Below are 57,397 nucleotides of genomic sequence, written 5' to 3' on the forward strand. Positions count from 1 at the left end.
AGTGTGTATAAGAGACAGTTAGCGGACAGTCCCCACCCAGAGCCCATCCCGCCTTTTTTCAACGGGATGAGAAGCGGTGCGTAACCGTCTTATAAATGAAACACCGCCCTCGGCTATACTCCCCGCATTTCGAATCGGCCCCGAGGAATGACTGTGAAGAACTGGACGTTACGCCAACGCATTTTGGCGAGCTTTGCGGTAATTATCGCCATCATGTTGCTGATGGTGGTCGTCTCGTATTCCCGTTTACTGTCGATTGAGTCCAGTGAGAACGTTGTGCGCTCGGACAGTGTTCCCGGGATTCACTACAGCTCCCTGATTCGCGGTGCCTGGGTCGATGATTACGTGCTGACCCAGCAACTGATCGGGCTGGGGGGCGGTCGAGGCATGACCCAGGCTGACAAGGATATGTACCAGGGTATTGAGGAAAGGCTGCAACGCGCGATGGCCAGCTACCGCGGTACCATCTTCGAGAAAGATGATCTGGCAAGGTTCGAGGAGTTTGAAAAGCTGCACGATCAATATGACAAGCTGCTCGAAGAGGTACTCGATGCCTACCAGCAAAAGGACTTCGAACAGGCCCGTCGCATCCTCGCCGAACAGATGACCCCGGCATGGGCTGCCGGCCGCAAACAGCTGGATGAACTCATTGAGTTCAACAGGGTGGCGGCTGAGGCGGCCACTGACTCGATCATTTCATCGGTATCGGTGGCGAAGCTGATCATGGGCATTTCGTTGCTGGTCGCAGTCATTAGTGCCGGGTTGTGTGGTCTTTTGTTGATGCGCGCGATCATGGCGCCGATGAACCGCATCGTGAAAATCCTCGAAATCATGCGCACTGGCGACCTCAGCAGCCGCCTGAATCTGGAGCGCAAGGACGAATTCGGCGCGGTAGAGACCGGTTTCAACGACATGATGACCGAGCTCACTTCGCTGGTGTCCCAGGCCCAGCGTTCGTCGGTGCAGGTGACCACGTCGGTGACCGAGATCGCCGCGACATCCAAGCAGCAACAAGCCACCGCCACCGAAACTGCCGCCACCACCACGGAAATCGGCGCGACCTCCCGTGAGATCGCCGCCACTTCCCGGGATCTGGTGCGCACCATGACCGAGGTCTCCACCGCCGCCGATCAGGCTTCAGTGGCCGCCGGCTCCGGACAACAGGGCCTGGCGCGCATGGAGGAAACCATGCACTCGGTGATGGGCGCGGCCGATCTGGTCAACGCCAAGCTGGCGATCCTCAACGAGAAGGCCGGCAACATCAATCAGGTGGTGGTGACTATCGTCAAGGTTGCCGACCAGACCAACCTGTTGTCGCTCAACGCCGCCATCGAGGCCGAGAAGGCCGGGGAATACGGACGCGGTTTTGCCGTAGTCGCCACCGAAGTGCGGCGTCTGGCGGACCAGACCGCCGTCGCCACGTATGACATCGAGCAAATGGTGCGCGAGATCCAGTCGGCGGTATCGGCCGGGGTCATGGGCATGGACAAGTTCTCTGAAGAAGTGCGCCGTGGCATGTCCGAGGTGCAGCAAATCGGCGAACAGTTGTCGCAGATCATCCATCAGGTTCAGGCGCTGGCGCCGCGGGTGCTGATGGTCAACGAAGGTATGCAGGCCCAGGCCACCGGTGCCGAGCAGATCAACCATGCGCTGGTGCAGTTGGGTGATGCCAGCAGCCAGACGGTCGAGTCTCTGCGCCAGGCCAGTTTCGCCATCGATGAGCTGAGCCAGGTGGCCGTCGGGCTGCGCAGCGGCGTTTCGCGATTCAAAGTCTGATGAGCGAAATCACGGCCAAACGCTCTGTCGTGACGCAGGCGCTGCATGCATTGTTTCTGGTGTTTCGCATCGGCAACGAGCGCTATGCCTTGAAGGCTATCGAAGTGGCTGAAGTGCTGCCGCGCCTGCCCTTGAAGCCCATTCCCCATGCCCCCGCCTGGGTCGCCGGGGTGTTCGCCTATCGGGGCGCCGTGGTGCCGGTGATCGACTTGAGCGCACTGACCTTTGGCATGCCTGCACAAGCCCGTACCAGCACGCGACTGGTGCTGGTCAACTATCGCCCGGATGAAACCGCCGAGTCGCAGCTGCTCGGGCTGATTCTGGAACAGGCGACTGACACCTTGCGTTGCGATCCGGCGGATTTTCAGCCCTACGGCCTGGACAATCGCCAGACGCCTTACCTCGGGCCGGTGCGCAAGGATGAGCAGGGCTTGCTGCAATGGGTACGGGTCGGCGATCTGCTGGACGATCAGGTGCGTGCATTGTTGTTTCCCTCGCCGCCAGTGGATCCGGCGCTGCTGCAGGAGCGGCCATGAACAGCGACCAGCGTTTTTTCGATTTCCTCAAGGAACGTATCGGGCTCGACGTGACCTCGGTAGGACCTGCGATCATCGAGCGAGCGGTGCGCCAGCGCAGCATCGCTGCGCAAGCACCTTCGGCCGATGAATATTGGCGCACCCTGCAGGGCTCGCGGGACGAACAGCAGGCTTTGATCGAAGCGGTGATCGTTCCGGAAACCTGGTTCTTCCGCTACCCGGAGTCCTTCGTCACCCTGGCGAAACTGGCGAGCAAGCGTCTGTCGGAGATCAACAACCTGCGCGCACTGCGGATTCTCAGCCTGCCATGCTCCACTGGCGAAGAACCGTACTCGATCGCCATGGCGTTGCTCGATGCCGGGCTCAAACCGCACCAGTTCAAGGTCGACGGCCTGGACGTCAGCCCGTTGTCAGTGGAAAAAGCCCGGCGGGCGTTGTACGGCAAGAATTCCTTTCGGGGTGACGACATTACGTTTCGCGACCGTCATTTCATTGCCGAAGGCGAGAGCTATCGCCTCGATCAGTGCGTGCTTGAGCAAGTGCGCCTGCAGGTCGGCAACTTGCTGGATCCGGCCTTGCTGGCCGGTGAACCGCCCTTCGATTTCGTGTTTTGTCGCAACCTGCTGATCTATTTCGACCAGCCGACCCAGAAGCAAGTCTTCGAAGTGCTCAAGTGCCTGACCCACCTTGACGGCGTGCTGTTTATCGGTCCGGCCGAGGGCGGTCTGCTGGGGCGTTTGGGGATGCGCTCGATCGGTATCGCACAGTCCTTCGCGTTCAGTCGGCAAGGGATGCCGGACCCTGAACCCTTGCCGGCATTCGTTCCAGCGCCATTGCCAGTGCCGCAACCGCTGCGCAATCCACCGCCTGCGCCAGTGCGCAGTCGTCCGTTTGCACGAGTTGCGCCGCTGCAGGCTGCGCCTGCAATCTCAGGTGCCGATACTGCCGCGCTGCTGGCCAATATCGCCGTGCTGGCCGATGAAGGCAAAAGCGCCGATGCGCGAGCGGCGTGTGAAAGCTACTTGCGCAGCCATGAGCCGGTGGCTCAAGTCTTTTATTGGTTGGGACTGCTCAGCGATGTGGCCGGCAATACCCTTGAAGCCCAGGGTTTTTACCGCAAGGCGTTGTACCTCGAACCGCAACATCCTGAGGCGTTGATGCACCTGGCCGGGTTGCTGCAGGCCCAGGGCGATGCGATGGGAGCCAGACGATTGCAGGAACGTGCCGCCCGCAGTGCACGCGCCGCCGACAGTGAGCGTAAACGATGATCGCCGCCGACACCTTTAGCGTCACCCGGGATGCCCAGGCCATCGACGATTGCTGGAACCGCATCGGTATCCACGGCGACAAGTCCTGCCCGCTGCTCGGCGAGCATATTCATTGCCGCAATTGTGCGGTGTATTCCGCGGCCGCCACACGCTTGCTCGATCGCTATGCGTTGCAGCAGGAAGATCGCGGGCCCGTGTCCGCCTCGGTCGAGAGCGAGGTGAAAACCCGCTCACTGTTGATGTTCCGTCTGGGTGAAGAGTGGCTGGGGCTCGCGACTCGTAGTCTGGTAGAGGTGGCGCCGCTGCAAGCGATTCACTCTTTGCCGCATCAACGTTCCCGGGCCTTGCTCGGTGTGGCGAATGTGCGCGGTGCGCTGGTCGCCTGCCTGTCGCTGGTGGAGCTGCTCGACCTCGACGGCACCAGCAACGTGGCACCCGGCGCGCGGGTCATGCCACGCATGTTGATCATCGCCGCCGATGGCGGGCCGGTGGTGGTGCCGGTGGACGAGGTCGACGGGATTCACGCCATCGATGAGCACATCCTCGATGCCGCGTCGCGCTCGGGTGCTCAGGCCAGCGCCAAATACACCCGCGGCGTGTTGCAATTCAAAGGTCGCAGCCTGCGTTGGCTGGATGAAGAACAGCTGCTGTCCGCCGTGACCCGGAGCCTCTCATGACCCCCGAGCAAATGCGCGACGCCTCTCTGCTGGAGCTGTTCAGCCTGGAGGCCGAAGCCCAGACCCAGGTCTTGAGCGCCGGCCTGCTGGCGCTTGAGCGCGATCCGACCCAGGCCGATCAACTTGAATCGTGCATGCGTGCGGCGCACTCGCTCAAGGGGGCGGCGCGGATCGTTGGCGTCGATGCCGGGGTCAGCGTTGCCCATGTGATGGAAGATTGCCTGGTCAGTGCCCAGGAAGGCCGCCTGTTGCTGCGCCCCGAGCACATCGATGCGTTGCTGCAAGGCACCGATTTGCTGATGCGCATCGCCACACCGAACAACAACCCGGAGGCCGCGGATATCGAGGCCTACGTGGCGTTGATGGCGCGGTTGCCGGACCTGACGGCCTCGTTGGTTGCACCTGCCATATCGGTGATGGCCGAACTTCAGCTCGAAGCACCCGCGCCCAAGGTCGAGCCGCCGGCGCCTGCCGTCGAACCGCCATCGGCGCCAACCCCGAGCAAGTCCAAACGCACCACCGAAAACGGCGAACGTGTACTGCGTGTCACCGCCGAGCGCCTGAACAGCCTGCTCGATCTGTCGAGCAAATCCCTGGTGGAAACCCTGCGGCTCAAACCGCACCTTGCGACCATGCAGCGACTCAAGCGCATGCAGAGCAACAGCCTGCGCGCACTGGAGAATCTCAATGTGCATCTCAAGGATCACGCCTTGAGTCTGGACGCTCAGGAGACCCTTGAGGATGCGCGGCGATTGCTTGCGCAATCCCAGCAACTGCTCATGGAAAAGAACGCCGAACTCGATGAGTTCGCCTGGCATGCCAGCCAGCGGGCACAGGTGTTGTACGACACGGCGCTGGCCTGTCGCATGCGGCCCTTTGCCGATGTGTTGACCGGGCAGGTGCGGATGGTCCGGGATCTGGGGCGCGATCTGGGCAAACAGGTGCGGCTGGAAATTGAAGGCGAAAAAACCCAGGTCGATCGCGACGTACTGGAAAAGCTCGAAGCACCGCTGACTCACCTGTTGCGCAATGCAGTCGACCACGGCATCGAAACCCCGGAGCAGCGCCTGCTGGCGGGCAAGCCGGCTGAAGGTTTGATTCGCCTGCGCGCTTCTCATCAGGCCGGTTTGCTGGTGCTTGAATTGAGCGATGACGGCAACGGCGTGGACCTGGAAAAGCTCCGCCGAAGCATCGTTGAACGAAGTTTGTCGCCCGCGCAAACCGCAGCTCAGTTGAGCGAAGAGGAGTTGCTGACATTCCTGTTCCTGCCCGGTTTCAGTCTGCGTGACACGGTCACCGAGGTGTCCGGTCGCGGCGTCGGCCTGGATGCAGTGCAGCACATGGTCCGGCAGTTGCGCGGCGCGGTGGTGCTGGAGCAGGTGGCGGGCGAGGGCAGTCGTTTCCACCTTGAGGTACCGCTGACCCTGTCGGTGGTGCGCAGCCTCGTGGTGGACGTCGGCGACGAAGCCTATGCCTTCCCGCTGGCCCATATCGAGCGCATGTGCGACCTGGAGCCGGCGGATATCGTGCAGGTCGAAGGCCGCCAGCATTTCTGGCACGAAGGCCGGCATGTCGGCCTGGTGGCAGCCAGTCAGTTGCTGCAACGTCCGGCCAGCCAGAACAGCGGGCAAACCCTGAAAGTCGTGGTGATTCGCGAGCGCGATGCGATCTACGGGGTGGCGGTGGAACGGTTTATCGGTGAGCGGACGTTGGTGGTGCTGCCGCTGGATGAGCGTCTGGGCAAGGTGCAGGACATTTCCGCTGGGGCTCTGCTCGACGACGGTTCGGTAGTGCTGATCGTTGATGTCGAAGACATGCTGCGTTCGGTGGAGAAGCTGCTCAACACGGGGCGTCTGGAGCGCATTGCCCGTCACAGCAATCAGGTGGTCGAGGCGGCCCGCAAACGCATTCTGGTGGTGGATGATTCTCTGACCGTGCGAGAGTTGCAGCGCAAGCTGTTGCTCAATCGCGGCTACGACGTGGCGGTTGCGGTGGACGGCATGGACGGCTGGAACGCGTTGCGTTCGGAGGATTTCGACCTGCTGATCACCGACATTGATATGCCGCGCATGGACGGCATCGAACTGGTCACGCTGCTGCGTCGGGACAATCGCCTGCAATCGCTGCCGGTGATGGTGGTGTCCTACAAGGATCGTGAGGAGGATCGGCGCCGTGGACTGGATGCCGGGGCCGACTATTATCTAGCCAAGGCCAGTTTTCATGACGATGCCTTGCTCGATGCGGTGGTCGAGCTCATTGGGGGAGCGCGGGCATGAGGATTGCAATCGTCAACGATATGCCCATGGCGGTGGAGGCCCTGCGCCGCGCCGTGGCATTCGAGCCGACACACGAGGTGGTCTGGGTCGCCGGCAATGGCGCCGAGGCGGTGCGCCAGTGCGCGCTGGACACGCCGGACCTGATTCTGATGGACCTGATCATGCCGGTGATGGACGGTGTCGAGGCCACGCGGCGGATCATGGCCGAGACGCCGTGTGCCATCGTCATCGTCACCGTGGATCGCCAGCAGAATGTGCACCGGGTGTTCGAGGCCATGGGCCACGGTGCGCTGGACGTGGTCGACACCCCGGCCCTTGGCGCCGGCAATGCCCAGGAAGCGGCCGCGCCGTTGTTGCGCAAGATCCTGAACATCGTCTGGCTGATCGGCGACAAGGGCAACCGCCCGCGCCCGACGCTGGCACCGTTGCGCAGTTCGGGTTCACGCCAGAGCCTGATCGCCATTGGCTCATCTGCGGGCGGGCCGGCAGCGCTGGAAGTCTTGCTCAAGGCACTGCCGAGTGATTTCTCTCCGGCCATCGTGCTGGTGCAGCATGTTGACCAGGTGTTTGCCGCCGGCATGGCTGAATGGCTCGGCAGCGCCAGCGGACTCAACGTGCGGTTGGCCGAGGAAGGCGAGCCGCCGCAAAGCGGCACAGTATTGCTGGCCGGCACCAATCACCATATTCGCTTGCTGAAAAACGGCACGCTGGCCTACACCGCCGAACCGGTCAACGAGATCTACCGGCCCTCCATCGATGTGTTCTTCGAGAGCGTGGCCAGTTACTGGAACGGTGACGCCGTGGGGGTTTTGCTCACCGGCATGGGGCGTGATGGCGCCCAGGGGCTTAAACTCATGCGCGAACAGGGCTACCTGACCATCGCACAAGACCAAAGCAGCAGTGCGGTGTACGGCATGCCGAAGGCGGCCGCGGCCATCGATGCTGCCGTGGAGATTCGCCCGCTGGACAAGATAGCACCACGATTGCTGGAGATTTTCGCCAAATGAGCACCTTTTCCCTCATTCCTGGCTCAGGTAGTACTCAGGTGACCGCACATGACTGAATTACAACTCGACGACTTCAAGACCGACGAAAACGCCGCCATGGTGTTGCTGGTGGACGATCAGGCGATGATCGGCGAAGCCGTGCGCCGCGGCCTGTCGAACGAAGAGAATATCGATTTCCACTTCTGCGCCGACCCGCACCAGGCCATCGCCCACGCGGTGCGCATCAAGCCGACAGTGATCCTGCAGGATCTGGTGATGCCCGGCCTTGACGGCCTGAGCCTGGTGCGTGAATACCGCAATCACCCGGCGACCAAGGACATTCCGATCATCGTCTTGTCGACCAAGGAAGACCCGTTGATCAAGAGCGCGGCCTTTGCCGCCGGGGCCAACGATTATCTGGTCAAGCTGCCGGACAACATCGAACTGGTCGCACGCATCCGCTATCACTCGCGCTCCTACATGACCCTGCTGCAACGGGACGCGGCGTACCGCGCGTTGCGGGTCAGCCAGCAGCAACTGCTCGACACCAACCTGGTGCTGCAACGCCTGATGAACTCCGATGGCCTGACGGGATTGTCGAACCGTCGGCACTTCGATGAATACATGGAACTGGAGTGGCGCCGCTCGCTGCGTGAGCAGAGCCAGTTGTCGTTGTTGATGATCGACGTGGACTACTTCAAGGCCTACAACGACAGCTTCGGCCACCTGGAGGGTGATGAAGCCCTGCGCAAGGTCGCCGCGGCGATCAAGGATGCCAGTGCCCGGCCTTCGGACCTGCCGGCCCGCTACGGCGGCGAAGAGTTTGCCCTGGTACTGCCCAACACCTCCCAGGGCGGCGCACGACTGGTGGCCGAGAAGCTGCGCCAGACCGTGGCAGCCCTGAAGATCCCGCATAATTCGCCGACCGAAGGTTCGAGCCTGACCATCAGCATTGGCCTGTCGACCATCACGCCGAAAGCCGGCAGCAACTGCCGCGACCTGATCCTGGCGGCGGACAAGGGGCTGTATTCGGCGAAGAACAATGGGCGCAATCAGGTGGGCGTGGAGTGATCCACCCTATTTCCTGAGCGACGCAAAGCCCTGTGGGAGCGAGCTTGCTCGCGATGGCGTTGTATCAGTCGATAGTTCCATGGACTGACACGCCGTCATCGTCGGAACGCCGCCCGGAGCAAGCTCGCTCCCACAATGGCCTCAATCGCTGTAAAGAACGTCTGCAACCCCGTCTTTTCGGCCAGGCGGGCTGCCGTTTTCGGCTGTTTCCCGGTATACTCGCCGGCTTTCAAAAGTTCGCCAACGAGTGCTGCCCGTCATGGAAATCAACCCGATCCTGAACACCATCAAGGACCTGTCCGAGCGCTCCGAAACTATTCGGGGGTATCTTTGACTACGATCAAAAGCATGAGCGTCTGACCGAAGTCAATCGCGAGCTTGAAGATCCGAGTGTCTGGAACAAACCTGAATACGCCCAGGAACTGGGCCGCGAGCGCGCTGCGCTGGCGCAGATCGTCGATACCCTCGACGAATTGAACACCGGTCTGGCCGATTGCCGTGACCTGCTGGACATGGCCGTTGAAGAGAACGACGAAGGCGCAGTGGGCGATGTCGTCGCCGAGTTGGCCCGTCTCGAGGAAAACCTCGCCAAGCTTGAATTCCGGCGCATGTTCAGCCACGAAATGGACCCGAACAACGCCTATCTGGACATCCAGGCCGGCTCCGGCGGCACCGAAGCCCAGGACTGGGCCAACATTCTGCTGCGCATGTACCTGCGCTGGGCCGACAAACGCGGTTTCGACGCGACCATCATGGAACTGTCCGCCGGTGAAGTCGCCGGGATCAAGGGCGCGACCGTGCACATCAAGGGCGAATACGCCTTTGGCTGGCTGCGTACCGAGATCGGCGTGCACCGTCTGGTGCGCAAGAGCCCGTTCGACTCCGGCAACCGTCGCCACACCTCGTTCTCCGCGGTGTTCGTCTCGCCAGAGATCGATGACAAGGTGGAAATCGAAATCAACCCGGCAGACTTGCGGATCGACACCTATCGCTCCTCCGGTGCCGGTGGTCAGCACGTAAACACCACCGACTCGGCCGTACGTATCACCCACGTACCGACCAACACCGTGGTCAGCTGCCAGAACGAACGTTCCCAGCACGCCAACAAAGACACCGCCATGAAAATGCTGCGGGCCAGGTTGTACGAGCAGGAAATACAGAAGCGCAACGCGGCATCCCAGGCGCTGGAAGACACCAAGTCCGATATCGGCTGGGGTCATCAGATCCGTTCGTACGTGCTCGATGCCTCGCGGATCAAGGATCTGCGCACCAACATCGAACGCAGCGACTGTGACAAGGTGCTCGATGGCGACATCGACGAATACCTGGAAGCGAGCCTGAAGTCCGGGCTGTAAGCAATGCAATACAGGATCGGCTGACTCAGCGCGATCCTTGTAGGAGCGGGCTTGCCCGCGATCCTCAGCCGCAGGCTGGGGACAACGAACCTGATGGAATTTTTAAAGACATGAGCGACCTAGAACTCGACCCGCAAGCCCTGCAACAGGAAGAAAACTCCCTGATCGCCCTGCGCAAGGAAAAGCTTGCTGCCGAGCGCGCCAAGGGCAATGCCTTCCCGAACGACTTCCGCCGCGAAAACTACTGCGAACAACTGCAGAAACAGTACGCGGACAAGACCAAGGAAGAGCTGGCAGAGGCTGCGATCCCGGTCAAGGTTGCCGGTCGTATCATGCTCAACCGTGGCTCGTTCATGGTGATCCAGGACATGACCGGTCGCATCCAGGTCTACGTCAACCGCAAGACCCTGTCCGAAGAAACCCTGGCCGCGGTGAAAACCTGGGACATGGGCGACATCATTGCAGCCGTTGGCACCCTGGCCCGTTCCGGCAAGGGCGACCTGTACGTTGAAATGACCAACGTGCGCCTGCTGACCAAATCCCTGCGCCCGCTGCCGGACAAGCACCACGGCCTGACCGACACCGAACAGCGCTACCGCCAGCGCTACGTTGACCTGATCGTCAACGAAGACGTGCGCCAGACGTTCCGCGTGCGTTCGCAAGTCATCGCCCACATCCGCAGCTTCCTGATGCAGCGTGACTTCCTGGAAGTGGAAACGCCGATGCTGCAGACCATTCCGGGCGGCGCGGCAGCCAAGCCGTTCGAAACCCACCACAATGCGCTGGACATGGGCATGTTCCTGCGTATTGCGCCGGAGCTGTACCTCAAGCGCCTGGTTGTTGGCGGGTTCGAGAAAGTGTTCGAGATCAACCGCAACTTCCGTAACGAAGGCGTTTCGACTCGTCACAACCCTGAATTCACCATGTTGGAGTTCTACCAGGCCTACGCCGACTACGAAGACAACATGGACCTGACCGAAGAGCTGTTCCGCGAACTGGCGCAGCTGGTTCTGGGCAGCACCGACGTGCCATACGGCGACAAGGTGTTCCACTTCGGCGAACCGTTCGTGCGTCTGTCGGTGTTCGACTCGATCCTCAAGTACAACCCTGAACTGACCGCCGATGATCTGAACGACATCGACAAGGCACGCGCCATCGCCAAGAAGGCCGGCGCCAAGGTGCTGGGCTTCGAAGGTCTGGGCAAGCTGCAGGTGATGATTTTCGAAGAGCTGGTCGAGCACAAGCTGGAACAGCCGCACTTCATTACCCAGTACCCGTTCGAAGTGTCGCCGCTGGCCCGTCGTAACGACGACAACCCGAACGTCACCGACCGTTTCGAGCTGTTCATCGGTGGTCGTGAAATCGCCAACGCCTACTCCGAGTTGAACGATGCGGAAGACCAGGCCGAGCGCTTCATGGCCCAGGTGGCCGACAAGGACGCCGGCGACGACGAAGCCATGCACTACGACGCCGACTTCGTTCGTGCGCTGGAGTACGGCATGCCGCCAACGGCGGGTGAAGGCATCGGTATCGACCGTCTGGTGATGCTGCTGACCAACTCTCCGTCGATCCGCGACGTGATCCTGTTCCCGCACATGCGGCCGCAAGCGTAAGTGTTTCAAATAAAAAGCCGCCTTTGAGGCGGCTTTTTATTGCCTGTCTGGTACAAACGTATCAACTTGTTACTTTCATCTGAGAGGAAATACCTGTCGTGATTCGTGCAATAGCTCAAGAAGGTGCAGCGGGTGTCGCCACTGCGGTCGCTGAAAGTGTTCAGTACCAGGGCCGCAAGGCCAGCCGACAGGGCAGCGAACAGCGACGACAGGATATCCTGGACGCCGCCATGCGCATTGTCGTGCGTGACGGTGTACGGGCCGTACGGCACCGTGCGGTGGCCGCCGAGGCGCAAGTGCCGTTGTCGGCGACTACTTACTATTTCAAGGATATCGATGACCTGCTCACCGATACCTTCGCCCAATACGTGGAACGCAGTGCAGCGTACATGGGCAAGCTTTGGGTGAACAACGAGGGCTTGCTGCGCGACATGATCGACAGTGGCGATGGCAGCCCGCGGGCACGCTCGAAACTGGCGGACGACATTGCACGGCTGATGACCGATTACGTTCACCGGCAACTGGTCAATCGCCGTGAACATTTGATGGCCGAGCAGGCGTTCCGTCAGGAGGCATTGCTCAACCCGCGCCTGGCCGAACTGGTGCGCTCGCATCAGCAAATCCTGTTGCAGGGCTCTTGCCAGCTGTTCCAGGTGTTGGGCTCGCGCGAGCCGCATCAGGATGCCAAGGTGTTGACGGCGATTATCGGCCGGATGGAATATCAGGGCCTGCTCAACGTAGACGAGCCTGCCGCCGAAGAGGAAATGCTCGGCATCCTGACGCGCTACATGCACCTGGTGCTGGCGTCGGTATAGGCCCGGCTGGTGCATTACCTGTGGGAGCGGGCTTGCTCGCGAAAGCGGTGAATCAGTCGACTTAAATGCTGAATGTTGAACCGCCTTCGTCGGAACGCCGCCCGGAGCAAGCCCGCTCCCACAAGGTGAGGCCGTGTGATCTTCAAGGGAGTTTTGAATGAAAGCCTGGCGTGTCGTTGTGATCGCCTTGTCGTTCCTGCTGCTCAGTGGCTGTCTGGTGACCTTCAAGGAACCGCTGCCTGCAAGCGAACCCGCGCCCAAGGGTTTGCTCGGCAAATGGACCAGCACCAATGCCTGGGGCGAGCCGCTCAACCTCGAACTGACCCGCATCGGCGACAACCGCTACCAGGCTGTCGGCTATTACCGGGCCAGGCCCAAGGAGCGGGAAGCCTATCCTTTCACGGTGTCACGCCATGGCAACCGCTGGTATCTGTCGGCGAAGGTACCGGCGCAGTTCGGCGGGCATTTCACCCTGGCCGGTTTTGAGCTGACCGACAAACATGAGTTGGTGGTTTACAACCTCGATCTCGAACAGATCAATCAAGCCATCAAGCAGGAAGCCCTGAGCGGTGAAAGCTTCCAGACCAACGACGGCGAAGGCGTATTGATCGACAGCCACATGGATCAGGTCGCTGCCTATCTCGACGACCCGGCCAATTCCGATGTGTTCGTCGAAGCCGTACGCTACCAGCGTCAGGCCAAAGCCAAATAAGCAGCACAAACAGGTTTCTACAGGAGTTTCGGGTGGACGATTACCAACAGTCGATACGCATTTTGTCCGACCGCATCGTGCTGGCGCAGACGCCGATCCGCGTCCTCGATGCGGTCAAGTGGGACGACAACATTCGTAAGGGTTTCCTCAAGGCCAAGGGCAAGGAAATGCCGGCGGTGGACCGCGACTACTACCTCAACCGGCCGCTGGCGTTCGACTCCAGCAAAGTGAAGTTGGAGTTCCAGAACATCGAGCGCGACATCACCCGCCAGCTCGGCCAGTTCAACCCGGTCGGCCAGATCATGCGCCGCATGTGCAAGGAATACCGCATGGTGGTGCGCATGCTCGAAGCGCGCGGCACCGAGGATTTCGGCCTGATCTCCCAGGAGTTGTACGGCGCCGCGTCCGACGCGTTTCACGCAGGTGACCCGACCTTGTCCGACCTGGGCATGATGTTGTCCGAATACCTGAACAATATCGATGGCCGTGGCGACCTCAAGGATGAGCCGAAGACTTTGACTGCCAAGGATGCGGTCGACATGCTCCAGCATCGCTTGAACAAGGTTTTTGGCGAAGCCGAGGAAACCATCCGGGTGTTCGAGTCCGACGGCATCGTCGCCGATGCGGCGGCGGGCGCCGACTACATCAAGATCCGCTCCGACGCGATGTTCAACGACCGCGACGTGCGGGCGCTGGAAGTTCATGAAGGGCTGGTGCATGTCGGCACCACCCTCAACGGCCTGAACCAGCCGATCTGCACCTTCCTCTCCAAGGGGCCGCCCTCGTCGACGGTAACCCAGGAAGGCCTGGCGATCCTGATGGAAATCATCACCTTCGCCTCTTACCCGAGCCGCCTGCGCAAACTGACCAACCGCACCCGCGCCATTCACATGGTGGAGGAGGGGGCCGACTTCCTGCAGGTGTTCGAGTTCTTCCGCGAGCAAGGCTTCGAAATGCCCGAGAGCTACAGCAACGCCAGTCGCGTTTTCCGCGGCTCGGTGCCGACAGGTCTGCCATTTACCAAAGACTTGTCCTACCTCAAGGGCTTCATCATGATTTACAACTACATTCAGCTGGCCGTGCGTAAAGGCAAGCTGGAGCAGATACCGCTGTTGTTCTGCGGCAAGACCACCCTGGAAGACATGCGCACCTTGCGCCAGTTAGTGGACGAAGGCCTGGTGGTACCGCCCAAGTACCTGCCCGAACAGTTCCGCGACATGAACGCACTGTCGGCGTGGATGTGCTTCTCCAACTTCCTCAACCACCTGAGCCTGGACCGGATCGAGGCGGATTACTCCAACATCCTTTAGGCCTGGTGGGATCCCCCTGTGGGAGCGGGCTTGCTCCGGGCGGCGTTCCGACGAAAGCGGTTTAACATTCAACATTTCTGTTGTCTGACACAACGCCTTCGCGAGCAAGCCCGCTCCCACAGGGGTATGTATTCCAATCTTCACTGCGAGGTTTCAACGGATGAGAATCCTCGGCATCCTCTGCCTTCTCCTGGCCTTGAGCGGTTGCAGTTCGCTGTTGTTCTACCCCGAACCCGGCCAGTTGTTCACCCCCGAAAAAGCCGGGCTCGAATACCGCACCGTCACCTTGAACACCGCCGATGGCCTCAAGCTGAATGCCTGGTGGCTGCCAGCGAAGAAGGGTGTCGAGGTCAAAGGCACGGTGCTGCACCTGCACGGCAACGGCGGAAACCTGCCCATGCACTTCGGCGGGAGCTTTTGGTTGCCGAAAAATGGTTACCAGGTGTTGCTTGTGGACTATCGCGGTTATGGCCTTTCCGAAGGCGAACCCAGCCTGCCGGCGATCTATCAGGACATCGATGCGGCGTTCAAATGGCTCGACCAGGCGCCGGAGGTCAAAGGCAAGCCGCTGATCCTGCTCGGCCAGAGCCTCGGTGGCTCGATGGCCGTGCATTACCTGGTGCAGCACCCGGAACGGCAGAAACAACTGAAGGCTATTGTCCTCGACGGTGTGCCCGCCAGTTACCGAAACATCGGTCAATTTGCCTTGAGTACTTCATGGATGACCTGGCCGTTCCAGGTGCCGTTGTCGTGGCTGGTACCGGACGGCGACAGCGCGATCAACTCCATGGCGCAACTCAAGGACGTGCCGAAACTGATCTACCACAGCATCGACGATCCGATCGTGCCTCTTTCCAACGGCATCCGACTGTATCAAGCTGCGCCGCCGCCACGGGTGCTGCAGCTGACCCGTGGTGGTCATGTGCAGACGTTCGCCGACCCGGTCTGGCGCAAAGTCATGCTGCGTTATCTCGATGACCCGCAGCATTTCAACGGCCTGCGCCGGTTGGGTGAGATTCCCAATTACCCGGCGCCCCCGAATTCAGAAGATGAACCACCAGAGAGTCCGCAATGAGTGAAGAACGTAACGCCATCCCGCTGATCATCACCGGTATCTGCAGCATCCTCGGCACCGTCGGAGCCCTGTGGTGGTACGGCTACCTGCACTTCGCCAAGCCTGAGGATGCGTTGCTGCTCAACGAATTCACCATGCTCAAGACCGTGCCGGGTGAAGACTACAAAGTTTCCCTGGAACCGGCCGCCCAAGTGGCGCAGTGCATTGATGGCGTGCTGGTGCTGTTCGACATGGAGCAGAAAGGCCTGACTGGCGTGCTGATCGACAGCAAGAAAAAAGCCGTGCGCTGCATGGGGCAGGAGACACCGCAGAAGCTGGAGTAATTATTGCGGCTTATAGAGGCTTCCCCCTTCCACATACAAAAGGGGGAAACATCAGTGATGTCGTAGCCCGCAGAGCCAGCAAGCGAACTAACCGCTCACTGAGCTACTTCAAAAAAACGACCGGTCAGCAGCGATGCACTGTCACCAACTATCTGATAGGCAAACGAGTGATATTTTCCTGAGGTTAGCGGCGTTAATGTTATTCGCCAATTCCCAGTGGAGTCCGCAATAGCTACTTCAGTGCCGTTGTTTTCAGAATCTTGCGCGTAGTTAAGGGTGATCTTGGCCCCGGGGATACTCGTTCCTGTAAAAGTAACGGGATTTTGAGTAGCTGGAGCTCCCGGAGTGGGAGTTAGAACCTCGGGAGCAACTAATGGCTTCCCTGCGACTGGGCAAGCTGGAGTATCTTCACCATTTATTGCAATGGCGACTGTCGCCCCATCAGCGGATGCTGTGCAGGCGTGGAGGATAATACCTGCTGTGTCATCTTTCAGAGTTCTACCTGGTTGCAATGTCGGGTCATGTGTAGTGATCGTTTCCGGTGTGCCATCGAGCTGGACGTTATTTACAATACTTCCCATGGTTGTGTACCTCACCCACACGCCATTCGCTCGATTATCGGTCGGTGGGAAATTATCGTAATGGGTGGGTTTGCGGTACTCCAGAGCGATTTGACTGGGAGTCAAGCCAGTGCGATTGATGAGATAAAGTTGCGGTCCGGTTTGTCCCAGTACGCCCAGGCGATACAGGCCCGAGCGCTCGATTACCGCTACTTGTGAGTTATCCAGCCAACCGGCATACCAGCGATAATTGGCAGGGTAAAGGCCTCTGCCCTGCGATACCGGGTCCCCGGTGTCGGTTGCGGGGCGAGCTGGGGTGATTTCGCATTGATCGGGAGCAAAGACCGTATCGTTGTCTTTTGGACATTTCGTGTAGGTTTCACCGTGGTTGAATCCGAGGTTATGTCCGAACTCATGTGCAAAAATGTAGTACCCCTGAAACGACCCACGTACGAAAAGCTTATTCCCGGGCATGCGCGCCTGGCCACCACCAGGGCCATTTTCAACGACAAACAAATAATCGTACTCCTCTGGATCATAGCCCTGCACACGGGCGGCTTCTTCAGCGTCCAGATAAACTTGAGAATATCCTGGATACGGCTTAGCAAACCGGGCCGTAATTGTCGTCCATTTAAGAGTCAATTTTCCCATTGAGGATTGTCGTATGTAATCACTGTAAGAGCCGGGTTGTTCCGATGCGGTGTCGGCATAAAGCTTTTGCATGTCTATTTCATTACTGTCTTGCCAGTGAGCAGCTACCAACAACACTTTCTTCTCCCCAACAACAGGCCGCTGATTAACACCAACTTGTGGTAAGGGGATATTCGTTGGAATGGCATCATCGTCCATTGGGTCCTTTGTTTGCGTGCAAGCCATTTGCATTGCGATCAGGCATGACAGTAAGACAGCGCTGGGAAATTTCATGCATCCTTCCTCCTGGAAAGTTCTGGTGCTATTTCAAACTTTCTCGAAGGAATCTATCTACTGTCAGAAGTACCAGTGCCGATCAGTGGTATGAAATAAAAAAAGCCGTCACGCGCAGCCATATTCCCGGACCTTGACGGCTCGGGAACAGGCATTTTTTGCGGTGTGAAAAAGTGCTGTCGATCAGTGCTTCTGTTTGTCGTCAGGCACCGACAAATCATGCAAATGCCGACGGGACAGCGCCAGAAAGCGCGGGGTCGGCCCGATGTCTTCGTACAGCGGATCGCCTTCTTCATCGGTGGCGACCACGGTCGTGCCTTTGACGTACGGGAAGCTTCTTTCCAGCTCCTCCAGTGCGGCGCTGAGCAGATCGCCGAGCAGTTCTTCGGGATGCCGCTTGGGGTACATCTCGACGAGCGCGGCCAAACGTGCGGCAGACTCCACGTCCAGATGAATCGAGTAGCCGGTGTCGGTCAGGCGACCCTTGGCGTTTTCTTCCCAGTGGTGGGCAAGCTCGCGGATTTTCATATTGACCTCATTGCGCGCCCGCTCGTGGCAGGCAGAGTGAGTGTCCGGCACTGGCCGGCGACAACCGTTGTACGGCTTACCGTTCAGACTAGCCTCAACAGGCAAGGTTTACAGTCCCTTCGTCGTCTTGCTTGTAAGAACCTGTCTGGGGCGGCACTCTCTAGGTTCTTAGCCGCCCGGATTCTTTGCTGGAGACCTGCTGATGACCGATATTGATGCACGCTTGCGCGAGGACGTTCACCTGTTGGGTGAGCTGTTGGGCAACACCATTCGTGAGCAATATGGCGACGGTTTTCTCGACAAGATCGAGCAGATCCGCAAGGGCGCCAAGGCTGACCGGCGCGGCTCCATGGACGCCGAACTCAGCGCCAGCCTCAATCAGCTGAGCGAAGACGAATTGCTGCCGGTAGCGCGGGCGTTCAACCAGTTTCTCAACCTGGCCAACATCGCCGAGCAGTACCAGTTGATTCACCGCCGCGAGGAGTCCCAGGAGGCGCCGTTCGAAGCCCTGGTGTTGCCGGAGTTGCTCGCGCGCCTGCGCGCCGAAGGGCATGGCGCCGACGCGCTGGCCCGGCAACTGGGGCGACTGGAGATCGAGCTGGTATTGACCGCGCACCCGACCGAAGTTGCACGCCGCACACTGATCCAGAAGTACGACGCCATCGCCGCGCAACTGGCGGCTCAGGATCACCGTGACCTGACCCGTGCCGAGCGCGAGCAGATCAAGACCACCTTGCAACGCCTGATCGCCGAAGCCTGGCACACCGAGGAAATCCGCCGCACGCGTCCGACACCGGTGGACGAAGCCAAGTGGGGTTTCGCGGTGATCGAGCATTCACTGTGGCAGGCCATTCCCAATTATCTGCGCAAGGCCGATCAGGCCCTGCACACCGCCACCGGCCTGCGCCTGCCACTGGAGGCGGCACCGATCCGCTTTGCCTCGTGGATGGGCGGCGACCGCGACGGCAACCCGAACGTGACGGCGGCGGTGACCCGAGAGGTTTTACTGTTGGCGCGCTGGATGGCGGCCGATTTGTACCTGCGCGATGTCGATCGCCTGGCCGCTGAACTGTCGATGCAGCAGGCCAGCGATGAATTGAAGGCCAAGGCGGGAGACAGCGCCGAACCTTACCGGGCAGTGCTCAAACAGCTGCGCGAACGCCTGCGGGCAACGCGTAACTGGGCACACGCCGCGTTGTCGACGCCAGCGCCGGCACCGACCGATGTGCTGCAAGACAACCGCGAACTGCTCGATCCACTGGAGCTTTGCTACCGCTCCTTGCACGAGTGCGGCATGGGCGTGATCGCCGACGGGCCGTTGCTCGATTGCCTGCGTCGGGCAGTGACATTCGGTCTGTTCCTGGTTCGTCTGGATGTACGCCAGGACTCGTCGCGGCACACCGCAGCGATGACCGAAATCACCGACTACCTCGGCCTGGGGCGCTACGAGGACTGGAGCGAGGAAGAGCGCATCGCCTTCCTGATGCGCGAATTGAGCAATCGTCGTCCCTTGTTGCCGACGTACTTCAAACCTTCCGCCGACACCACTGAGGTGCTGGCGACCTGCCGGGAAATCGCCGCTGCGCCGTCGGCATCCCTCGGTTCCTATGTGATTTCCATGGCCGGTGCGGCTTCCGATGTACTCGCCGTGCAGTTGTTGCTCAAAGAGTCCGGCGTGTTGCGGCCGATGCGCGTGGTGCCGCTGTTCGAAACCCTGGCCGACCTCGACAACGCGGGTCCGGTGATCGAGAAGCTGCTGCTGTTGCCGGGCTATCGCGCGCGCCTGCAAGGGCCGCAGGAAGTGATGATCGGCTACTCCGACTCGGCCAAGGACGCCGGCACCACCGCGGCGGCCTGGGCGCAGTACCGGGCGCAGGAGCGATTGGTGGATATCTGCCGTTCGCACGACGTCGAACTGCTGTTGTTCCATGGTCGTGGTGGCACCGTTGGGCGTGGCGGCGGCCCGGCTCACGCGGCGATCCTGTCGCAGCCACCGGGTTCGGTGGCGGGGCGCTTCCGCACCACCGAACAGGGCGAAATGATTCGATTCAAGTTCGGCCTGCCGGACATCGCCGAGCAGAACCTCAACCTGTACCTGGCCGCCGTGCTGGAGGCGACCTTGCTGCCTCCACCGCCACCTACACCCGAGTGGCGCCATTTGATGGACGAACTGGCCGCAGACGGTGTCAGTGCCTACCGCGCCGTGGTGCGGGAAAATCCGCAGTTCGTGGAGTATTTCCGCCAGTCGACGCCGGAACAGGAACTCGGTCGTTTGCCGCTGGGCAGTCGCCCGGCCAAGCGTCGGGCCGGGGGGATCGAAAGCCTGCGGGCGATTCCGTGGATCTTCGGCTGGACCCAGACGCGCCTGATGCTGCCGGCCTGGCTGGGTTGGGAAGCGGCCCTGAGCAAGGCACTGGCGCGTGGCGAAGGCGAACTGCTGGGGCAAATGCGTGAGCAGTGGCCGTTCTTCCGCACCCGCATCGACATGCTGGAAATGGTCTTGGCCAAGGCCGATGCCGACATTGCGCAGTCCTACGATGAGCGTCTGGTGGAGCCGAATCTGTTGCCATTGGGTGCGCATTTACGCGACCTATTGTCGCAGGCGTGCACCATCGTTCTCGGCCTGACCGGGCAGTCGCAGCTGCTGGCACATAGCCCAGCGACCCTTGAGTTCATCCGCTTGCGCAACACCTACCTCGACCCGCTTCATCTATTGCAGGCCGAGTTGCTGGCCCGTTCAAGAGTGCAGGAGGTGGCGCAGGGCAGCCCGGTAGAACAGGCCTTGCTGGTGTCTGTGGCGGGGATTGCCGCCGGTTTGCGTAACACCGGCTAAGGTTTTTGCGGTGGGGTCAGGCATCCGGCAGGTGAGCCGGATGCCGCCGTTTGACGGGTGCAAAAGTGCTGTCAGGCGACAGTTAATGATGGGGTTGCGACTTGGGAAACTGTGCGCAATGGTCGCAAGAGGCAGCGGTTTCTCCGACTTTTGGCGTCTTGTGTGGGCGCAGCCTGCTGTGTATCTTGAGCAGCCTTTGACCGTTTGGGCGGTCACGACCCTATTTTTGAGATTGGCCCCACGAGGCGAATCTGACGTTATCCATATAAAAATTGAGGAGCACATCGATGCGCGTCATTCTGCTGGGAGCTCCCGGGGCCGGTAAAGGTACTCAGGCTAAGTTCATCACCGAGAAATTCGGCATTCCGCAAATCTCCACCGGCGACATGTTGCGTGCAGCGGTCAAGGCCGGCACCGAGCTGGGCATCAAGGCCAAGAGCATCATGGATGCCGGCGGCCTGGTGTCCGATGACCTGATCATCGCACTGGTCAAGGACCGCATCGCCCAGTCCGACTGCGCCAACGGTTTCCTGTTCGACGGCTTCCCGCGCACCATTCCCCAGGCTGAAGCCCTGGTGACGGCAGGCGTCGAGCTGGATGCAGTGGTTGAAATCGCCGTTGAAGACGAAGAGATCGTCCAGCGTATCGCCGGTCGCCGCGTTCACGAGGCCAGCGGCCGCGTGTACCACATCGTCTACAACCCGCCGAAAATCGCTGGCAAAGACGACGTCACCGGTGAAGAGCTGGTGCAGCGCAAGGACGACACCGAAGAAACCGTGCGTCATCGCCTGTCGGTCTACCACTCCCAGACCAAGCCGCTGGTGGACTTCTACCAGAAGCTGTCGGCTGCCAATGGCAAGCCGCAGTACAGCCACATCGAAGGCGTCGGTTCGGTTGAAGCGATCACCGCCAAGGTGCTTGCAGCCCTGAGCTGAAAAGTCTGACCCGCTGCACCATCCACGGCCCGCTTGCGGGCCGTAGTTGTTTATACTGACGCACTTTTTTCTGATCTCTCTTGTGGATACATCGATGAGCACCTTGCTGGCCCTGGACACCGCGACTGAAGCTTGCTCCGTTGCCTTGCTGCATGACGGCAAGGTCACGAGCCATTACGAGGTGATCCCGCGCCTGCACGCGCAGAAGCTGTTGCCGATGATCAAGCAATTGCTGGCCGATGCGGGCACCACGCTGCAAGCGGTCGATGCCATCGCGTTCGGCCGTGGCCCGGGCGCCTTCACCGGCGTGCGCATTGCCATCGGCGTGGTGCAAGGCCTGGCGTTTGCCCTGAATCGCCCGGTGTTGCCGGTGTCGAACCTGGCCGTGCTGGCGCAACGTGCGCTGCGCGAACACGGCGCCACTCAGGTTGCCGCCGCCATCGATGCGCGCATGGATGAAGTGTATTGGGGTTGCTACCGCGAAACGGCCGGGGAGATGCGCCTGGTGGGGGCTGAAGCAGTACTGCCGCCGGAGTCCGCTGGATTGCCGGCCGATGCCAGTGGCGAATGGTTCGGCGCAGGCACTGGTTGGGGGTATGGCGAGCGTATCGCCGTCAGCCTGAGCGGGCAGGACGCGGGCATGTTGCCCCACGCCGCAGACCTGCTGACTCTGGCGCGATTTGCCTGGGAACGCGGCGAGGCGATCGTGGCCGATGAGGCGCAGCCGGTTTATCTGCGCGATAAAGTGGCGACGCCTAAAGCGCGATAGATCCTATACCGAGTTGTACCTATCGCGAGCAAGCTCGCTCCCACAGTGATTGGGGTTGTCCACAGGATTTGTGAACACATCTGTACCCTGTGGGAGCGAGCTTGCTCGCGATGCGAACTACCAGTTATAGCCAATCATCAGTTTCTAACCTCAGCTTTTAAACCTTTTGCCTTTTATGTGTTCTAGTTATCACTCGGCGGTTTGCGAAGCGGGAAGTGCGCCACTAAACTGCCATCACTGATTCCGAGTATGCACCTATGCGTATAGACGGCGTTTCCTCTCAGTCCTACCCCATCAAGCGCAAACCTCGCAAAGGCCGCGTGGTGGAAGACGACGCCATTGATATCGAAGGCGAGCTGGAATTTCCGACTGAAGAGCAACTGGCTGCCCGTGCCGCCAAAGCCTCTGCGCAAAAACTGAGCAATCTCCCCGCCCGTCAGCAAGACATGATTTACCACCGTGCCATGAGCAAAAGCGTGGCGACAGCCCTGGCCAGCTACCTGAGCACCGCCGGTTTCGTCGATTGGGAAGCGGATGTGCTGGGTCTCGACCTGTACATCTGATGTTGCTGCCGTATTACCTCGGATGCCCGTCCTGGAGCGAAAACGCCTGGCGCGACTACCTGTATCCGCCGGACGCCAGACCCGCCGATTTTCTTGATCTCTATTCCCGGGTTTTCAATGCCGTGGAAGGCAACACGACCTTCTACGCGAGCCCGGCTGCCAGCACCGTGCAGCGTTGGGCCGACACCATGCCCGAACACTTTCGCTTCACCGCCAAGTTTCCCGGCGAGATCAGCCACGGTGGCGATCTGCGCGAGCAGCTGACCGCCGCTGAGACCTTCACTCAGTTACTCAGCCCTCTCGGTGAGCGGGTGTCGCCACTGTGGTTGCAGTTGTCGAAAAGCTTCACGCCCCAACGTTTGCCCGAACTGGCCGGATTTATCGATGCCCTGCAGCGGCCGCTGGCCGTTGAAGTGCGGCATGACGAGTTTTTCGCCAAGGGTGCCAGCGAGCGAATGTTCAACCGTCTGCTGCTGGATCGCGGAGTCGAACGCATTTGTCTCGATCCCCGTGCGCTGTTCAGTTGCACCTCGACCGAGCCCTCGGTGCTCCACGCCCAATCGAAGAAACCCCGGGTGCCACCGCGCCCTGCGGCATTCACGCAATTCCCGCAGGTGCGTTTTATCGGCCACCCGACGCTTGAGGCCAACGATACGTTCCTGGAGCCTTGGGTCGAGAAAATTGCACTATGGATCGAAGAAGGCCGCACGCCGTATATCTTCCTGCACACCGCCGACAACCTGCTGGCCGCGAAGCTGGCGCAGCGTTTTCACGCTCGGCTGATGCTGCGTTTGCCTGGCTTGCCGGCGCTGCCTGAGCTATACAGAGAACCCGTCGCCGAGCAACTTGGCCTGCTCTGAGGCGGATTCTTTCCCCTCTTCAGGAGCCTGCCCAATGGATGCGCAAACCCTTCGAGCCCAGGCGTTCAAAGCCCTTCATGAACGTCCCGGGGCCTTTGTGATTCCCAATCCGTGGGATGCCGGCTCGGCGAAAATGCTCGCCAGCCTCGGCTTCGAGGCGCTGGCGACCACCAGTGCCGGTTATGCCTTTTCCCAGGGGCGTGCCGATGGCGGATTGACCCTCGATGACACCCTGATGAACGTTCAAGCCATTGTCGCCGCCACCGACCTGCCGGTTGCCGTGGACCTGGAAAACGGTTTTGCCGACAACCCGGCTGATTGCGCGAAAAGTATCTTGCGCGCAGCAGAGGCTGGAGCCATCGGTGGTTCGATCGAAGATGCCACCGGCCGCGAAGAAGGCCCGATCTACTGTTTCGAACACGCCGTGGCGCGCATCGAAGCCGCTGTGGCTGCCGCTCGCAGTCTGCCGTTCCACTTTACGTTGACTGCCCGGGCGGAAAACTTCCTGCACGGCAATCCCGATCTGGCCGACACCATCCGCCGTTTGCAGGCATTCGCCGAGGCCGGTGCCGATGTGCTCTACGCACCGGGTCTGCGCAGCGCCGAGGATGTGCTGGCGGTGGTGCGCGCCGTGGCGCCAAAACCAGTGAATGTGTTGATGTCGGGGGGCTTGAAGCTGACGGTCGCGCAGTTGGGTGAGATGGGCGTCAAACGCATCAGCGTGGGCTCGGCGCTGGCATTGGCGGCCTATGGCGAATTCTTCCGCGCCGCCGAAGAAATCCAGACGTCAGGCACGTTTGGTTTCACGTCCCGGTCGATGCCGTACCAGAAGGCCAATCAGTTTTTCAAAGGCTGAGGGAAGAGGGCGCGGCTGAGGGTCAGGCGGCGATACGCAGGTTCTGCAGGATGATCGGGCGCGCCCAGCCATTGTCGAAATCGAGTTGTTTCTGCTGTTCCACCCGTTCTTCTGGCGAGAACGGTGGGAACGGCTTTTCGAGCAGGTCGAGTTCGAACTCGGCGATGGGCAGGTGCAGCGGGCGCGGTTGCGGGGCAGGCCCTGCTTCGTATACCGGCTGACCGGCTTTCAGCACGATCGGGCGAACCCAGCCGCTTTCGAAGTCCTGCTGTTTTTGCTGTGTGACGATTTCATCCGCCGGGAACGGTGGGCGTGGCTTGTCGGCCAGGTCCATTTCGAATTCGGCAATTGGCAGGAACAGCGGCTCGGGCGGGCGGATTACGTTGTCCTTCACGTCGCATTCGCGCTGAGACACGATGTGCTCCAGCAGCTCGCTGCCGACCGTGGGTTCAACAGGACTTTCGAGATCGACCGGTGGAAAACTCAGAGATTGCGGCAGCACTTCACCCGACAGTTCGGCCAGCGCTCGGGCAAAGAAATCCTGCCAGATGTGGCTGACACCGCTCAGTGCCTGGGTGTTTCGCAGGTTGTAGTCGCCATAGGGCGAGATAAAACCTGTGATTGTGGGTTGAATGTCTGACATTTCTCTCGGTCGACGCTCAGCTCTGGCAAAATGCTCGATAGTTTTGTTATCGGCAGTTTTTGCCGATCATTAATTTTTTGAGCGTGTTTTCCGATGATTGATCAACCTGCGGCCTGCCGCATCCATGTCCAGGCCCTCGACGCGGCTTTCGAGCCTCAAGCCGAGCAATGGGCCGAGCGCCTGGGCTTGCCAATGCAAGTGGCGGACGGCGAATTTGCCTTGCAGGTGGGTGACATGGGCTTGCAGCTGCAACAGCTGGGGCCGGATGCACCCGGCCCGGTGCGGGTGGACTTCGTCGAGGGCGGTGCGGCCCATCGCCGGTTGTACGGCGGCGGCAGCGGACAGATGATCGCCAAGGCTGTTGGCGTCGCCCAAGGCGTGCGCCCGCGGGTACTGGACGCCACGGCAGGCCTGGGCAAGGACGCGTTCGTGCTGGCCAGCCTCGGTTGCGAGATGAGCCTGATCGAGCGTCAGCCGCTGATCGGTGCCTTGCTGGAAGACGGCCTGGCCCGTGGCGCGGAAGATTTCGACGTGGCGCCGATCGTGGCGCGCATGCGCTTGCTCAAAGGCAACTCGATCGAGGTCATGCGCAACTGGGAGGGCGAGCCGCCGCAGGTGATCTACCTTGACCCGATGTTCCCGCACCGTGAGAAAACCGCACTGGTGAAGAAGGAAATGCGCCTGTTCCGGCCGCTGGTGGGTGATGACCCGGATGCGCCGGCATTGCTCGAGGCCGCCTTGGCCCTGGCCAGCCACCGGGTGGTGGTCAAGCGTCCGCGCAAGGCGCCGTGCATCGAAGGGCCGAAGCCGAGTCATGCGCTGGATGGCAAGTCCAGCCGGTATGACATTTATCCGAAGAAGGCGCTCAAGCCGTAAGACCGAGGCGCCTGCTTCGCGAGCAAGCCCGCTCCCACATTTGACCGCGTACTGTCCGACGGAACCGGGTCACCTGTGGGAGCGGGCTTGCTCGCGAATACGCCCGCCCATTCGGCACAAACTCATCAGGCTCACTCAGGCCGATAAGCCCGCAAAAACAACCCCACTACCTCCCGCACATGGCTCTCCGCCGCCTCGCCAACCAAAGGCTCGCCGCAGCCATACAGCAAGCGGAAATTCCCGGCGCCCTTGAGCAGGCAGAAGAAGTGCTCGGCCGCGTTGTGCGGCTTGTCGATGCGCAACACGCCGCTTTCATCGATCTTGCTCAGCAGGCGTTCCATGCCATGTAGCATGCGCTCCGGCCCGGCTTCGAAGAATATCTGCGACAGTTTAGGGTCCTGACTGCCCAAGGTCATCATCAAGCGGTGCAGGTTCACCGATTCATCACTGTTGATCAGATGATGAAAACCGCGCGCGATGTTCAGCAGCACGGTTTCCACTGCCACGCCTTCCGGCAGTTCGAAGAACAGCGGTGGCAACTGTTCCTCGCACTTGGCCATCACCGCAGAGGAGAACAGCGTCTCCTTGTCGTTGAAGTGGCTATAGACCGTCAGCTTCGACACACCGGCCTCGGCCGCGACGGCATCCATGCTGGTATTGGCATAACCCTTACTCAGAAACAGCGCTTTGGCCGCATCGAGAATCGCCTGGCGCTTGACCAGGTCCTTGGGTCTGCCTGGGCCATTGGGTGCTGAAAGATTGTTTGGCATATTCGTTTTTATTACTGGACTGGTGAGTTTGCTATTAATAACATACTGCTCAGTATAATTATTCAAAGCACCATTAGCGAAAGGTCCTTCACCATGTTCCGCTATGCCTTGCCCCTCGCGTTGCCAGTCACCCTGGCTTTTTTATTGTCTGCGTGTGGTCATGAAGAGGCACCGCAGGTCAGCGTGCGCCCGGCCATGGTGGTCCAGCCAGAGCCTTCGGCGCAGGCCATGGAAAGCTATCCCGGTGAAGTCCGCGCGCGGTATGAGCCGGATCTGGCGTTCCGTATCGGCGGCAAAGTCAGCCGACGACTGGTCGAGGAAGGGCAGCGGGTCAAGGCCGATCAACCATTGGCCGAGCTCGATCCCCAGGACGTGCGCCTGCAACTGGAGGCCACCCGGGCCCAGGTCGCCGCCGCCGAAGCCAATCTGAACCTGGTGCGTTCCGAGCGTGATCGCTACAAGACCCTGATGGAGCGTCAACTGGTCAGTCGTTCACAATACGACAACGCGGAAAACCTCTACCGCTCCGGCGAAGCGCGGCTCAAGCAAATCAAAGCCGAATTCAACGTTTCCAATAACCAGGCCAGCTACGCCGTGTTGCGTGCGCCGCAGGACGGCGTCGTGGCCAAGCGCCTGGTGGAGGTCGGGCAAGTCGTGGCTGCCGGGCAAACGGTGTTCACCCTGGCAACCGATGGCGAGCGTGAAGTCCTGATCAGCCTGCCGGAGCAGAACTTCGGCCGCTTCAAGGTCGGTGAGCCGGTGTCGGTGGAACTCTGGACCCAGCCCGATCAGCGATTCGAAGGGCGTATCCGTGAATTGTCGCCGTCTGCTGATCCAAAATCGCGCACCTTCGCGGCCCGCATTGCCTTCAGTTCCGGCAAGGTTCCTGTCGAACTGGGCCAGAGCGCCCGAGTGTTCGTGCAGGCCGCCGACGTGGTTCCACTGTCCGTTCCGTTGTCTGCGCTGACGGCGGAAAACGGCGTGACCTATGTCTGGATCGTCAGCGCCAATAACACCTTGAAAAAGGCCCCGGTGCGGGTCGGTGCCTTTGGCGAGAAAACCGTACCGGTGCTTGAAGGGCTCAACGCCAGCGACTGGGTGGTGGCTGCCGGTGTCCATGTGCTTCTCGAAGGGCAGCAGGTGCGCCCGGTGGATCGCTCCAATCGCGTGGTCAATCTGGCGGACAAGGAGTAAGCCCCGATGCGCTTCAACGTTTCCGAATGGGCGCTGCGTAATCGCCAGATCGTCCTGTTCCTGATGCTGTTGCTGGCCATCGTCGGCGCACTTTCCTACACCAAGCTCGGCCAGAGCGAGGATCCTCCGTTCACCTTCAAGGCCATGGTGATTCGCACCAACTGGCCGGGAGCGACCGCCGAGGAAGTCTCGCGCCAGGTCACCGAACGCATTGAAAAGAAGTTGATGGAAACCGGCGAGTACGAGCGCATCGTGTCGTTCTCTCGCCCCGGCGAATCCCAGGTGACCTTCATCGCCCGCGACTCCATGCACTCGGTGGAGATCCCGGAACTCTGGTATCAGGTGCGCAAGAAGATCAGCGACATTCGTCATACCTTGCCGCCGGGAATTCAGGGGCCGTTCTTCAACGATGAATTCGGCACCACGTTCGGCAATATCTATGCCCTGACCGGCGAGGGTTTCGACTACGCCGTGCTCAAGGATTACGCCGACCGCATCCAGATCCAGCTGCAACGGGTCAAGGATGTGGGCAAGGTCGAACTGCTGGGGTTGCAGGACGAGAAAGTCTGGATCGAACTCTCCAACGTCAAGCTCGCCACCCTCGGCTTGCCGCTGGCTGTTGTCCAGCAAGCCCTTGAAGAACAGAACGCGGTGTCCACGGCAGGTTTCTTCGAAACCAGCAGCGAGCGATTGCAGCTACGGGTGACGGGGAATTTTCAGACGGTCGACGAGATCAAGAACTTCCCGATCCGCGTCGGTGATCGCACCTTCCGCATCTCCGACGTGGCCGACGTGCGCCGTGGTTTCAACGATCCACCGGCGCCGCGCATGCGCTTCATGGCGCAGGACGCCATCGGCCTTGCGGTGGCAATGAAGGACGGCGGTGACATCCTGGTACTGGGCAAGGCGCTGGAAATCGAGTTTGCCCGCATCCAGAAAAACCTCCCGGCCGGCATGGAGTTGCGCAAGGTTTCCGACCAACCGGCTGCGGTGAAAACCGGTGTTGGCGAGTTCGTGCAAGTGTTGGTCGAGGCGCTGGCCATTGTGTTGCTGGTGAGCTTCTTCTCCCTCGGCGTGCGCACTGGCATGGTGGTGGCCCTGGCGATTCCGCTGGTGCTGGCGATGACGTTCGCCTGCATGTATTACCTGGGCATCGGCCTGCACAAGATCTCCCTCGGCGCGCTGGTACTGGCCCTGGGTTTGCTGGTGGACGACGCGATCATCGCCGTGGAAATGATGGCGATCAAAATGGAGCAGGGTTTCGACCGGGTCAAAGCCGCGAGTTATGCCTGGACCAGTACCGCGTTCCCGATGCTCACCGGTACGCTGATCACCGCGGCCGGCTTCCTGCCGATTGCCACGGCGCAATCGGGCACTGGTGAATACACCCGTTCGATCTTCGAGGTGGTTACCATCGCGCTATTGGCGTCGTGGGTGGCCGCGGTGGTGTTCGTGCCGTACCTCGGGGAGAAACTCCTTCCGGACCTGGCGAAGATTCATGCCGCCAAACACGGTGCCGGCCAGCCCGATCCGTATGCCACGCCGTTTTATCAGCGCGTCCGGCGTCTGGTGGAGTGGTGCGTGCGCTGGCGCAAAACCGTGATCCTGGCGACCGTGCTGTTGTTCATTGGCTCCATCGTGCTGTTCCGCTTTGTGCCGCAGCAGTTCTTCCCGGCATCGGGTCGCCTGGAGTTGATGGTCGACCTGAAACTGGCCGAAGGCGCTTCGCTGAGCAACACCGCCGACGAGGTCAAACGTCTCGAAGCGCTGCTCAAGGATAAGGCCGGGATCGACAATTACGTGGCCTACGTCGGCACCGGTTCGCCGCGTTTCTACCTGCCGCTGGATCAACAACTGCCGGCGGCGAGCTTCGCCCAGTTTGTCGTCCTGGCGAAAACCATCGAAGAACGGGAAACCCTGCGCACCTGGTTGATCTCAACCCTCAATGAGCAATTCCCGGTGCTGCGTTCGCGGGTCACGCGCCTGGAAAACGGTCCGCCGGTTGGCTATCCGGTGCAGTTCCGCGTGACCGGGGAGCACATCGAGGAAGTGCGGGCGCTGGCGCGCAAAGTCGCGGCCAAGGTTCGCGAGAACCCGCATGTGGTCAACGTCCACCTGGATTGGGAAGAGCCGAGCAAGGTGGTGTACCTGAACATCGATCAGGACCGCGCGCGGGCGCTGGGCGTGAGCACGGCGAACCTGTCGAGGTTCCTGCAAAGCTCCCTGACCGGTTCCAGTGTCAGCCAGTACCGTGAAGACAACGAGTTGATCGAGATCCTGTTACGCGGCACCTTGCATGAGCGCACCGAGTTGTCGTTGCTGCCGAGCCTGGCGGTGCCGACCGATAACGGTCGCAGTGTCGCGCTGTCGCAGATCGCGACCCTGGAGTACGGCTTCGAAGAGGGCATCATCTGGCACCGTAACCGCCTGCCTAACGTGACGGTTCGCGCCGACATCTATGGCAAGGAACAACCGGCGACGCTGGTGCAGCAGATCATGCCGACCCTCGATTCGATCCGCGCTGAATTGCCGGATGGCTACTTGCTGGATGTCGGCGGCACCGTGGAAGATTCGGCGCGCGGACAGAACTCGGTGAAGGCAGGGGTGCCGCTGTTCATCGTGGTGGTGTTGACGTTGCTGATGCTGCAGCTGCGAAGTTTTTCGCGCACGGCGATGGTCTTTCTCACGGCGCCATTGGGGTTGATTGGTGTGACGCTGTTTTTGCTGGTGTTCCGTCAGCCGTTCGGTTTCGTGGCCATGCTGGGGACTATCGCCTTGTCCGGGATGATCATGCGTAACTCGGTGATTCTGGTGGATCAGATCGAGCAGGATATCGTTGCGGGGTTGAAGCCTTGGCAGGCGATTATCGAGGCGACGGTGCGGCGGTTTCGGCCGATTGTGTTGACGGCGCTGGCGGCGGTGTTGGCGATGATTCCGTTGTCGCGCAGTGTGTTTTTCGGGCCGATGGCGGTGGCGATCATGGGGGGGTTGATTGTGGCCACGGCGTTGACGCTTTTGTTTTTGCCTGCCCTTTATGCTGCCTGGTTTCGGGTTCGCAAAGAGTCGGTTTGATGGTTTGGGCGTGGCGGCCTTTGGGCCGACCATGCTCTTGGTTGATTGAGTACATATCCGTTCCTGCGGTAACGGCGGCTGGCGGTTTCGCCCTTACGGCGAGTCACTTTTAACAAGCGCCTTAAAAGTAACCAAAAGCGCTCGCCCCGAACGTACGGCCCCTCGCTAAGGCTCGGGGTTCCTTCGCTCCGGCATTCATCCGGGGGCATTGCCCTCCGGTCGGCTTCGCTTCGACCTACATGCAATGTGTTCGACTGCGTCGAACGGCGCTACGCGCCAATCCCCGGATGAACGCCTCCACTCAGCCTCCCGAGGGGGCGGGTGGATCAAGATCAAAAGCTGCAGGCGAGCTAACGCTCGGCCTGATGAGTGGTGAGGAGCGTCGGTGTACGCCAACCTGCCTTTGCTCTTCTGTGGGAGCGAGCTTGGTCCGGGCGGCGTTCCGACGATGACGGCCTGCCAGCCGACCAATTTCTTTCGAATGTACCCAGCCCAACTGTAGGTGCGAGCCTGCTCGCGAAGGCGGCCTGCCAGCCGACCTGTTTCTTCCGGATGTACTCGGTCAAATTGTGGGAGCTGGCTTGCCTGCGATGGCGGCCTGCCAGCCGACGAATCCCTCACAGATGTACCCGATCCAATTGTGGGAGTGAGCCTGCTCGCGATGACGGCTTATCAGTCAAAACCGTCGCTGCTAATTCAGCAACCGGGACTGCAGAACCTTTACCAACCAGCGGGCCTTCATTGTTCCTACATTTATCTCGGACCCGTCTGATATTGAGGCTGAAAAGCTCAGGTGTTGTACTCAGAGCCCGGTTTCACGCATGTTTGAGACAGCGCCATGAAAAATCCACCCACATTGAGGGGGCGGTCCGATCCGGTGTTTGATCGGCTGTTGCGATCGCCCCACAAGGAACGCCTTTCGCAATACCTCGCCTTGCTCAAGCCCCTGGACGATCAGGGACGTTACCTGCCATTCGATTCATTGCGCTACCGCTGGGCGCCCGGGCTGGATTCGAACCTGTGCTGGGCCTTGGTCAAGAAAGCGCGGACTGCACAGTATTCGAACCTTTTGCCATTGGGTGAAACGGCGTGCTGGCTGAAATTCATGCTGACACCGCAGGCGCAAAAAGCCATTTCCGTAGTGGATCGTCAGGCGACAACCGCAGTGCTGGAATATATGACCGGCCAGATTGGCGAGCGCGCTCATTTCAGCTATTTGCTCAATGATCTGATCGAAGACGAGGCCATCAGCAGTAGCCAGCTCGAAGGTGCGGCCACCACGACGCGGGTGGCCAAGGACATGCTCAAGCGCCATCGCTCGCCGCGCACGCCGGATGAGCGAATGGTCATCGGTAACTTCAAGATGATGAACTTCGCCTGGGAGCAGCGTTACGAGCCACTGAGCGTTGAACTGATTGCAGCCATGCATCGAGTTGGCGTCGAGGGGATCGACGATTCGCAGTACTCGCCAGGAGCGTTCAGGGTCAACGATGACGTCGTCGTCCAGGATGGCGAGGGCAACACCGTGCATTCGCCACCGCCTGCAACAGGGCTAGTGACACGTTTGCAGGTGCTGGCCAAGTGGATCAACCAACCCCACAACAACCCTCATCAAGCGGACTACCTTCATCCATTGATCAAAGCCATCGCGCTGCATTTTGTCTTGGGTTACGAGCATCCTTTTCGCGACGGCAACGGTCGGGTCGCGCGCGCACTGTTTTACTGGTTCATGTTCAAAAATGACTACTCGGCGTTTCGCTACATCGCCATCAGTGTTTTGTTGCGCAATGCGCCGTTGAAGTACGGGCGGTCGTATTTGAATACCGAGGCGGATGACCTGGATCTGACGTATTTCATTGATTTCCAGTGTTCGGTGGTGTTGCGGGCTGTGGGCAGTTTTACCGAGGCGTATCGGAAAAGTCTGGACGATGCGCAGCAATTTGATTGCTGGTTGCGTGAAAGTGGTTTTCTCGACCAGCTCACCGAGAAACAGCGGGCATTGTTTCAAGTGGCCAGGAGCGGAATGGCCAAGGAATTCACGGCGGTCAATGTGAAGGAAAATCTGGGTTGTTCCTACAACACGGCATCAGCCACGCTAAATGGGCTGGTCGCGTTGAAGCTGTTCGAGAAACGCAAGATGGGGCGGGAGTGGGTGTTCTTTCTAAGACCGGTATCAGCGGCCTGAACCTTTGTGGGAGCACGCCTGCTCCCACAGGTTTTGTGTCGCGGCTCAGAGCGTACCAAACACCTTCTTCGCCAAACTGGTCGCCGCAGATGCCGGGTTCTGGCGGATGGTTTCTTCCTGTTTGCCGATCATTTCGAACAAGCCATTCAGCGCCTGCTCGGTGACGTAGTTTTCGACGTTGGCATTCTTCGCATCCACTACGCCCATTGTCGCCGCTTGCCCGGCGAACGAGTTGTACTGCTGGGCCAGGCCAACCTTGTCGGTGGCTTGCTTGACGATCGGCAGGAACCTGGCGCGGATCTGTTCGCGGCTGGTCTTGTTCAGGTATTGGGTGGCCGAGTCGTTGCCGCCGCTGAGGATGCCCTTGGCATCTTCCACGGTCATTTTCTTCACGGCGTCGACGAGGATGGGCTGGGCCTGGGTCACAGCGCTTTCCGCCGCCTTGTTCATGCTGGCTTCCAGTTCATCGACCTGGTCACCCATGCCGAACTGTTTCATCTTGCTCGCGACCTTGCCCAGCTTGCCCGGCAGTTCGATTTTTACGTCGGGGTTGTTGCTGAAGCCACCCGGGGTACCGAGTTGTTTGACGGCCAGTTGCGCGCCTTGGGTCAGTGCGTCCTTGAGCCCGCCGGTGGCGTCTTTCTGCGACAGGTCGGTGAGGGATAGCGCCAGGGCGTTGGCACAGATCATCAAGCCTGCGCACAGGCCGGCAATGCGGAGGGTAGGGCGGAACATGGCAACTTCCTTTTTCGAAAAAGACACTTAGTAGCGGGCCGGGTCGACACGGACCTTCAGCGGCTGTGGATCGGTGCCGTCCAGGCGCACGGCATGATTCTCGGTGGTGATGAACATCAGTTTGCCATCGACTTCAATGCGCGCGCTCACCGAGTAACGGTGATTGGGCTCTACCTTCAGCGGGTCGTAGCTGAGGTGGAAGGCCAACGGCACTTGGCCTTTGACCTGGCCGCGCTGTTCGTCGATGACCTTCGCCGGGGCATCGGCGAGTGAGATGTCCTGCAGGCTGACGCTCAGGACCGCCGTCGGTGGCAGGGCGATGCGTTGCAGGTAGAAGACTTCGCCATCGAGGTTGGCTTTAGGGGCAGGCTGCATGGATTGGCAGGCGCTCAGTAAAGCGGATAGCCCAAGGAGAGAGAGTTTTTTCATGAGGCGGATCCTTGTCATTGGCGCCCGAAGAGGACCGGCGCCAACAACAATTTAGCGGATTTTTCCGGCAATATCCCCCGGCAATTTTTTGCCTCACGTGTGAGGGGATTCGCCAATTATACGTGTGAGTATCAAGACACGTGCTGAGCAAGTTTTTAGCGGCTCTCATCGTTGAAGAGGGAGCGGGCGTCGATATATAGGGTGGCTCTTTGCTACTGCCAAGCAGTTCGATGTTTTTATTAATTAAACAATGAATACAGGTTTGAGGTAGATGTCTTCGTGATGACGAGTGCCATATTCGAAATCGATCGAAAGAAGTTCATCGGCCTTGGCGAGAAGCGTCCCGTCGGGAAGAAAAACTTCTGCGATAATTCGGTACGTAGCGACAGAGTTTTCACTGGGGTCGCGTTCAACAACGAATTCAAATTCCCACCATTTATGCTTCAGCGAGTTTTCTTCATGTGTGTTGATGAGCGTGGATTCATTGTCGCTGGGATGTTTGTAAAGACTGGTTTTGGTGGTGTAGCTCGGATGTGTGCGATATGGAGTTTTGCTGAAAAGAACTTTTCCGGAAATGTATTTGTTCATCTAACCATCCTTTTAGTTGAGCCTGGAATAGGCATGAAGGATGCTAGCTGATCATTGAAGTCTGGTATTTCGCAGAAATACATCCTTTTATTTCTGCGTGGAAAGTCAAGTTGTTGTTTGTGTGTTCAGTGGGGCTTTTTCCGCCGCACTTTCATTGCCGTGCAACGCCACCTGCCTAATCGACAATCGAATCTCCGCCGGCAACACCCGTTTGGCCGCGCCTTCGGCCAGTTCACCGAGCAGTTCGTGATAGCTCAGCTTGCCCGCTTCATCACGCTTGAGCACGTCAAGGTCGAGCATGGTCTGGATGAAGTGGCGGAACAGGCTCTTGTCGAAGAATTCCGGGGCGTTCAGGCCATGCAGGATCGACAGGCGCTGGGCCATGACCGTGCACAGGTCTTCCAGCTCTTCGGCGCTGATGCTGTTCTGGCCACTGTTGAGCAGCAGGGACACGGTCATGTAGAAGCGCTGCAACGTCTGGGCGATGCTTTTCGACAGCAAGGTCAGCAGCACGAAATGCCGCGAGCTTGGCGCCGGGCGCAGGTACACGTTGTTCTCGAAACGCAGCAGGCCTTGCTCGACGAACGCCTCCAGCCATTGATCGATCACCGCATCCAGTTCGTCCAGCGACCAGCGAATGAACAGCTCTGCTTGCAGGTAGGGATACAACGCGCGGGTGTAGCGCAGGATCTGTTCGCGGCTCATGCGCGAGGCGCTCTGGAAGAAGCTCGCCAGCAACGCCGGCAGTGCGAAGATGTGCAATACGTTGTTGCGGTAGTAGGTCATCAGGACGGCGTTCTGTTCGTCCAGATACAGAATCTTGCCCAGGGCATCGCTCTGCTCGGACAGCAGGTCCATGTCCTTCACGTGCTCGATCAACGCCCGGCCATCACCGTCCGGCAGGGTGGTGTGTGGCGAGTATGGGACCTTGCGCAACAGCGCCAGGTACAAATCCAGCACCCGCGCCATGGCCCGGTCATCCAGCGCCAGTCGGGTGGTCGACAGCAGCGCCAGTGCCACCAGGTTGACCGGGTTGATCGCCGCCGCTTCGTTCAGATGCCGGGCGACTTTCTCGCCGAGGCGGTTGGTGGTTTCGTTGAGCCAGGCGGGCCTGAACTGGGGGCCGAGTTCCTGTTGGCGCCAGTCCGGCTGTTCGCCGTCGAGGAATTCCGCCAGCTTGATTGGCTCGCCGAAGTTCACCGCCACCTGGCCGAAGCGCTGTTTGAGCGCGCCGATGACTTTGAAAATATCGAAGATCGACTCTTTCTTCTTGGCCGCACCGCGCAGTTCGCCGAGGTAGGTCCGGCCTTCCAGCACACGCTCGTAGCCGATGTACACCGGCACGAACACGATCGGCATGCGCGACGAGCGCAGGAAGCTGCGCAGGGTGATCGCCAGCATCCCGGTCTTCGGTTGCAGCATGCGCCCGGTGCGCGAACGGCCGCCTTCGACGAAGTACTCCACCGGGAAGCCCTTGGTGAACAGGGTGTGCAGGTATTCGTTGAACACCGAGGTGTAGAGCGGGTTGCCCTTGAACGTGCGGCGCATGAAGAACGCGCCGCCGCGACGCAGCAGGCCGCCGATCACCGGCATGTTCAGGTTGATGCCCGCGGCAATGTGCGGCGGGGTCAGGCCGTTGCGGAACAGTAGATAGGACAGCAGCAGATAGTCGATGTGGCTGCGGTGGCACGGCACGTAGATCACTTCGTGACCCTGGGCGGCCTTCTGCACGCCCTCGATGTGGTTGACCTTGATCCCGTCGTAGATCTTGTTCCAGAACCAGCTCAGCACCACTTCCATAAAACGGATCGCAGTGTAGGTGTAGTCCGAGGCGATTTCGTTGCCGTAGCGCAGTGCCTGGGCTTTGGCTTTCTCCGGTGAGATGTTCTCGCGCTCGGCTTCGTCGAGGATCGCTTGTTTGACCTGCGGCTGGTTGAGCAGGCCTTTGACCAGATTACGACGGTGGGAAATGTCCGGGCCGATCACCGCTGCCTTCAGGTTGCGGAAATGCACCCGCAGGATGCGCTGGGCCATGCGCACGGTGCGCTCGTGGCCCTTGTCGTGTTCGATCAGTTCGCGCAGGTGGATCGGCGCGGAGAACTGCACGCGGGTCTTGCGTCCCAGCACGATGACGCTCAGCAAGCGTCGCAGGCGCCCGGTAACGGCCCAGCTGTCGGCGAACAGGAGTTTCCACGGGCTGTTTTCGCTGTCCGGCGACTGGCCCCAGAACACGCTGACCGGAATGATCTGCGCATCTTCGGCGGCGTTCTGGCTCAGGGCGCTGACCAGGCGGGTCAGTGTCGGCGGCGCGCCGCGCTTGTCCTGGCGGCCGAGCCAGTCCGGGTCCGGCGTCAGGTAGAAGAACGCGGCAGGTTCCAGCAGGTTGCCGACCGATACCGGTAGCACCGGGCGTGGCAGACCGGCCTTGCTGCACTCGGTGTCGACCACGGCGAGGTCAGTCAGAGAAGGGTTTTGCAGGACGTAGAACACCGGACGACTGCGGTCGAGGTTGAGGGTGAACGACGACTGGTTGATCGTCTCGGAGCGAACCCAGAGGTACAACAGTCGGCGCAGGGTGCCAAACACAAGACGGCGGAACGGGGAGCGGGTCATACGGCTTCTGCGTGAGTGAATAAAACCAAGCAATTGCTTGGGCGGCCGATAGTGTGCCGGATTCGCTGAAAATCGGCAAAAAAGCGCGAAAGTAAACTCCTGTTGAGAGTTTTAACGTCTGTCATATACTCGGCGCTCTGTCGCCGTTGCCCTCATGGGACCGGTATGCGCAGGCTGACGTTCCCGAGGCTTTCCTGCGAAAAGCCCGATCAATAATAAAAAGGGAGTATGAACAAATGGCAACACGCGAAACCGGCAACGTGAAGTGGTTCAACGACGCCAAGGGCTACGGCTTCATTCAGCGCGAGGACGGGGTGGACGTGTTCGTGCATTACCGCGCGATTCGCGGTGAAGGCCACCGTTCGCTGACCGAAGGCCAGCAGGTTGAATACGCGGTGGTGGAAGGGCAGAAGGGGTTGCAGGCTGAGGATGTGGTGGGGTTGTAATCCACTCTTCAGATCACGCAAAACTACTGTGGGAGCGGGCTTGCTCGCGAAAGCGGTGTGTCAGTCAAAGTTGATGTTGACTGATGTACCGCTTTCGCGAGCAAGCCCGCTCCCACATTTATTCGGTGTCGCTTGCTGTTAAGCGGTTTTCCAGGTGATCTCTTCTTCACCATCGGCGCTGATGCGAATCCAGCGATCGGCGGTCTCTTCACCTTCTTCCTCGACCCAGCTACCCGGCGCACAACGCACTTCCACGTTCAGCGCGGCAAACGCGGCGCGGGCGCAGGCGATGTCGTCGTCCCATGGGGTCTGGTCGCTTTCCAGGTACAGGCTGTTCCACTTGCCGACGGCTTTTGGCAGCCAGGTCACTGGCACGTTGCCGGCCTTGCACTTGTAGGTCTGGCCCTTCTGGACCCAATCCGTGCACGGGCCCAATGCCGCACCCAGCCAGGCGGAAATGGCCTTGTGGTCGACGTCGGCGTCTTTCAGGTAAATCTCGATATCGGGTTGGCGCATGGATGTCCTCACTGCGGGTCTGAAAAATCCATTCGCGGATTTAGCCGGTCTCGGACCTTTGCCCGAGACCAAAAAATTGAAGTTGCTCTCTAACTACTACTGCAGAACGAAATAATCGTAGCGCATCGACACGGTGACCTCGAACGGTTCCGCCTGTTCGATAACTGCTGCCCGGCGCTCGGCGCTGGCGCGCCAGCCGTGGGGTGTCATCGCCAACAGGTTCGCCCGGTCCTGACCACTGACCAGCGTCAGCTTGAATTCCAGGGTTTCACTGTGGGCCAGCGCCATGCCTTCAGGTACCAGGGCCAAGTGCTTGTCGTCGGTGTATTCACGGACTTCGTCGTACAACCGCTCACGCAGTTCCATCAGGTGGCCGCTGGTCGGCCCGACTTTCATCAGTCCGCCGCCAACACTGAGCAGGCGCTTGGCTTCTTCCCAGTCCAGCGGGCTGAAGACACTGGCCAGGAACTGGCAGCTGCCGGAAGCCAACGGCACCCGCGCCATGCTGGCGATCAGCCAGGTGAGCTTCGGGTTGCGTTTGCAGGCGCGTTTGACCGCTTCCCGGGAGATGTCCAGGGCATAACCTTCGGCATCTGGCAGGGCTTCGGCGATTTGCGCGGTGTAGTAACCCTCGCCACAACCGATGTCCAGCCAGTGCTGCGGTGCATAACCAGCAGCCAACTCCGCCAGACGCCTGGACACCGGGGCGTAGTGCCCGGCGTTCAGGAAGTCGCGGCGGGCTTCGACCATCGCCTGGTTATCCCCAGGGTCGCGGCTGTTCTTGTGCTGTACTGGCAACAGGTTCAAGTAACCCTGGCGCGCACGGTCGAAACGATGCCCGGCGGGGCAAACCACGCCGTTGTCCACCGCATTCAGCGGCTCACTGCAGATCGGGCACGCAAGCATCAGGCAAGCAACTTGATCAGGGTCTGGTAGTAGATCTCGGTGAGCACGTCGAGATCGGCGGCCAGCACGCGTTCGTTGACCTGGTGGATGGTCGCGTTGACCGGGCCCAGCTCAACCACTTGAGTGCCCATGGTCGCGATGAAGCGGCCATCGGAGGTACCACCGCTGGTGGACGCCTTGGTTTCACGACCGGTGATGTCCTTGATGCTCGCCGATACCGCGTCGAGCAGCGCGCCCGGTTCGGTGAGGAACGGCAGGCCGGACAGCGCCCAGTCGATGTGCCAGTCCAGGCCATGCTTGTCGAGGATGTCGGCGACGCGCTTTTGCAGGCCTTCGACTGTCGACTCGGTGGAGAAGCGGAAGTTGAACGCCGCCACCAGGTCACCGGGGATCACGTTGGTCGCGCCGGTGCCGGAATTGACGTTGGAGATCTGGAAACTGGTCGGCGGGAAGAAATCGTTGCCGTGATCCCAGTGCTCGGCCGCCAGTTCGGCCAGGGCCGGGGCAGCGAGGTGGATCGGGTTCTTGGCCAGGTGCGGGTAGGCCACGTGGCCTTGCACACCGTGCACGGTCAGCTTGGCGCCAAGGGAGCCGCGACGGCCGTTCTTGACCACGTCACCCACCAGGGTGGTGCTCGACGGTTCGCCGACGATGCACCAGTCCAGACGTTCCTTGCGCGCGGCGAGGCGTTCGACCACAGCCTTGGTGCCGTGGTGCGCCGGGCCTTCTTCGTCGCTGGTGATCAGGAAGGCGACTTTGCCCTTGTGATTCGGGTAATCGGCGACAAAACGCTCGGAGGCGACGGTCATGGCGGCGAGGCTGCCTTTCATGTCGGCGGCGCCACGGCCGCAGAGCATGCCGTGTTCGTCGATCAGCGCGTTGAACGGTTCGATCTGCCAAGCCGCCACCGGGCCGGTCGGGACCACGTCGGTGTGGCCGGCGAAGCACAGCACCGGACCGTCGTCCTGGCCGTGGGTGGCCCAGAAGTTATCCACATCTTCGATGCGCATCGGTTCCAGGGTGAAACCGGCATCGCCCAGGCGCTGCATCATCTGCTTCTGGCAATCGGCGTCGATCGGCGTCACGGACGGACGGCGGATCAGGTCGATGGCGAGTTGGAGGGTCGGCGAAAGGTCGGCGTGGGCCGTCATGGAAAACTCCGAAAACATGAAATTGGGCATGGGCTTTTAATGTGGGAGCGGCGGTTCGACGCTTCGACTTGCTCGCGAATGCGGTGTGTCAGTCAACATACTCCTCGACTGTTACAACGCATTCGCGAGCAAGCCCGCTCCCACAGGAATTGTGTGCGGTCAGTAAGACCTATATCACGCCAAGCCCCGCAAAATGGCGCTTATCTTAAAGCAAAACGGCGACCATTGGCCGCCGTTTAGTGCATCCGCGCAGATTTAGACGACAGGTGCCGTTTCAGGCTCGGCGGCCGGTTTTGGCAGCGAGGACAGGAACGCCATGATCAGCGCCGCCAGGTACGGCAACGACTGCACCAGCAACATGGTGACCCAGAAACGCATGTCGTTGCTCGGCATGCCGTTCACCAGGAAGATCCCCAAGGCAGCGCCCCACAACAGCAGCATGATGAACATCTCTTCCCGGGCTTCCGAGATCGCTACCCAGAAGCCGTGGTTATCGGCGTTTTTCGGCGTACGGAAGAACGGAATGCTGCTGGTGAAGAAGCCGTACAACACCGCTTTGGCGATGGTATGGGACAACGCCAGACCGGCCAGCGCCGCGCAGAAGGCATCCTTCAGATTCACTCCAACCGCACGACGGTAGAGGAAGATGATCTTGGCGACCTTGAACACGAACAACGCCAATGGCGGGATTGCGAAGATCAGCAGCGGCGGATCGACCCGTTGCGGCACGATGATCATCGCCGCCGACCACAACAACGCGCCGACGGTGAAGAAGATGTTCATGCCGTCCGCCACCCACGGCAACCAGCCCGCGAGGAAGTGGTAACGCTGGCCACGGGTCAGTTCGGTGTCCTTGCCGCGCAGCAGGCTGGCGGTGTGGCGCTTGATGATCTGAATCGCTCCGTAGGCCCAGCGGAAACGCTGTTTCTTGAAGTCGATGAAGGTATCGGGCATCAGGCCTTTGCCGTAGCTGGTGTGGTAATACGCTGCCGACAGACCTTTTTCGAATACCCGCAGGCCCAGCTCTGCGTCCTCACAGATGCACCAGTCGGCCCAGCCCAGCTCTTCGAGCACCGAGCGACGGGTCATGGTCATGGTGCCGTGCTGGATGATCGCGTCGCGGTCGTTGCGGGTGACCATGCCGATGTGGAAGAAGCCCTTGTATTCCGCGTAGCAGAGCTTTTTGAAGGTGCTTTCGTTCTGGTCGCGGTAATCCTGCGGCGACTGCACCACGGCGATTTTCGGGTCGGCGAAGTGCGGCACCATGTGCTTGAGCCAGTTCGGGTGCACGCAGTAATCGGAGTCGATCACCGCGATCACTTCGGCATCCTTGGCGGTGTGCGGGATCAGGTAGTTCAGCGCGCCACCCTTGAAGCCGGCCAGCGGTGCGACGTGGAAGAACTTGAAGCGCGGGCCGAGGGTTTCGCAATAATCGCGTACCGGTTCCCAGACTGCCGGGTCCTTGGTGTTGTTGTCGATGATCAGGACTTCGTAGTCCGGATAGTCGAGGTTGGCCAGGGCGTTGAGGGTCTGTTTGACCATCTCCGGCGGCTCGTTGTAGCAGGGCACGTGAATCGACACTTTCGGACGGTAGCTGGAGTCGCCTTCCACCGGCAGGAACTCGCGCCGGCGCTTGTGCACCCACACCGCTTCGGCCAGTTCATGGGCTTCGGTCAGCAGCACGATAAACACCCCGAGGGCACCGAGGGCGAGCAAGAAGCCCACCGTCAAGCTGAACCAGGTGCTGTATTGCTGGCTGTAGTCGTAACCGATCCACACCAGCACCGAACCACACAGGAACGCAATGAAGGTCAGGAAGGTACGGCCACGCTGGCGCAGGGCCGAGCCGTCGATCATCAGCAGGGTCAGCGACAACAGCGCCAATACCACCGAGCCAATGGCCAATACGCGCCATTGCGGAATCGCCACCACCGGGCCTTCGAAGTTGAATTTCTGCTGACGCGCGGCGTTGAACACGCCCCAGTAGGCGCCGACGGAACCTTCGTCGCTGGCTTTCCACGGCTGGTCAAACGCTTCGATCACGAAGTAGTTGAAGCCCTGGCGGTTGAGCTTGTTGACCAGAGTTCGCAGGTAGATCGCCTGGTCCGCCGGGGAGGCATCGGCGCCACCGCGCATGCGGCCGTTGCTCGGCCAGCCCACCTCGGACAGCAGCAGTGGTTTTTTCGGGAACATCTTTTTCAGGTCGCGGGCGCGGTCGAGGACGAACTGCCCGGCCTTGTCCATCGGGACGAACTCCCAGTAAGGCAGGATGTGCGCGGCGATCAGGTCGACGTGCTTGGCCAGTTCCGGGTGTTCTTCCCAGACGTGCCACTGTTCGGACGTGGTCACCGGCACTTTCACGGCAGCGCGCACGCGATCGAGCATGACGCTGAGTTCCTGGGCGGTGATTTCCTTGCGGTAAATCGCTTCGTTGCCTACCACCACGCGAACCACGCTGCGCGAGGCGTTGGCGATTTCAATGGCGCGGGTGATTTCCCGTTCGTTGCGTTCCTGGTCCGGGCTGATCCAGATCCCCAGGGTCACCCGCAAGCCGAACTCTTCCGCCAGTTTCGGGATGTTCTGCAGCGTGCCATCGACCGAGTAGATGCGGATGTTGTCCGTCAGCTTGCTCATGATCTCCAGGTCGCGACGCATTTGATCGTCGGTCGGGTACTGGTCCTTCTGCGGGAACTGGCCCTGCTGGAATGGCGAGTACGAGAAGCCGGAGATCTGTTCCGGCCAGTTGGGGGCGGTGACCGGGCGGTTGATCAGCGCCCAGAAGCCGGTAAACAAGGCTGCGATGGCAAGCACCACGACCAGGTTGAGTCCAAATTTACGCGATGACATAGTTATTTCGGGTTCCAAAGACTGTGGAACGAAGGAACGGTTGGCGGTCGCCAAGGGGCGCGCATCCTACACCGGGCATTCTCTGGTCGTACAGCGGACAGGGAATTGCCGGACATTGGGCAATCCAAGTCGGTTTAAGTTCTTTCTTTAGAGCGTGTAGGACGAATCTTTGTTCGATGTAGTTTTCGTGGATGTTGCCCGTTCATAGCGCAATGATGCTCTTGGACGCCGACGGCCCTATAATGCGCGCCGGTTTTTGGGGTAATGGTCATGAGTACAGAAGATCCGCGGTTTGCTGGCATCGCCCGTTTGTATGGCATCGAAGGCCTTGAACGCCTGCGCGCGGCCCATGTGGCGATCGTCGGTGTCGGTGGTGTCGGTTCCTGGGCGGCGGAAGCCATGGCTCGTTGTGGCGTGGGCGAGATTTCGCTGTTCGACCTGGATGACGTCTGCGTCAGCAACGCCAACCGTCAGTTGCACGCGCTGGACAGCACTGTCGGCAAGCCCAAGGTCGAGGTGATGGCCGAGCGTCTGCGCGGGATCAACCCGGACTGCACGGTGCACGCGGTGCCTGACTTCGTGACCCGCGAGACCATGGCCGAGTACATCACGCCGAACATCGACTGCGTGATCGACTGCATCGACAGCGTCAACGCCAAGGCCGCGCTGATCGCCTGGTGCAAGCGGCGCAAGATCCAGATCATCACCACCGGCGGCGCAGGCGGGCAGATTGACCCGACGTTGATCCAGGTCTGCGACCTCAATCGCACGTTCAACGATCCGTTGGCGTCGAAAGTGCGCTCCACGCTGCGCCGTGACTACGGCTTCTCACGCACCGTGACCCGCCATTACAGCGTGCCGTGCGTGTTTTCCACCGAGCAACTGCGCTACCCGAAACCGGATGGCAGCATTTGCCTGCAGAAGAGTTTTGTCGGTGATGGGGTGAAACTCGACTGTGCCGGCGGGTTTGGCGCGGTGATGATGGTGACGGCGACCTTCGGCATGGTCGCGGCGACCAAGGCTGTGGACAAGATTGTCGCGGGGGTGCGGCGGCCGGCGGAGCGGGTCAAACCTCAGGATTGAGGTTGCTGCTGATGGCCTCTTCGCGAGCAAGCCCGCTCCCACATTAGATTTCGGTCGTACACAAAAACTGTATTCACTGAAGATCAAATGTGGGAGCGGGCTTGCTCCGGGCGGCGATCCGACGAAGGCGATTAACCTGCCAACTCATTCATCCGCTGTAGCACCGCATTCAAACCATTACTGCGGGATTCAGACAACTGTCGCCCCAACCCCAACTGATTGAACCAGTCCGGCAAATCCACCTGCTGCAACTCGGCCGCCGACAACCCGTTGACCCGCGCCAGCAGCAACGCCACCAACCCGCGAATCAACCGTGCATCGCTGTTGGCGCTGAATTGCCAGTGGCCATCGCGCAACTCGCCCACCAGCCACACCTGGCTTTCACAGCCGTGCACCCGGTTGGCATCGCACATCTGTGCATCACTCAACGCCGGCAGACGCTCACCCCATTGCATCAGCAGGCGTGCGCGTTGTTCCCAGCCGGCCGCTTTCTGAAAGGTCTCGAGTGCCACCACGGCATCGGCAGGCAGGTTCATCGCAATAGCTCCAGCGCCTGATCCAGGGCTTCAAAGAACCGCTCCAGGTCTTCGGAATCGTTGTACAGCGCCAACGACACCCGAATTGCTCCGGCCAGTTCGAAGCGTTTGAGCAGCGGCATCGCACAGTGATGGCCGGCACGCACCGCGATCCCTTGTTCGGTCAGCAAATGCGCGAGATCGGAGTTATGCACACCCTCGACGGTGAAACTGGCCAGTGCCACTTGAGGCTTGCCCAACAGGCGAATGCCATTGCGCGCCTCAAGGCCCTTGAGCAGGCGGGCATGCAGCGCCGCTTCATGGGCGGACACGGCGTCCTGATCGAGCCCAGCGAGGTAATCCAGGGTCGCTCCCAGGCCGATCACACTGGCAATCGGCGGCGTCCCGGCCTCGAAACCCAGCGGTGCCGGGCGAAAGCGTGCGTCGTGGTAATTGGCATCGAGCACCATTTCACCGCCGAACTGCCAGGGACGCAGCTGTTGCAGCGCGGTATTGCGCCCGAACAGCACGCCCAGGCCATCGGGGCCGTAGAGCTTGTGGCTGGAGAACACATAAAAATCGCAGCCCAGCGCTTGCACGTCGTGGCGGCCATGGACCACGCCCTGGGCACCGTCGATTACGGTCAGGGCTTTGTGCGCCTTGGCCAGTGCCAGTAATTCAGGCAGCGGCTGCCACGCGCCAATTACGTTGGACAACTGGCTGACGGCCAACAGACGCGTGCGCGAGCCGATCAAACCGGCGGCGGCCTCAAGGTCGATCACGCCTCCGGCATCGAGCGGCAGGATCACCAGTTTCAGCTCGCGACGGTGCGCCAGTTGCTGCCACGGCAGCAGGTTAGCGTGGTGCTCCAGGGCGCTGATGACAATCTCGTCGCCCGGATTGAAAAGATGTTCCAGGCCATAGGCCAGGAGATTCAGCGCGGACGTCGCGCCGTGGGTAAAGATGATCTGCCCACAATCGCCAGTATTGAGCCATTGCGCGACTTTGCGGCGGCTGTCCTCGAACGCCTGGGTGGCGTGGGCACCGGGCAAATGCTGCGCCCGATGCACGTTTGCCGCGCCGTTGGCGTAGTAGTGCGCCAGGGCATCGAGCAGGGCTTGAGGTTTTTGCGTGGTGGCGGCGTTGTCCAGATAGGTCTGGTCTTGCCGTTGCAGGGCGGCGATGGCCGGAAAATCGGCACGCCAGGGAGAGAGAATCATCATGCTATCGGGCCCTGGTGAGGGTACGCCGTACCCTGTGGGAGCGGGCTTGCCCGCGAAGGCGTCCTAGAGGACGCCAAAAGCTTCGCGAGCAAGTCGAATCGTCGCACCGCCGCACCCACAGGTGGTCAATGTGCTGCTTAGTTGTGAGCGTGCAGCGCTTCGTTCAGTTCGATGGCCGATTTGTGGGTTTTGCATTCCACGGCACCGGTCTCCGAATTGCGACGGAACAGCAGGTCGGTCTGGCCAGCCAGTTCACGGGCCTTGACCACTTTGACCAGTTGATTGTTCTCGTCCAGCAGCGCGACTTTGGTGCCAGCGGTCACGTACAGGCCCGACTCGACGGTGTTGCGGTCGCCCAACGGGATACCGATACCGGCGTTGGCGCCGATCAGGCAGCCTTCGCCGACCTTGATCACGATGTTGCCGCCGCCCGACAGGGTGCCCATGGTCGAGCAGCCGCCGCCCAGGTCCGAACCCTTGCCGACGAATACGCCAGCGGATACGCGGCCTTCGATCATGCCCGGGCCTTCGGTGCCAGCGTTGAAGTTGATGAAACCTTCGTGCATCACGGTGGTGCCTTCGCCCACGTAAGCGCCCAGGCGCAGACGCGCAGCGTCAGCGATACGCACGCCGGCCGGAACCACGTAGTCGGTCATTTTCGGGAACTTGTCCACCGAGAACACTTCCAGCAGCTCGCCGCGCAGACGGGCTTCGAGTTGCAGTTCGGCCAGTTCGCTCAGGTCGACCGCGCCCTGGCTGGTCCAGGCCACGTTTGGCAGCAGCGGGAAGATCCCGGCCAGGTTCAGGCCGTGGGGCTTGACCAGGCGATGGCTCAGCAGGTGCAGCTTGAGGTAGGCCTCAGGGGTGGACGACAGCTGGGCGTCTTCAGCCAGCAAGGTGGCAACCAGCGGCTTGTGGCTCTCGGCCAGGCGGGTCAGCAGGGCAGCCTGGGCAGCGTCGACGCTTTTCAGTGCCTCTGCCAGTTGCGAGGCCTGGGCGGTGCTGAACGCGATGGCCTGATTGCCTTCGGTATAGCCCAGGATCGGGGCGATAGCGGCGAGGACTTCAGCCGATGGCTTGAGGACCGGGGTGGCGTAGAACACTTCCAGCCATGCGCCTTGACGGTTTTGAGTGCCGACGCCGAAGGCCAGGCTGAACAGGGTAGTGGACATGTGTATACCTCTAACAAAATTGAACGGGCTGCTTACTTGAGCGCGGCCGCGTAGATATCTGGCTTGAAGCCAATCAGGGTTCGGTCACCGAGATCGAGCACCGGGCGCTTGATCATCGAGGGTTGTGCGAGCATCAGTTCGATGGCTTTCGTCTGGTCGAGATCGGCTTTGCGTTCGTCGTCGAGCTTGCGAAAGGTCGTGCCTGCACGGTTCAACACCACTTCCCAGCCGTGCTCGTTGCACCATTGGGTCAGATGTTCACGGTCGATTCCGACCGCTTTGTAATCATGAAAGTCATAGCTGGCAGCGTGTTCATCGAGCCAGGTGCGCGCCTTTTTCATGGTGTCGCAGGCTTTGATGCCGAAAAGGTGCAACGTTTTGCTTGAAACGGTCAAGGAATTGCCCCCTTTGCAGGTGCCGTAAATATAAAGGTGACGGATTATGCCATGGGCATTGAGTTAAAACGTAAAACCTGTGGGAGCGGTCCGGGTGCGACAGAGATCCAGCCGTCAACGGGCAGTCTAAGCGGCAAATATGGCACTTCAATGCGTCCGGGAACCTGGCTTTATGCAAACCGCTGATCCTGTTGATGCTGGTTGGCGTCTCACGCCTGATCGGACGGGTGGTTCCGCTGCCGCCGTTGTCGTTCTCCGACGGCTTGCGCAAAACCGCCGAGGCGGCCATCCATGCGCTTGAGACAGAAGAGGTCAACCCACAGGACGCCGCCCAATCCGCGCTGGCCGCCGAGCTCAAGGCGCGGATCATGTCAGAGTATCGCCACCAGCTTGAGGTGTTCAACGATTCCGCTGAAGCCCAGGCCCTGGCGTTTCAGATGGACTTGCTGGAACGGCGCTTGCGCTTGAAGGCGCTGCGGGCGCAGCGCCTGGAGTTGTACAGCCTCAGTCGTCATCACCAGATTGGTGATGACGTGTTGCGTGAGGTGTTGGGGGAGCTGGATCTGAGTGAGGCCAAGCTTGGAGCGGTGAAGTAATGATGTGCGTGTTTTCATTGTTGCAATGCAGCGTACATAGAAGAGGCATCTAAAATAACAGTTCTAAAGAGTCGATAAGTTTTATTGGGTGAGGGTTATCTTTGGAGTGTTTTAATTAGAGTTGCCAATGAATGGCGCCTTTATTTTGTTGAGTAGTTCAACACGGTGTGTGGTACGCGTGTCGCCCTTTGAGGATAAATCTTGCGGATTACCTCCAGGTCTTTCTCGCTCAGCGTGAGGTTTGCTGGGCGGCTCCAGTTATTTAGAGTGAGCGTGCTATCTATTTCGTAGTGCATGATTGACAACGGGTCGTAATCGCCATAGATATAATTTGTATAGCGAGGTAGTGGCAGGACGTCTGAGTCAACTTTTTCGCGCTCCCAGTTGTAGTTTTCTTTATGCCATGTGTAGACTTTTTTCAGGTCCCAAGGGATATCTGCGTCGGGGTGCTGATGTTCATGGTGGAGGCCGAGTGCGTGACCAAATTCATGTAATACGGTGCTTTCAAATTCATCATGTTCAAGAGGTGTTGCTATTCTCATAGTGGGTTCTTCAGGAGGGCGAGTCAGTGCGTCTGTGCCTAGAAAGGAGTAAGAGTCAATGGTTAGATCTGGCTCGATTTTTATGCGAATATCTCCCACTGCACCTGAAATGAATTCAAATTTTAAATTGGCATGCGCTAACCATTTGTTCGCAATGTTTTTTACTGTGTCGATGGTTTTCTGGTTTTTGTCGTACATGGCTATTTTCAGGGTGCGCCCAGGCTTCCAGAAAGTAGTATGCACGGCGACGCTTCTCTTGGTGCGTCCGGAAGTATTGGGTTTGACATTATCACTGCGTTCATTGATCGCAGCCTCGTAAGAGGCAACTGGGTCAATACTTCTAACGATGCTGCAAGCTCCATTTTTCATAGGGGTGGCGTCCATGTCTTTTGTCGGTTGTGGTTTTTTGGAAAGGGGAATGTTGGTTTTTTATTTGCGCATTATTGGAGTGGTAAAAATCATGGGTATATTTTTCGCGTCAATCACCGATAATACTGGCTGAGGCTGTTGTTCTTCTCTATGCTCCAATTGCCCGTGGTTAGTTAACTTTGCATGGTTCTGAATGTGGCATTATCGTTCTACTTCTCGAGGGTTTAATCTGATCAGTAGATTGGTTTTCGAGTTGGAGAATATTTAAATGAATGCTGCGCTGTAAAGTTGCTGCTTGTTAGATGTTGTTGCCGATGGGTGGCCTGTACTGCGTTGCACAGTACAGGCCTTGTTAGTGTCAGTTGCGGCGAGTGATGAAGTCGCGAATACGTTCTGCCGCTTCAAGGCATTCGGATAATGGCGCAACCAGTGCCATGCGTACTCGACCCGCGCCTGGATTCAAACCATCAACATCGCGGGACAGGTAAGACCCCGGAACCACGGTCACGTGCTCCTGTTCGAACAGGTCGCGGCAGAACGCTGCGTCGTCACCCGCCACGTTCGGCCACAAGTAGAAGCTGCCATCCGGCCGCTGTACGTCCATGACCGGGCTGAGGATTTCCAGTACCGCATCGAACTTTTCGCGATACAGCGCCCGGTTGGCGCGAACGTGCACTTCGTCATTCCACGCAGCAACGCTGGCCAGCTGGGTTTGAACCGGCATCGCGCAGCCGTGGTAGGTACGGTAGAGCAGGAAGCCTTTGAGGATGTCGGCGTCACCGGCGACAAAACCCGAGCGTAGGCCTGGCAGGTTCGAGCGCTTGGACAGGCTGTGGAACACTACGCAGCGCTTGAAGTCCTTGCGACCCAGTTCCGCGCAAGCGCTGAGCAGGCCCGGCGGCGGGGTTTGTTCGTCGAAGTACAGCTCGCTGTAGCACTCATCGGCGGCGATCACGAAGTCGTATTCGTCGGCCAGGGCGATCAGCTTTTTCAGGGTTTGCACCGGAATCAAGGCGCCGGTCGGGTTGCCTGGCGAGCACAGGAACAGGATCTGGCAGCGTTTCCAGATGTCCGGCGAGACGGCGTCGAAATCCGGGTTGAAACCGTTTTCGTCCAGGCACGGCAGGTAATGCGGCTTGGCCCCGGCGAGGAACGCCGCGCCTTCGTAGATCTGGTAGAACGGGTTCGGGCTGACAATCAGGGCGTCATCACCACGGTTGACCACGGTCTGGGTGAAGGCGAACAGCGCCTCACGGGTACCGTTGACCGGCAGCACGTTGCGCGCCGGGTCGATCCAGCCCTTGGGGACATCGAAGCGACGCTCGCACCATGCCGCGATGGCTTCACGCAGCTCCGGGATGCCTAAGGTGGTCGGGTACACGGCCATTTTTTCCAGGTTGCTGGCCAGGACCTCGGCGACAAAGCTTGGCGAACGGTGTTTCGGCTCGCCGATGGACAGTGCGATCGGACGCTTGTCCGGGTTGGGCGTCACGCTGCCGAGCAGGGCGCGGAGTTTCTCGAACGGGTAGGGCTGGAGCTGGGACAGAGCGTTGTTCATCGGGGGCCTCTTTCAATGTGGGAGCGGGCTTGCTCGCGAAAGCGGTGTGTCAGTCAACGCACACTTCACTGATGCACCGCTTTCGCGAGCAAGCCCGCTCCCACAGGGGGAAATGTGTTGATTCAGATGCTGATGCGCGACAGTTTGATATCAGGTTCCTGGTTGACGCTCAGTTGCTCGACGATCGCATCCTGCAAGCGGCTGCACAGCAGCGGGTCGGACAACGGCTGATTGTTGGCGTCGGTGATGAAGAACACGTCTTCCACGCGCTCGCCGAGGGTGGCGATCTTGGCGTTCTGCAGCGACAGGTCGAACTCCAGGAAGATCGTGCCAATCCGCGCCAGCAGGCCCGGGCGGTCGGGCGCCGTGAGTTCCAGCACCGTCACCGGGCGCTGGGCGTCGTTGTGGATCGTCACCTGTGGGGCAAAGGCGAAATGCTTGAGCTGACGTGGCACCCGGCGCTGGATGATGGTCGGGTAGTTGTCCGGGTTGCGCAGGGCTTCGGTCAGACCCTCGCGGATCTGTTTGACCCGCGCCGGGTTGTCGCCAATCGAGTCGCCGTCAGTGTCGAGCACGATATAGGTGTCGAGGGTGAACTGGCTGCTGGAGGTGATGACCCGGGCGTCGTGAATGTTCAGGTTGAGCTGGTCCATCGCGGCCACGGTCACGGCAAAGAAGTCGTGCTGGTCCGGGGCATAGATGAAGATCTGCGTACCACCTTCGAACTCACGCTGGGTGGTTTCCTTGATCAGCACCAGTGGCCCGCCGTCGGCCGGTTGCTGGAGTATCGCGTCGCTGTGCCAGGCCACGTCGCCGGCGGTGTGACGCAGGAAATAGTCATCACCCAACTGCGCCCACAACTGCTCGACATCGTCCGGGTCGGTGCCGCCGCGCACCAGAATATCCAGGGCGGCGCTCTGGGTCTGGCGGATTTGCTCTTCGCGATCCACCGGGTTCTCCAGGCCGCGACGCAGGGCGCGCTTGGTCTCGGTGTAGAGCTGGCGCAGCAGGCTGGCGCGCCAGGAGTTCCACAGGGTCGGGTTGGTGGCGTTGATGTCGGAGACGGTCAGCACATACAGGTAGTCGAGGCGGGTTTCGTCGCCGACGATCTGGGCGAAATCGTGGATCACCTGCGGGTCGGACAAGTCCTTGCGCTGGGCGGTGGTCGACATCACCAGGTGGTTTTGCACCAGCCACACGATCAGGCGGCTGTCCCACGTGGGTAGTTGATGACGCTGGCAAAAGGCCTCGGCATCCACGGCACCGATGTCCGAGTGATCGCCATGCCGGCCTTTGCCGATGTCGTGGTACAGGCCGGCCATGTAGATCAGCTCGGGCTTGGGCAGTTTGCCCATGGTTTTGCTGGCCAGCGGGAATTTTTCCGACACCTGGGTGTACTGCAGCTTACGCAGATGTTTGATCAGGTTCAGGGTGTGGGCATCGACCGTATAGATGTGGAACAGGTCGTGCTGCATCTGCCCGACGATGAAACCGAATTCGGGCAGATAACGCCCAAGAATGCCGTAACGGTTCATACGCCGCAGGTTGCGGTGGATGCCGATCTTGCATTTGAACAATTCGATAAACAGGCTGGTATTGCGAATGTCGTTGCGGAAGTCGTCGTCGATCAGGTGACGGTGTTCCCGCAGCAAACGGATGGTGTCGGCGCGCACGCCTTTGATTTCCGGCTGTTGGGCCATCAACACGAAGATTTCGAGCATGGCGAACGGGGTGCGGCGGAAAACGTTGTCGTTACGCGCCTCGATGTAGCCGTCATGCAGTTGGAACCGCGAGTTGATCGGCTGCGGTGGTGATTCGTCTTCCGGTGCGAGGATGACTTCCTCGAAGTGCTGGATGATCAGGTCGCTGAGCTGGGCGATGCTCATGACCACCCGGTAATACTGCTGCATGAAGTTTTCGATGGCTTGCTTGGCGTCGTCGCCTTTGAAGCCCAGCAGCCCGGCAATGGTGCGCTGGTGATCGAACAGCAGGCGGTCTTCGGAGCGGCCGGCCAGCATGTGCAGGGCATAGCGAACCTTCCACAGGAACTCCTGGGAGGAGGCGAGCAGGGCGTTTTCACTCTCGACCAGGAATCCTTCGCCAGCCAGTGCCCGCAGGTTCAGGGTGCCGTACTCGCGACGGGCCACCCACAGAATCGTCTGGATATCCCGCAGGCCGCCGGGTGAGCCTTTGACGTTGGGTTCCAGGTTGTATTCGGTGTCGTTGTACTTGTGGTGGCGGGCCTTTTGTTCGGCGCGCTTGGCCAGGAAGAAGTCCTTGCTCGGCCACATGTGCCCGGTGCTGGTGACGTCCAGCATGCGCTGGCGCAGATGTTCGGGGCCGGCGATGGTGCGGCTTTCCATCAGGTTGGTGACGACCGTCAGGTCGGCGCGGGCCTCGACGGCGCATTCGTCGACCGAGCGAACGCTCTGACCGACCTCCAGGCCGATGTCCCACAACAGCGTCAGAAAACGCTCGATGGAGTCGCGGAAAACCTCGTGGTCGGCACTGTCCAGCAGGATCAGCAAGTCGATATCGGAATAAGGGTGCAGTTCGCCACGGCCGTAGCCGCCGACTGCGACCAGCGCGATGTCGGCGTCCTCGCTCCAGCTGAACTGCTCCCAGGCCTTTTGCAGGATGTTATCGACGAACCAGGCACGATCCTCGATCAGCCGGCGAATGTCCCGGCCGTTGCGAAAGCGCGTGTCGAGCACCTCGCGGGCCTGGCGGATCGCCTTCTTGAAGGCCGCGATCGGGCTTGCCTTCAGGGCTAGTTCAGCCTGGAACTGGCCTCGGTCGAAGAGTTCGGGATCCACCTGCGGCATCGATTGGCTTTCCTTTCTATAGGCGATGTACGGTAACGGGATCAGGCCGAAACGCGAGGGATGGTGTCATCGCTGCGCAGGGTGAAGATCTCGTAACCGGTTTCGGTCACCAGCAGGGTGTGTTCCCACTGCGCCGAGAGCTTGCGGTCCTTGGTGATCGCGGTCCAGCCGTCGCCCAGTACCTTGGTGTCGGCACGGCCCTGGTTGATCATCGGCTCAATGGTGAAGGTCATGCCGGCCTTGAGTTCCATGCCGGTGCCAGCACGGCCGTAGTGCAGGATCTGCGGCTCTTCGTGGAACACCTTGCCGATACCATGACCGCAGAATTCGCGAACCACCGAGAAGCCGTTCTTTTCCGCGTGCTTCTGGATGATTTCGCCGATGTCGCCCAGGCGGCAGCCCGGTTTGACGATTTCAATCGCCTTGTACATGCATTCCTGGGTCACCTGGGACAGGCGCTCGGCCCAGACCGGCACGTTGCCGACGTGGAACATGCGGCTGGTGTCGCCGTGGAAGCCGTCCTTGATGACGGTGACGTCGATGTTCAGGGTGTCGCCATCTTTCAGCGGCTTGTCGTTCGGGATGCCATGGCAGACCACGTGGTTGATCGACGTGCAGATCGACTTCGGATAGCCCTTGTAGTTGAGCGGGGCGGGGATGGCTTTCTGCTCATTGACGATGTAGTCGTGGCAGATCTGGTTCAGTTGATCGGTGGTAACGCCTGGCTTGACATATTCGGCAATCATTTCCAGCACATCGGCGGCCAGTTTGCCGGCGATACGCATTTTGGCGATATCCTCGGGGGTTTTGAGGGTGACGGTCATACAGGCTCTCTCTGCGCCCGACGGCGCTTACTAAACGGAAAGGGCATTGCGCGATCGAACTTCGCGGCCCTGAAAAATGCGATTCTACCAGACGATCAGCGCAAATCTGCGCCTGTGTGCATCGCTTCTCTCTATAGAATGGTGCATTCTTGGCGGATTCCAAGGGATGGAGCAAAGCGCTCGCCAGGATTTCAGAATCCGGGTTCCGTTTTGCCCTGCCTTGTGATATAAAATGCGCCGCTTTCCGGGGATGTCCCGTAAAGCCTAAATCCACACACGTGTCGACACGATGACCTGGGTGCCTTCAGCGGATGCTGCTGGTTGGTCATTGGGATACGTGGAGGCCAAACCCGACTTATTAAGGAACTATCATGTCCCAAGTCAACATGCGCGATATGCTGAAGGCCGGTGTGCACTTCGGTCACCAGACCCGTTACTGGAACCCGAAAATGGGTAAGTACATTTTCGGCGCGCGTAACAAGATCCACATCATCAACCTTGAAAAAACCCTGCCAATGTTCAACGAAGCTCTGACTTTCGTAGAGCGCCTGGCCCAGGGCAAAAACAAGATTCTGTTCGTCGGCACCAAGCGTTCCGCTGGCAAGATCGTTGCTGAAGAAGCAGCACGTTGCGGTTCGCCGTACGTCGATCACCGCTGGTTGGGCGGCATGCTGACCAACTTCAAGACCATCCGTGCTTCCATCAAGCGTCTGCGTGACCTTGAAGTTCAAGCCGAAGACGGTACTTTCGCCAAGCTGACCAAGAAAGAAGCGCTGATGCGCACTCGTGACCTGGAAAAGCTGGATCGTTCCCTGGGTGGTATCAAGGACATGGGCGGTCTGCCAGACGCTCTGTTCGTTATCGACGTTGATCACGAGCGCATCGCGATCACCGAAGCCAACAAGCTGGGTATCCCGGTTATCGGCGTAGTCGATACCAACAGCAGCCCGGAAGGCGTTGACTACATCATCCCAGGCAACGATGACGCAATCCGCGCTATCCAGCTGTACATGGGTTCGATGGCTGACGCTGTAATCCGCGGTCGCAACAACGTTGCCGGCGGCACCGTAGAGTTCGCAGCTGAAGAAACTCAGGCTGCAGCTGAGTAATTGACGCCCTGGCGTTGACTCAGTAAGCAAAAAGGGGGCTTGGCCCCCTTTTTGCCACCTCGAAAACCATTTGTCGGCGCCCACCGCTCAATCTGTAACGTGCGGCAGCTAACAAGGGTGGTTGGGGAAGAATTGATCGCCCGTTCGATCGGGTGGAATGGTTGAAAACCTATCCAAGAGGATTTTGAAATGGCAGAGATTACTGCAGCGTTGGTCAAAGAACTGCGCGAGCGTACTGGCGAAGGCATGATGGACTGCAAAAAGGCCTTGACCAAGGCTGGCGGCGACATCGAGAAAGCCATTGATGACATGCGTGCTTCGGGCGCCATCAAGGCGGCCAAGAAAGCTGGCAACGTTGCCGCTGAAGGCGCTATCGCTCTGAAGGAAGACGGTAAATCCGCCGTTTTGCTGGAAGTGAACTCGCAGACCGACTTCCTGGCCCTGCAGGACGACTTCAAGGAATTTGTTGCAGCAAGCGTTGAAAAAGCGTTCGCCGACAAGTTGACTGATGTTGCTCCGCTGATCGAAGCTCAAGAAACTGCTCGCCTGGTACTGGTCGGCAAGGTTGGCGAAAACGTCAACATCCGTCGTCTGGCACGCGTTGAAGGTGACGTTGTCGGTGGCTACCTGCACGGCAACAAGATCGGTGTTGCAGTTGTCCTGAAAGGCGGCAGTGTCGAGCTGGCCAAGGACATCGCTATGCACGTAGCGGCTACCAATCCTGAATTCCTGCTGCCATCGGAAGTTTCCGCTGAAGCGATCGAGCGCGAGAAAGGCGTGTTCCTGACGCTGAACGCTGACAAGATCGCCGGCAAGCCGGAAAACATCGTTGAAAACATGGTCAAAGGCCGTATCAGCAAGTTCTTGGCCGAAGCCAGCCTGGTTGAGCAGGCTTTCGTCAAGAACCCTGAAATCAAGGTCGGCGAACTGGCCAAGAAAGCCGGCGCTGAAATCGTTTCCTTCACTTACTTCAAAGTAGGCGAAGGCATCGAGAAGCCAGTGGACAACTTCGCAGAAGAAGTTGCTGCCCAGCTGGCTGCCGCCAAGCAATAAGACGGTTTTTGACTGTCGCCCAGAAGAGGCTGCCCGCTCACGCGCGCAGCCTCTTTTCAGATGGGGCACCAATTTTTAATTGGTTTCCTTTTGGAACTGGCTTACAAAGCCATGTTCCGATGGCGCTGAAGCAGCGCCAAGCAAGAGTGAACGCCAGCTGTAAACAGCTCGCAAAGAATTTTTAAAATACGCCGCAGGAGAGATTCGCAATGGCTCAGCAGGGCAGTGGTTATCAGGCTCGCTATAAACGCATTCTACTCAAGCTTAGCGGCGAGGCCCTGATGGGCTCGGAAGAGTTCGGGATCGACCCGAAAGTTCTGGATCGCATGGCATTGGAAGTTGGCCAACTGGTCGGCATCGGTGTTCAGGTCGGTCTGGTTATCGGTGGTGGCAACCTGTTCCGCGGTGAAGCGTTGAGCAAGGCTGGCATGGACCGTGTCACCGGCGACCACATGGGCATGCTGGCCACTGTGATGAATGCCCTGGCCATGCGCGACGCCCTTGAGCGCGCCAACATCTCGGCCATCGTGATGTCCGCTAT

The 57,397-nt window shown here is 59.9% G+C and carries 49 protein-coding genes and 1 pseudogene (1 of these 50 cut by a window edge); 30 read left to right on the forward strand and 20 right to left on the reverse strand.

All coding sequences use genetic code 11. The features are described from left to right. The first annotated feature begins 153 nt into the window (after positions 1-153). The 14 genes from KGB28_RS04160 (at position 154) to KGB28_RS04225 (ending at position 15,793) form a co-directional block, all read left to right on the forward strand. Entirely contained in the window at positions 154-1,776 is a 1,623-nt protein-coding gene (locus KGB28_RS04160) for a methyl-accepting chemotaxis protein (protein WP_223442642.1), read from the forward strand. Then, on the forward strand, positions 1,776-2,312 hold the full coding sequence (locus tag KGB28_RS04165) for a chemotaxis protein CheW (RefSeq protein ID WP_223442643.1): 537 nt from the start codon (positions 1,776-1,778) through the stop codon (positions 2,310-2,312). Before KGB28_RS04160 ends, KGB28_RS04165 begins: the two co-directional genes overlap by 1 nt. Continuing rightward, positions 2,309-3,580: a CheR family methyltransferase gene (locus tag KGB28_RS04170; RefSeq protein ID WP_223442645.1), complete on the forward strand. Its 1,272-nt coding sequence runs from the start codon at positions 2,309-2,311 to the stop codon at positions 3,578-3,580. The genes KGB28_RS04165 and KGB28_RS04170 overlap by 4 nt, the downstream gene beginning before the upstream one ends. Beyond that, complete coding sequence (locus KGB28_RS04175) at positions 3,577-4,257, forward strand: chemotaxis protein CheW (RefSeq protein WP_223442647.1); 681 nt, start codon at positions 3,577-3,579, stop codon at positions 4,255-4,257. The genes KGB28_RS04170 and KGB28_RS04175 overlap by 4 nt, the downstream gene beginning before the upstream one ends. Continuing rightward, on the forward strand, positions 4,254-6,533 hold the full coding sequence (locus tag KGB28_RS04180) for a hybrid sensor histidine kinase/response regulator (RefSeq protein ID WP_223442649.1): 2,280 nt from the start codon (positions 4,254-4,256) through the stop codon (positions 6,531-6,533). The genes KGB28_RS04175 and KGB28_RS04180 overlap by 4 nt, the downstream gene beginning before the upstream one ends. Then, complete coding sequence (locus tag KGB28_RS04185) at positions 6,530-7,540, forward strand: chemotaxis response regulator protein-glutamate methylesterase (RefSeq protein WP_223442650.1); 1,011 nt, start codon at positions 6,530-6,532, stop codon at positions 7,538-7,540. The genes KGB28_RS04180 and KGB28_RS04185 overlap by 4 nt, the downstream gene beginning before the upstream one ends. 48 nt (positions 7,541-7,588) lie before the next feature. Then, positions 7,589-8,590: a PleD family two-component system response regulator gene (locus KGB28_RS04190; RefSeq protein WP_223442652.1), complete on the forward strand. Its 1,002-nt coding sequence runs from the start codon at positions 7,589-7,591 to the stop codon at positions 8,588-8,590. Between the two features lie 259 nt (positions 8,591-8,849). Then, positions 8,850-9,945, forward strand: a protein-coding gene (gene prfB / locus KGB28_RS04195; protein WP_115947770.1) for a peptide chain release factor 2 whose coding sequence is annotated in 2 segments (ribosomal slippage) — positions 8,850-8,921 and positions 8,923-9,945 — 1,095 coding nt in all. Because the reading frame shifts where the segments join, the coding sequence is not laid out codon by codon here. Positions 9,946-10,055: 110 nt separating this feature from the next. Continuing rightward, on the forward strand, positions 10,056-11,558 hold the full coding sequence (lysS, locus tag KGB28_RS04200) for a lysine--tRNA ligase (RefSeq protein ID WP_150728236.1): 1,503 nt from the start codon (positions 10,056-10,058) through the stop codon (positions 11,556-11,558). A 98-nt stretch (positions 11,559-11,656) separates the two neighbouring features. Continuing rightward, entirely contained in the window at positions 11,657-12,373 is a 717-nt protein-coding gene (locus KGB28_RS04205) for a TetR/AcrR family transcriptional regulator (RefSeq protein ID WP_223442655.1), read from the forward strand. 157 nt (positions 12,374-12,530) lie between these two features. Next, positions 12,531-13,085 (forward strand): hypothetical protein, encoded by a 555-nt coding sequence (locus KGB28_RS04210; RefSeq protein WP_223442657.1) that lies wholly within the window; start codon positions 12,531-12,533, stop codon positions 13,083-13,085. Positions 13,086-13,117: 32 nt separating this feature from the next. After that, on the forward strand, positions 13,118-14,395 hold the full coding sequence (locus KGB28_RS04215) for a flavohemoglobin expression-modulating QEGLA motif protein (RefSeq protein WP_150728239.1): 1,278 nt from the start codon (positions 13,118-13,120) through the stop codon (positions 14,393-14,395). Between the two features lie 160 nt (positions 14,396-14,555). Beyond that, positions 14,556-15,470, forward strand: coding sequence for an alpha/beta hydrolase (locus KGB28_RS04220; protein WP_223442660.1), 915 nt, complete (start codon positions 14,556-14,558; stop codon positions 15,468-15,470). Further along, a complete protein-coding gene (locus KGB28_RS04225) occupies positions 15,467-15,793 on the forward strand; it encodes a hypothetical protein (RefSeq protein ID WP_223442662.1) in 327 nt (108 codons plus the stop codon). Before KGB28_RS04220 ends, KGB28_RS04225 begins: the two co-directional genes overlap by 4 nt. A 95-nt stretch (positions 15,794-15,888) precedes the next feature. Here KGB28_RS04225 and KGB28_RS04230 read toward each other — a convergent pair whose 3' ends face one another. Continuing rightward, positions 15,889-17,277, reverse strand: a complete 1,389-nt coding sequence (locus tag KGB28_RS04230; protein ID WP_223442665.1) for a transposase — start codon at positions 17,275-17,277, stop codon at positions 15,889-15,891. 183 nt (positions 17,278-17,460) lie between these two features. Continuing rightward, entirely contained in the window at positions 17,461-17,805 is a 345-nt protein-coding gene (locus tag KGB28_RS04235) for a pilin assembly protein (RefSeq protein WP_223442667.1), read from the reverse strand. Positions 17,806-18,007: 202 nt separating this feature from the next. Between KGB28_RS04235 and ppc the strand changes: the two genes are divergently transcribed. From ppc to KGB28_RS04265, 6 genes are all read left to right on the forward strand, one after another. After that, positions 18,008-20,638 carry a phosphoenolpyruvate carboxylase gene (gene ppc / locus KGB28_RS04240; protein ID WP_223442669.1) on the forward strand — a complete coding sequence of 877 codons (2,631 nt, stop codon included), beginning with the start codon at positions 18,008-18,010 and terminating at the stop codon, positions 20,636-20,638. Positions 20,639-20,925: 287 nt separating this feature from the next. Continuing rightward, complete coding sequence (adk, locus tag KGB28_RS04245) at positions 20,926-21,573, forward strand: adenylate kinase (RefSeq protein WP_223442674.1); 648 nt, start codon at positions 20,926-20,928, stop codon at positions 21,571-21,573. Between the two features lie 94 nt (positions 21,574-21,667). Then, complete coding sequence (gene tsaB / locus KGB28_RS04250; protein WP_223442677.1) at positions 21,668-22,342, forward strand: tRNA (adenosine(37)-N6)-threonylcarbamoyltransferase complex dimerization subunit type 1 TsaB; 675 nt, start codon at positions 21,668-21,670, stop codon at positions 22,340-22,342. A gap of 257 nt (positions 22,343-22,599) precedes the next feature. Then, positions 22,600-22,905 (forward strand): hypothetical protein, encoded by a 306-nt coding sequence (locus tag KGB28_RS04255; RefSeq protein WP_057716196.1) that lies wholly within the window; start codon positions 22,600-22,602, stop codon positions 22,903-22,905. Then, entirely contained in the window at positions 22,905-23,765 is an 861-nt protein-coding gene (locus tag KGB28_RS04260) for a DUF72 domain-containing protein (RefSeq protein ID WP_223442680.1), read from the forward strand. The genes KGB28_RS04255 and KGB28_RS04260 overlap by 1 nt, the downstream gene beginning before the upstream one ends. Positions 23,766-23,799: 34 nt before the next feature. Next, on the forward strand, positions 23,800-24,621 hold the full coding sequence (locus KGB28_RS04265; protein WP_223442682.1) for an isocitrate lyase/phosphoenolpyruvate mutase family protein: 822 nt from the start codon (positions 23,800-23,802) through the stop codon (positions 24,619-24,621). Positions 24,622-24,643: 22 nt separating this feature from the next. Here the strand turns inward: KGB28_RS04265 and KGB28_RS04270 are convergent, their stop codons facing one another. After that, positions 24,644-25,264, reverse strand: a complete 621-nt coding sequence (locus KGB28_RS04270; protein ID WP_223442684.1) for an energy transducer TonB — start codon at positions 25,262-25,264, stop codon at positions 24,644-24,646. 93 nt (positions 25,265-25,357) lie between these two features. Between KGB28_RS04270 and KGB28_RS04275 the strand changes: the two genes are divergently transcribed. Further along, on the forward strand, positions 25,358-26,140 hold the full coding sequence (locus tag KGB28_RS04275) for a class I SAM-dependent methyltransferase (RefSeq protein ID WP_057716192.1): 783 nt from the start codon (positions 25,358-25,360) through the stop codon (positions 26,138-26,140). 131 nt (positions 26,141-26,271) lie between these two features. Here KGB28_RS04275 and KGB28_RS04280 read toward each other — a convergent pair whose 3' ends face one another. Then, positions 26,272-26,910 (reverse strand): TetR/AcrR family transcriptional regulator, encoded by a 639-nt coding sequence (locus tag KGB28_RS04280; protein ID WP_223442686.1) that lies wholly within the window; start codon positions 26,908-26,910, stop codon positions 26,272-26,274. A 93-nt stretch (positions 26,911-27,003) separates the two neighbouring features. On the opposite strand from KGB28_RS04280, the gene KGB28_RS04285 reads away from it, so the two are divergent. The 3 genes from KGB28_RS04285 to KGB28_RS04295 all read left to right on the forward strand — a co-directional run bounded on the left by KGB28_RS04285 (position 27,004) and on the right by KGB28_RS04295 (position 33,361). After that, the gene (locus KGB28_RS04285) at positions 27,004-28,104 is read left to right on the forward strand and encodes an efflux RND transporter periplasmic adaptor subunit (RefSeq protein WP_223442688.1); all 1,101 of its coding nucleotides are present in this window, start codon (positions 27,004-27,006) and stop codon (positions 28,102-28,104) included. 6 nt (positions 28,105-28,110) lie between these two features. Then, positions 28,111-31,176 carry an efflux RND transporter permease subunit gene (locus KGB28_RS04290; RefSeq protein WP_223442690.1) on the forward strand — a complete coding sequence of 1,022 codons (3,066 nt, stop codon included), beginning with the start codon at positions 28,111-28,113 and terminating at the stop codon, positions 31,174-31,176. Between the two features lie 838 nt (positions 31,177-32,014). After that, entirely contained in the window at positions 32,015-33,361 is a 1,347-nt protein-coding gene (locus KGB28_RS04295; protein ID WP_223442707.1) for a Fic family protein, read from the forward strand. A 45-nt stretch (positions 33,362-33,406) separates the two neighbouring features. On the opposite strand, the gene KGB28_RS04300 is transcribed toward KGB28_RS04295, so the two are convergent. From KGB28_RS04300 to plsB, 4 genes are all read right to left on the reverse strand, one after another. Then, complete coding sequence (locus KGB28_RS04300) at positions 33,407-34,096, reverse strand: DUF4197 domain-containing protein (protein ID WP_223442710.1); 690 nt, start codon at positions 34,094-34,096, stop codon at positions 33,407-33,409. A 27-nt stretch (positions 34,097-34,123) separates the two neighbouring features. Then, positions 34,124-34,525, reverse strand: a complete 402-nt coding sequence (locus KGB28_RS04305) for a YbaY family lipoprotein (protein ID WP_223442713.1) — start codon at positions 34,523-34,525, stop codon at positions 34,124-34,126. 243 nt (positions 34,526-34,768) lie between these two features. After that, positions 34,769-35,113, reverse strand: coding sequence for a hypothetical protein (locus KGB28_RS04310; RefSeq protein WP_223442715.1), 345 nt, complete (start codon positions 35,111-35,113; stop codon positions 34,769-34,771). 105 nt (positions 35,114-35,218) lie between these two features. Then, complete coding sequence (plsB, locus tag KGB28_RS04315; RefSeq protein WP_223442718.1) at positions 35,219-37,726, reverse strand: glycerol-3-phosphate 1-O-acyltransferase PlsB; 2,508 nt, start codon at positions 37,724-37,726, stop codon at positions 35,219-35,221. A 236-nt stretch (positions 37,727-37,962) separates the two neighbouring features. Here plsB and KGB28_RS04320 point away from each other — a divergent pair, with 236 nt between their 5' ends. Continuing rightward, entirely contained in the window at positions 37,963-38,172 is a 210-nt protein-coding gene (locus KGB28_RS04320; RefSeq protein ID WP_007954750.1) for a cold shock domain-containing protein, read from the forward strand. A 138-nt stretch (positions 38,173-38,310) separates the two neighbouring features. Here the strand turns inward: KGB28_RS04320 and KGB28_RS04325 are convergent, their stop codons facing one another. The 4 genes from KGB28_RS04325 to KGB28_RS04340 form a co-directional block, all read right to left on the reverse strand. After that, complete coding sequence (locus KGB28_RS04325) at positions 38,311-38,688, reverse strand: hypothetical protein (RefSeq protein WP_223442721.1); 378 nt, start codon at positions 38,686-38,688, stop codon at positions 38,311-38,313. A gap of 96 nt (positions 38,689-38,784) precedes the next feature. Then, positions 38,785-39,594 (reverse strand): putative RNA methyltransferase, encoded by an 810-nt coding sequence (locus KGB28_RS04330; protein WP_223442724.1) that lies wholly within the window; start codon positions 39,592-39,594, stop codon positions 38,785-38,787. Continuing rightward, positions 39,594-40,745 (reverse strand): succinyl-diaminopimelate desuccinylase, encoded by a 1,152-nt coding sequence (gene dapE, locus KGB28_RS04335; RefSeq protein ID WP_223442727.1) that lies wholly within the window; start codon positions 40,743-40,745, stop codon positions 39,594-39,596. The genes KGB28_RS04330 and dapE overlap by 1 nt, the downstream gene beginning before the upstream one ends. 255 nt (positions 40,746-41,000) lie before the next feature. Then, entirely contained in the window at positions 41,001-43,592 is a 2,592-nt protein-coding gene (locus tag KGB28_RS04340) for a glycosyltransferase (protein WP_223442730.1), read from the reverse strand. Between the two features lie 270 nt (positions 43,593-43,862). On the opposite strand from KGB28_RS04340, the gene tcdA reads away from it, so the two are divergent. Beyond that, entirely contained in the window at positions 43,863-44,675 is an 813-nt protein-coding gene (tcdA, locus tag KGB28_RS04345) for a tRNA cyclic N6-threonylcarbamoyladenosine(37) synthase TcdA (protein ID WP_411740574.1), read from the forward strand. A gap of 131 nt (positions 44,676-44,806) precedes the next feature. Here tcdA and KGB28_RS04350 read toward each other — a convergent pair whose 3' ends face one another. From KGB28_RS04350 to KGB28_RS04365, 4 genes are all read right to left on the reverse strand, one after another. Next, positions 44,807-45,211: a SufE family protein gene (locus tag KGB28_RS04350; protein ID WP_223442735.1), complete on the reverse strand. Its 405-nt coding sequence runs from the start codon at positions 45,209-45,211 to the stop codon at positions 44,807-44,809. Continuing rightward, complete coding sequence (locus tag KGB28_RS04355) at positions 45,208-46,413, reverse strand: aminotransferase class V-fold PLP-dependent enzyme (RefSeq protein WP_223442739.1); 1,206 nt, start codon at positions 46,411-46,413, stop codon at positions 45,208-45,210. The genes KGB28_RS04350 and KGB28_RS04355 overlap by 4 nt, the downstream gene beginning before the upstream one ends. Before the next feature lie 137 nt (positions 46,414-46,550). Next, complete coding sequence (gene dapD / locus KGB28_RS04360) at positions 46,551-47,585, reverse strand: 2,3,4,5-tetrahydropyridine-2,6-dicarboxylate N-succinyltransferase (protein WP_223442741.1); 1,035 nt, start codon at positions 47,583-47,585, stop codon at positions 46,551-46,553. 32 nt (positions 47,586-47,617) lie between these two features. Beyond that, positions 47,618-47,926, reverse strand: a complete 309-nt coding sequence (locus KGB28_RS04365) for an arsenate reductase (protein ID WP_263296537.1) — start codon at positions 47,924-47,926, stop codon at positions 47,618-47,620. A gap of 311 nt (positions 47,927-48,237) precedes the next feature. Here KGB28_RS04365 and KGB28_RS04370 point away from each other — a divergent pair. Continuing rightward, positions 48,238-48,576 (forward strand): annotated as a pseudogene (locus KGB28_RS04370) (Na+/H+ antiporter); the annotation flags it as partial. Positions 48,577-48,716: 140 nt separating this feature from the next. Here KGB28_RS04370 and KGB28_RS04375 read toward each other — a convergent pair. From KGB28_RS04375 to map, 4 genes are all read right to left on the reverse strand, one after another. Next, positions 48,717-49,502, reverse strand: a complete 786-nt coding sequence (locus KGB28_RS04375) for a M12 family metallopeptidase (RefSeq protein WP_223442744.1) — start codon at positions 49,500-49,502, stop codon at positions 48,717-48,719. Positions 49,503-49,845: 343 nt separating this feature from the next. Next, positions 49,846-51,045 carry a succinyldiaminopimelate transaminase gene (gene dapC / locus KGB28_RS04380; protein WP_223442747.1) on the reverse strand — a complete coding sequence of 400 codons (1,200 nt, stop codon included), beginning with the start codon at positions 51,043-51,045 and terminating at the stop codon, positions 49,846-49,848. A gap of 122 nt (positions 51,046-51,167) precedes the next feature. After that, on the reverse strand, positions 51,168-53,870 hold the full coding sequence (locus KGB28_RS04385) for a [protein-PII] uridylyltransferase (protein WP_223442750.1): 2,703 nt from the start codon (positions 53,868-53,870) through the stop codon (positions 51,168-51,170). Between the two features lie 41 nt (positions 53,871-53,911). After that, complete coding sequence (map, locus tag KGB28_RS04390; protein WP_057716174.1) at positions 53,912-54,694, reverse strand: type I methionyl aminopeptidase; 783 nt, start codon at positions 54,692-54,694, stop codon at positions 53,912-53,914. A gap of 371 nt (positions 54,695-55,065) precedes the next feature. On the opposite strand from map, the gene rpsB reads away from it, so the two are divergent. From rpsB to pyrH, 3 genes are all read left to right on the forward strand, one after another. Beyond that, complete coding sequence (rpsB, locus tag KGB28_RS04395; RefSeq protein WP_008052780.1) at positions 55,066-55,803, forward strand: 30S ribosomal protein S2; 738 nt, start codon at positions 55,066-55,068, stop codon at positions 55,801-55,803. Between the two features lie 189 nt (positions 55,804-55,992). Then, positions 55,993-56,856, forward strand: a complete 864-nt coding sequence (gene tsf, locus KGB28_RS04400) for a translation elongation factor Ts (protein WP_108216655.1) — start codon at positions 55,993-55,995, stop codon at positions 56,854-56,856. Positions 56,857-57,065: 209 nt separating this feature from the next. Beyond that, a protein-coding gene (gene pyrH / locus KGB28_RS04405; RefSeq protein WP_003222124.1) for a UMP kinase crosses the window boundary here: on the forward strand, positions 57,066-57,397 show its start. 412 nt of this gene lie beyond the right edge of the window; 332 of the gene's 744 nt are visible here — the first part of the coding sequence; its start codon is at positions 57,066-57,068; its stop codon lies off the right edge, out of view.

The organism is Pseudomonas sp. BF-R-19 (assembly GCF_019956445.1).
GTDB lineage: Bacteria > Pseudomonadota > Gammaproteobacteria > Pseudomonadales > Pseudomonadaceae > Aquipseudomonas > Aquipseudomonas fluorescens_BH.

What these genes read in the sequence shown, in the direction of transcription:
- KGB28_RS04175 (WP_223442647.1), top strand. Translation starts at nt 3,577, where the DNA reads ATGATCGCCGCCGACACCTTTAGCGTCACCCGGGATGCCCAGGCCATC.
- tsaB (WP_223442677.1), top strand. Translation starts at nt 21,668, where the DNA reads ATGAGCACCTTGCTGGCCCTGGACACCGCGACTGAAGCTTGCTCCGTT.
- KGB28_RS04305 (WP_223442713.1), bottom strand. Translation starts at nt 34,525, where the DNA reads ATGAAAAAACTCTCTCTCCTTGGGCTATCCGCTTTACTGAGCGCCTGC.
- KGB28_RS04185 (WP_223442650.1), top strand. Translation starts at nt 6,530, where the DNA reads ATGAGGATTGCAATCGTCAACGATATGCCCATGGCGGTGGAGGCCCTG.
- KGB28_RS04285 (WP_223442688.1), top strand. Translation starts at nt 27,004, where the DNA reads ATGTTCCGCTATGCCTTGCCCCTCGCGTTGCCAGTCACCCTGGCTTTT.
- KGB28_RS04320 (WP_007954750.1), top strand. Translation starts at nt 37,963, where the DNA reads ATGGCAACACGCGAAACCGGCAACGTGAAGTGGTTCAACGACGCCAAG.
- KGB28_RS04225 (WP_223442662.1), top strand. Translation starts at nt 15,467, where the DNA reads ATGAGTGAAGAACGTAACGCCATCCCGCTGATCATCACCGGTATCTGC.
- KGB28_RS04340 (WP_223442730.1), bottom strand. Translation starts at nt 43,592, where the DNA reads ATGTCATCGCGTAAATTTGGACTCAACCTGGTCGTGGTGCTTGCCATC.
- KGB28_RS04375 (WP_223442744.1), bottom strand. Translation starts at nt 49,502, where the DNA reads ATGGACGCCACCCCTATGAAAAATGGAGCTTGCAGCATCGTTAGAAGT.
- KGB28_RS04190 (WP_223442652.1), top strand. Translation starts at nt 7,589, where the DNA reads ATGACTGAATTACAACTCGACGACTTCAAGACCGACGAAAACGCCGCC.
- KGB28_RS04330 (WP_223442724.1), bottom strand. Translation starts at nt 39,594, where the DNA reads ATGCTTGCGTGCCCGATCTGCAGTGAGCCGCTGAATGCGGTGGACAAC.
- tcdA (WP_411740574.1), top strand. Translation starts at nt 43,863, where the DNA reads ATGAGTACAGAAGATCCGCGGTTTGCTGGCATCGCCCGTTTGTATGGC.
- KGB28_RS04235 (WP_223442667.1), bottom strand. Translation starts at nt 17,805, where the DNA reads ATGAAAATCCGCGAGCTTGCCCACCACTGGGAAGAAAACGCCAAGGGT.
- KGB28_RS04300 (WP_223442710.1), bottom strand. Translation starts at nt 34,096, where the DNA reads ATGTTCCGCCCTACCCTCCGCATTGCCGGCCTGTGCGCAGGCTTGATG.
- rpsB (WP_008052780.1), top strand. Translation starts at nt 55,066, where the DNA reads ATGTCCCAAGTCAACATGCGCGATATGCTGAAGGCCGGTGTGCACTTC.
- KGB28_RS04230 (WP_223442665.1), bottom strand. Translation starts at nt 17,277, where the DNA reads ATGAAATTTCCCAGCGCTGTCTTACTGTCATGCCTGATCGCAATGCAA.
- tsf (WP_108216655.1), top strand. Translation starts at nt 55,993, where the DNA reads ATGGCAGAGATTACTGCAGCGTTGGTCAAAGAACTGCGCGAGCGTACT.
- lysS (WP_150728236.1), top strand. Translation starts at nt 10,056, where the DNA reads ATGAGCGACCTAGAACTCGACCCGCAAGCCCTGCAACAGGAAGAAAAC.
- KGB28_RS04165 (WP_223442643.1), top strand. Translation starts at nt 1,776, where the DNA reads ATGAGCGAAATCACGGCCAAACGCTCTGTCGTGACGCAGGCGCTGCAT.
- KGB28_RS04255 (WP_057716196.1), top strand. Translation starts at nt 22,600, where the DNA reads ATGCGTATAGACGGCGTTTCCTCTCAGTCCTACCCCATCAAGCGCAAA.
- KGB28_RS04355 (WP_223442739.1), bottom strand. Translation starts at nt 46,413, where the DNA reads ATGATGATTCTCTCTCCCTGGCGTGCCGATTTTCCGGCCATCGCCGCC.
- adk (WP_223442674.1), top strand. Translation starts at nt 20,926, where the DNA reads ATGCGCGTCATTCTGCTGGGAGCTCCCGGGGCCGGTAAAGGTACTCAG.
- KGB28_RS04310 (WP_223442715.1), bottom strand. Translation starts at nt 35,113, where the DNA reads ATGAACAAATACATTTCCGGAAAAGTTCTTTTCAGCAAAACTCCATAT.
- dapE (WP_223442727.1), bottom strand. Translation starts at nt 40,745, where the DNA reads ATGACGGCCCACGCCGACCTTTCGCCGACCCTCCAACTCGCCATCGAC.
- plsB (WP_223442718.1), bottom strand. Translation starts at nt 37,726, where the DNA reads ATGACCCGCTCCCCGTTCCGCCGTCTTGTGTTTGGCACCCTGCGCCGA.
- KGB28_RS04350 (WP_223442735.1), bottom strand. Translation starts at nt 45,211, where the DNA reads ATGAACCTGCCTGCCGATGCCGTGGTGGCACTCGAGACCTTTCAGAAA.
- KGB28_RS04280 (WP_223442686.1), bottom strand. Translation starts at nt 26,910, where the DNA reads ATGCCAAACAATCTTTCAGCACCCAATGGCCCAGGCAGACCCAAGGAC.
- KGB28_RS04365 (WP_263296537.1), bottom strand. Translation starts at nt 47,926, where the DNA reads ATGAAAAAGGCGCGCACCTGGCTCGATGAACACGCTGCCAGCTATGAC.
- KGB28_RS04210 (WP_223442657.1), top strand. Translation starts at nt 12,531, where the DNA reads ATGAAAGCCTGGCGTGTCGTTGTGATCGCCTTGTCGTTCCTGCTGCTC.
- dapD (WP_223442741.1), bottom strand. Translation starts at nt 47,585, where the DNA reads ATGTCCACTACCCTGTTCAGCCTGGCCTTCGGCGTCGGCACTCAAAAC.
- KGB28_RS04385 (WP_223442750.1), bottom strand. Translation starts at nt 53,870, where the DNA reads ATGCCGCAGGTGGATCCCGAACTCTTCGACCGAGGCCAGTTCCAGGCT.
- ppc (WP_223442669.1), top strand. Translation starts at nt 18,008, where the DNA reads ATGACCGATATTGATGCACGCTTGCGCGAGGACGTTCACCTGTTGGGT.
- KGB28_RS04270 (WP_223442684.1), bottom strand. Translation starts at nt 25,264, where the DNA reads ATGTCAGACATTCAACCCACAATCACAGGTTTTATCTCGCCCTATGGC.
- KGB28_RS04180 (WP_223442649.1), top strand. Translation starts at nt 4,254, where the DNA reads ATGACCCCCGAGCAAATGCGCGACGCCTCTCTGCTGGAGCTGTTCAGC.
- KGB28_RS04295 (WP_223442707.1), top strand. Translation starts at nt 32,015, where the DNA reads ATGAAAAATCCACCCACATTGAGGGGGCGGTCCGATCCGGTGTTTGAT.
- KGB28_RS04260 (WP_223442680.1), top strand. Translation starts at nt 22,905, where the DNA reads ATGTTGCTGCCGTATTACCTCGGATGCCCGTCCTGGAGCGAAAACGCC.
- dapC (WP_223442747.1), bottom strand. Translation starts at nt 51,045, where the DNA reads ATGAACAACGCTCTGTCCCAGCTCCAGCCCTACCCGTTCGAGAAACTC.
- KGB28_RS04265 (WP_223442682.1), top strand. Translation starts at nt 23,800, where the DNA reads ATGGATGCGCAAACCCTTCGAGCCCAGGCGTTCAAAGCCCTTCATGAA.
- KGB28_RS04325 (WP_223442721.1), bottom strand. Translation starts at nt 38,688, where the DNA reads ATGCGCCAACCCGATATCGAGATTTACCTGAAAGACGCCGACGTCGAC.
- KGB28_RS04290 (WP_223442690.1), top strand. Translation starts at nt 28,111, where the DNA reads ATGCGCTTCAACGTTTCCGAATGGGCGCTGCGTAATCGCCAGATCGTC.
- KGB28_RS04220 (WP_223442660.1), top strand. Translation starts at nt 14,556, where the DNA reads ATGAGAATCCTCGGCATCCTCTGCCTTCTCCTGGCCTTGAGCGGTTGC.
- KGB28_RS04275 (WP_057716192.1), top strand. Translation starts at nt 25,358, where the DNA reads ATGATTGATCAACCTGCGGCCTGCCGCATCCATGTCCAGGCCCTCGAC.
- KGB28_RS04170 (WP_223442645.1), top strand. Translation starts at nt 2,309, where the DNA reads ATGAACAGCGACCAGCGTTTTTTCGATTTCCTCAAGGAACGTATCGGG.
- map (WP_057716174.1), bottom strand. Translation starts at nt 54,694, where the DNA reads ATGACCGTCACCCTCAAAACCCCCGAGGATATCGCCAAAATGCGTATC.